The 41144-nt window shown below is 72.6% G+C and carries 38 protein-coding genes and 1 pseudogene; 16 read left to right on the top strand and 23 right to left on the bottom strand.

What is annotated here, in order from left to right:
• From amrb99_RS42435 to amrb99_RS42420, 4 genes are all read right to left on the bottom strand, one after another.
• On the bottom strand, positions 1–1264 hold a 1264-nt coding region (locus amrb99_RS42435), incomplete at its 3' end, for an ABC transporter ATP-binding protein (RefSeq protein WP_190867308.1).
• A 20-nt stretch (positions 1265–1284) separates the two neighbouring features.
• A complete protein-coding gene (locus amrb99_RS42430) occupies positions 1285–2115 on the bottom strand; it encodes a carbohydrate ABC transporter permease (RefSeq protein WP_190867306.1) in 831 nt (276 codons plus the stop codon).
• On the bottom strand, positions 2115–3125 hold the full coding sequence (locus tag amrb99_RS42425; RefSeq protein WP_190867304.1) for a sugar ABC transporter permease: 1011 nt from the start codon (positions 3123–3125) through the stop codon (positions 2115–2117). Before amrb99_RS42425 ends, amrb99_RS42430 begins: the two co-directional genes overlap by 1 nt.
• Before the next feature lie 11 nt (positions 3126–3136).
• A complete protein-coding gene (locus amrb99_RS42420) occupies positions 3137–4450 on the bottom strand; it encodes an extracellular solute-binding protein (protein ID WP_190867302.1) in 1314 nt (437 codons plus the stop codon).
• A gap of 236 nt (positions 4451–4686) precedes the next feature.
• Here amrb99_RS42420 and amrb99_RS42415 point away from each other — a divergent pair, with 236 nt between their 5' ends.
• The gene (locus tag amrb99_RS42415) at positions 4687–5997 is read left to right on the top strand and encodes an ammonium transporter (protein WP_190867300.1); all 1311 of its coding nucleotides are present in this window, start codon (positions 4687–4689) and stop codon (positions 5995–5997) included.
• Positions 5998–6116: 119 nt separating this feature from the next.
• Here the strand turns inward: amrb99_RS42415 and amrb99_RS42410 are convergent, their stop codons facing one another.
• Positions 6117–7109 carry an SCO0930 family lipoprotein gene (locus amrb99_RS42410; RefSeq protein WP_190867298.1) on the bottom strand — a complete coding sequence of 331 codons (993 nt, stop codon included), beginning with the start codon at positions 7107–7109 and terminating at the stop codon, positions 6117–6119.
• Between the two features lie 169 nt (positions 7110–7278).
• Here amrb99_RS42410 and amrb99_RS42405 point away from each other — a divergent pair, with 169 nt between their 5' ends.
• Positions 7279–8301, top strand: coding sequence for a hypothetical protein (locus amrb99_RS42405; RefSeq protein ID WP_190867296.1), 1023 nt, complete (start codon positions 7279–7281; stop codon positions 8299–8301).
• Positions 8302–8370: 69 nt separating this feature from the next.
• Here the strand turns inward: amrb99_RS42405 and amrb99_RS42400 are convergent, their stop codons facing one another.
• Complete coding sequence (locus tag amrb99_RS42400; protein WP_190867314.1) at positions 8371–8565, bottom strand: DUF6243 family protein; 195 nt, start codon at positions 8563–8565, stop codon at positions 8371–8373.
• Positions 8566–8823: 258 nt separating this feature from the next.
• Between amrb99_RS42400 and amrb99_RS42395 the strand changes: the two genes are divergently transcribed.
• Positions 8824–9900, top strand: a complete 1077-nt coding sequence (locus tag amrb99_RS42395; protein WP_190867293.1) for a quinone-dependent dihydroorotate dehydrogenase — start codon at positions 8824–8826, stop codon at positions 9898–9900.
• A 105-nt stretch (positions 9901–10005) separates the two neighbouring features.
• Complete coding sequence (locus tag amrb99_RS42390; protein WP_190867291.1) at positions 10006–11268, top strand: sodium:proton exchanger; 1263 nt, start codon at positions 10006–10008, stop codon at positions 11266–11268.
• Here amrb99_RS42390 and amrb99_RS42385 read toward each other — a convergent pair.
• Together amrb99_RS42385 and amrb99_RS42380 are read right to left on the bottom strand one after the other, a co-directional pair.
• A complete protein-coding gene (locus amrb99_RS42385; RefSeq protein ID WP_190867289.1) occupies positions 11258–12754 on the bottom strand; it encodes a class I SAM-dependent methyltransferase in 1497 nt (498 codons plus the stop codon). The genes amrb99_RS42390 and amrb99_RS42385 overlap by 11 nt on opposite strands.
• 196 nt (positions 12755–12950) lie before the next feature.
• The gene (locus amrb99_RS42380; RefSeq protein WP_190867287.1) at positions 12951–13334 is read right to left on the bottom strand and encodes a helix-turn-helix transcriptional regulator; all 384 of its coding nucleotides are present in this window, start codon (positions 13332–13334) and stop codon (positions 12951–12953) included.
• An 89-nt stretch (positions 13335–13423) separates the two neighbouring features.
• Between amrb99_RS42380 and amrb99_RS42375 the strand changes: the two genes are divergently transcribed.
• Positions 13424–14668 carry an MFS transporter gene (locus amrb99_RS42375; RefSeq protein ID WP_190867285.1) on the top strand — a complete coding sequence of 415 codons (1245 nt, stop codon included), beginning with the start codon at positions 13424–13426 and terminating at the stop codon, positions 14666–14668.
• Here amrb99_RS42375 and amrb99_RS42370 read toward each other — a convergent pair.
• From amrb99_RS42370 to amrb99_RS42360, 3 genes are all read right to left on the bottom strand, one after another.
• Complete coding sequence (locus amrb99_RS42370; RefSeq protein ID WP_347257096.1) at positions 14656–15498, bottom strand: N-acetylmuramoyl-L-alanine amidase; 843 nt, start codon at positions 15496–15498, stop codon at positions 14656–14658. The genes amrb99_RS42375 and amrb99_RS42370 overlap by 13 nt on opposite strands.
• A 169-nt stretch (positions 15499–15667) precedes the next feature.
• Positions 15668–15904 (bottom strand): hypothetical protein, encoded by a 237-nt coding sequence (locus amrb99_RS42365; protein ID WP_151542608.1) that lies wholly within the window; start codon positions 15902–15904, stop codon positions 15668–15670.
• A 356-nt stretch (positions 15905–16260) separates the two neighbouring features.
• The gene (locus amrb99_RS42360) at positions 16261–17373 is read right to left on the bottom strand and encodes a LacI family DNA-binding transcriptional regulator (protein WP_190867283.1); all 1113 of its coding nucleotides are present in this window, start codon (positions 17371–17373) and stop codon (positions 16261–16263) included.
• A 291-nt stretch (positions 17374–17664) separates the two neighbouring features.
• Here amrb99_RS42360 and amrb99_RS42355 point away from each other — a divergent pair, with 291 nt between their 5' ends.
• Positions 17665–18354 (top strand): TetR/AcrR family transcriptional regulator, encoded by a 690-nt coding sequence (locus amrb99_RS42355; protein ID WP_225991928.1) that lies wholly within the window; start codon positions 17665–17667, stop codon positions 18352–18354.
• A 338-nt stretch (positions 18355–18692) separates the two neighbouring features.
• Here the strand turns inward: amrb99_RS42355 and bldC are convergent, their stop codons facing one another.
• Complete coding sequence (gene bldC / locus amrb99_RS42350) at positions 18693–18896, bottom strand: developmental transcriptional regulator BldC (protein ID WP_012850682.1); 204 nt, start codon at positions 18894–18896, stop codon at positions 18693–18695.
• A 273-nt stretch (positions 18897–19169) separates the two neighbouring features.
• The gene (locus amrb99_RS42345; RefSeq protein ID WP_347257095.1) at positions 19170–20048 is read right to left on the bottom strand and encodes a hypothetical protein; all 879 of its coding nucleotides are present in this window, start codon (positions 20046–20048) and stop codon (positions 19170–19172) included.
• A 134-nt stretch (positions 20049–20182) separates the two neighbouring features.
• Between amrb99_RS42345 and amrb99_RS42340 the strand changes: the two genes are divergently transcribed.
• Complete coding sequence (locus tag amrb99_RS42340; protein ID WP_190867279.1) at positions 20183–21265, top strand: Glu/Leu/Phe/Val dehydrogenase; 1083 nt, start codon at positions 20183–20185, stop codon at positions 21263–21265.
• Positions 21266–21601: 336 nt separating this feature from the next.
• Positions 21602–21808 (top strand): DUF3073 domain-containing protein, encoded by a 207-nt coding sequence (locus amrb99_RS42335; RefSeq protein WP_151542604.1) that lies wholly within the window; start codon positions 21602–21604, stop codon positions 21806–21808.
• 272 nt (positions 21809–22080) lie between these two features.
• Here amrb99_RS42335 and purM read toward each other — a convergent pair whose 3' ends face one another.
• A complete protein-coding gene (purM, locus tag amrb99_RS42330) occupies positions 22081–23106 on the bottom strand; it encodes a phosphoribosylformylglycinamidine cyclo-ligase (RefSeq protein ID WP_190867277.1) in 1026 nt (341 codons plus the stop codon).
• Positions 23103–24554, bottom strand: coding sequence for an amidophosphoribosyltransferase (gene purF, locus amrb99_RS42325; protein ID WP_190867275.1), 1452 nt, complete (start codon positions 24552–24554; stop codon positions 23103–23105). The genes purM and purF overlap by 4 nt, the downstream gene beginning before the upstream one ends.
• Before the next feature lie 127 nt (positions 24555–24681).
• Between purF and amrb99_RS42320 the strand changes: the two genes are divergently transcribed.
• The gene (locus amrb99_RS42320) at positions 24682–25053 is read left to right on the top strand and encodes a DUF4190 domain-containing protein (RefSeq protein ID WP_190867273.1); all 372 of its coding nucleotides are present in this window, start codon (positions 24682–24684) and stop codon (positions 25051–25053) included.
• 13 nt (positions 25054–25066) lie between these two features.
• Here the strand turns inward: amrb99_RS42320 and amrb99_RS42315 are convergent, their stop codons facing one another.
• On the bottom strand, positions 25067–25705 hold the full coding sequence (locus amrb99_RS42315) for a LamG domain-containing protein (RefSeq protein WP_190867271.1): 639 nt from the start codon (positions 25703–25705) through the stop codon (positions 25067–25069).
• 137 nt (positions 25706–25842) lie between these two features.
• Complete coding sequence (locus tag amrb99_RS42310) at positions 25843–26295, bottom strand: sterol carrier family protein (protein WP_347257094.1); 453 nt, start codon at positions 26293–26295, stop codon at positions 25843–25845.
• A gap of 250 nt (positions 26296–26545) precedes the next feature.
• On the opposite strand from amrb99_RS42310, the gene amrb99_RS42305 reads away from it, so the two are divergent.
• From amrb99_RS42305 to amrb99_RS42285, 5 genes are all read left to right on the top strand, one after another.
• The gene (locus amrb99_RS42305; RefSeq protein ID WP_190867267.1) at positions 26546–28705 is read left to right on the top strand and encodes a serine/threonine-protein kinase; all 2160 of its coding nucleotides are present in this window, start codon (positions 26546–26548) and stop codon (positions 28703–28705) included.
• Between the two features lie 267 nt (positions 28706–28972).
• Entirely contained in the window at positions 28973–30139 is a 1167-nt protein-coding gene (locus amrb99_RS42300) for a S8 family peptidase (RefSeq protein ID WP_190867265.1), read from the top strand.
• Positions 30140–30305: 166 nt separating this feature from the next.
• Positions 30306–31265: a hypothetical protein gene (locus amrb99_RS42295; protein ID WP_190867262.1), complete on the top strand. Its 960-nt coding sequence runs from the start codon at positions 30306–30308 to the stop codon at positions 31263–31265.
• A 29-nt stretch (positions 31266–31294) separates the two neighbouring features.
• Positions 31295–32107 carry a class I SAM-dependent methyltransferase gene (locus amrb99_RS42290; RefSeq protein ID WP_190867260.1) on the top strand — a complete coding sequence of 271 codons (813 nt, stop codon included), beginning with the start codon at positions 31295–31297 and terminating at the stop codon, positions 32105–32107.
• 240 nt (positions 32108–32347) lie between these two features.
• Complete coding sequence (locus amrb99_RS42285) at positions 32348–32704, top strand: hypothetical protein (protein ID WP_190867258.1); 357 nt, start codon at positions 32348–32350, stop codon at positions 32702–32704.
• Positions 32705–32716: 12 nt separating this feature from the next.
• Here the strand turns inward: amrb99_RS42285 and amrb99_RS42280 are convergent, their stop codons facing one another.
• The 6 genes and pseudogenes from amrb99_RS42280 to purS all read right to left on the bottom strand — a co-directional run.
• Positions 32717–33211: a GNAT family N-acetyltransferase gene (locus tag amrb99_RS42280; RefSeq protein ID WP_190867256.1), complete on the bottom strand. Its 495-nt coding sequence runs from the start codon at positions 33209–33211 to the stop codon at positions 32717–32719.
• Positions 33208–33726 carry a GNAT family N-acetyltransferase gene (locus amrb99_RS42275; protein WP_190867254.1) on the bottom strand — a complete coding sequence of 173 codons (519 nt, stop codon included), beginning with the start codon at positions 33724–33726 and terminating at the stop codon, positions 33208–33210. Before amrb99_RS42275 ends, amrb99_RS42280 begins: the two co-directional genes overlap by 4 nt.
• Before the next feature lie 59 nt (positions 33727–33785).
• Positions 33786–37178: a phosphoribosylformylglycinamidine synthase subunit PurL gene (gene purL, locus amrb99_RS53525; RefSeq protein ID WP_347257093.1), complete on the bottom strand. Its 3393-nt coding sequence runs from the start codon at positions 37176–37178 to the stop codon at positions 33786–33788.
• Entirely contained in the window at positions 37175–37855 is a 681-nt protein-coding gene (gene purQ / locus amrb99_RS42265; protein ID WP_173097141.1) for a phosphoribosylformylglycinamidine synthase subunit PurQ, read from the bottom strand. Before purQ ends, purL begins: the two co-directional genes overlap by 4 nt.
• Positions 37856–37956: 101 nt before the next feature.
• The gene (locus amrb99_RS42260; protein ID WP_194737662.1) at positions 37957–38397 is read right to left on the bottom strand and encodes an ATP-binding protein; all 441 of its coding nucleotides are present in this window, start codon (positions 38395–38397) and stop codon (positions 37957–37959) included.
• Between the two features lie 251 nt (positions 38398–38648).
• A pseudogene (gene purS, locus amrb99_RS51965) lies at positions 38649–38885 on the bottom strand (phosphoribosylformylglycinamidine synthase subunit PurS); the annotation flags it as partial.
• 119 nt (positions 38886–39004) lie between these two features.
• Here purS and amrb99_RS42250 point away from each other — a divergent pair.
• Positions 39005–40624, top strand: a complete 1620-nt coding sequence (locus amrb99_RS42250; protein ID WP_190867248.1) for a hypothetical protein — start codon at positions 39005–39007, stop codon at positions 40622–40624.
• 165 nt (positions 40625–40789) lie between these two features.
• A partial coding sequence (locus amrb99_RS42245) for a thiamine pyrophosphate-dependent enzyme (protein WP_241756459.1) occupies positions 40790–41144 on the top strand: 355 nt, incomplete at its 3' end.

Here is a 41144-nt window from a genome sequence, read left to right as displayed (position 1 = left end):
CCGGGTCGCCCGCCGCGCCGGCGCCCTCGCCGGGGCGCTGCGCACGGCGCTGGGCCTCGCGAGCGCGCTCGGCCACCCGCGCCAGCTCCGCGACCCGCGCCTCGTCGCGGGTGAGGTTCTCGCCGCTCGCCGGATCGAAGATGTGGATCTTCGAGGTGTCGATCCACAGCTCCGCCTCGTCGCCCGGCGTGATCCCGCTGGACGCGTCCAGCGCCACCACCGCCTGCGTGCGCAGCTGGTCGCTGTCCAGCTCGCGGGACAGGTCGCGGAGCTGCGCGGCGAGGTCGGCCGGCGCCTCGTACGGGACGTAGGCGTACAGCTCGTTGCCGAGCCACTCGGTGACGTCGACGCGCGCGCTGACCGTGCTGCCGCGCGCCTTCCTCTCCGCGCCGACCAGCGCGGCGTCCTCGAAGTGCTCGGGACGGATCCCGACGAGCACGACGTCGCGGCCCGCCACCGCGGCGGCCTTGCGCTCGTCGCCGACCTCGAAGCGGCCGAGCGGGGTGTCGAGCGCCGTGCCGTCGACGGACGCGGGCAGGAAGTTCATCGACGGCGAGCCGATGAACCCCGCGACGAACAGGTTGACCGGCTCCTCGTACAGCTCGCGCGGGCTCCCGACCTGCTGCAGGACGCCCTTGCGCAGCACCGCGACGCGGTCGCCGAGCGTCATCGCCTCCGTCTGGTCGTGCGTGACGTACACGGTGGTGACGCCGAGCCGGCGCTGGAGCCGCGAGATCTCCGTGCGCATCTGGCCGCGCAGCTTGGCGTCCAGGTTCGACAGCGGCTCGTCGAACAGGAACGCGTTCGCCTGCCGGATGATCGCGCGGCCCATCGCGACGCGCTGCCGCTGCCCGCCGGACAGGTTCGCCGGCTTGCGGTCCAGATGCTCGGTGAGTTCGAGCAGCTCGGCGGTCTCCCGGACGCGGCGGTCGACCTCCTCGCGCGGCACCTTCGCCAGCCGCAGCGGGAACGCGATGTTCTCGAACACCGTGAGGTGCGGGTACAGGGCGTAGTTCTGGAACACCATCGACAAGTTCCGCTGCCGCGGCGCGATCTTGTTGACGACCCGCTCGCCGATGCGCATCTCGCCGCCGGTGATGTCCTCCAGCCCGACGATCATCCGCAGCAGGGTGGACTTGCCGCAGCCGGACGGCCCGACGAGGATCATGAACTCGCCGTCCCGCACGTCCAGGGACACCTCGTTCACGGCCGGGAACCCGTCGCCGTACCGCTTGACGATGTTCTTCATGGTGATGGCGGCCATGCTTCAACCCCCTCGGGCCCTCAGCCCTTGACTGCGCCGGACGTCAGCCCGGCGACGATGCGGCGCTGGAACGCCAGGACGATGACGACGATCGGGACGGTCACCACGACCGCCGCCGCGCAGATGGCGGTCGTCGGCTGCTGGAACTCCGACGCGCCGGTGAAGAACGCCAGCGCGGCGGGCACGACCCGGGCCCGGTCCGACGACGTCAGCGAGATCCCGAACACGAAGTCGTTCCAGCAGAAGAAGAAGGTGAGGATCGCGGCGGTGAACACGCCGGGCGCGGCCAGCGGGACGATCACCTTGCGGAACGCCTGCCAGGTCGTCGCGCCGTCCACCTGCGCGGCCTGCTCCATCTCCCACGGGATCTCGCGGAAGAACGCCGACAGCGTCCAGATCGCGAGGGGCAGCGCGAACGAGATGTACGGGATGATCAGCCCCGGCCAGGTGTCGTACAGGCCGACGTCGCGCCACAGGTCGAACAGCGGCCCGACCAGCGACACGACCGGGAACATCGCGATCGCGAGGGCGAACGACAGGATCGCCTTCTTGCCGGGGAACTCCAGCCGGGCGATCGCGTACGCGACGAGCGTGGCGAACACGACGCCGATCACGGTCGCGATCAGCGAGATGCCGATCGAGTTGATCAGCGCGGCGGTGAACAGGTCGGTCTTGAAGACCGTCCGGTAGTTGTCCCAGGTCCAGTGGTGCGGCAGGAAGCCCTTCTGGTTGCCGATCTCGCCGGGCTGCTTGAACGACAGCATGACGATCCACAGGATCGGGAACACCGTCCACACAAGGATCAGCAGGGACGCGACGGCCCACAGCCATTTCGAACGGGCGGTCTCCATCACTTCTCGCCTCCCCCGCGCTCGCCGCGCGCCTGCGCCAGGTCGACGCGGAACCCCTTGATGAACACGACCGCGATGAGGACCACCGACAGGAACAGCAGCACGCCGACCGCGTCGCCGAGCCCGATCGCGGTCCGGGTGATCGTCTGCCGGTAGGTGAGGAACGACAGCGTCTCGGTCTTCTGCTGGCCGGAGGTCATGACGAAGACGTTGTCGAAGATCCGCCACGCGTCGAGCGTGCGGAACAGCACCGCGACGAGGATCGCGGCCTTCATGTTGGGGATCGTCACCCGGCGCAGCCGCTGCCACGCCGTCGCGCCGTCCACGGTCGCGGCCTCGCCGAGGTCGCCCGGCACCTGCGCCAGCCCGGCGAGGAGCAGCAGCGACACGAACGGGGTCGTCTTCCAGATCTCCGACAGGACGATCACGGTCATCGAGGACCACCGGCCGGAGAACCAGGCGTAGTCGCCGAGCCCGAACCAGGAGTTCACGAACCCCGACTGGAGGTCGAACGCGTACTTCCACGCGAACGCGGAGATCACCGTGACGATCCCGTAGGGCAGCAGGATCGCGGTGCGGACGGTCCGCCGCGCGAAGACGGCCCGGTGCATCACCATCGCGAGCGCGAACCCGATGACGAGCTCCACCGCGACGGTGACGGAGGTGATGACGAAGGTGGTGAGGACGTCCTGCCAGAACAGCGGGTCGGACAGCGCCGTCCCGTAGTTGGCGAGGCCGACGAAGCGGCGGTCGTCCGGCGCGGTGATCCGGTAGCTGAACAGCGACAGGTACAGCGCGTTGACGAGCGGGTACGCGGTCACGACCAGCATGACGATCACGGCCGGGGCGGACAGCAGGAGGCCGAGCCGGCGTTCGGCGCGGGCGCGGTCGGAGATCTCCGCCGCGGGCGCCGCGGGTCTTCCGGCGGCGGGGGCGGTGTGCCAGGGTCCCGGCGAAGCCGGCCCGGGGGGCGTGGGGGGTCGTCCCCCCTCGGAGGGTATCGCGGTCATCGTCGGTCCCTTCAGAGCAGGCGCTGGTCGCGCAGGACCTGGTGGACGAACGTGGCGGACTCGCGCGGCGTCGAGTTCGGGTTCACCGACGCCGGCGGGTGCCAGCGGCTCTGGATCGCGCCGGACACGTCGGTGTAGTACGGCGTGATCGGGCGCGGCGCCGCCGCGTTGATCGAGTCGCGGATCAGTCCCGCCATCGGGAACTGCTTCTGGATCTCCGGGTCGTCGTAGACGGCCGGACGCGCCGCCGGGTTGCCCTCGGCGAGCATGTACTCCTTCTGGTGCTCGGTGGAGGTGATGCAGGTGACCGCGTCCACGGCGAAGGTGTTCTTGTACTTGCCGTAGGCGCCGATCGCGACCTCGATGCCGCCGAACGGCGGCTTGCTGTCCTGGCCCGGCGCCACCTTCGGGTAGCGGGCCCAGCCGATGTCGGACGGGATCGCCTTGCCGATGACGCCGGCCTTGGCGTCGCTGGCGTCGGCGGCCCAGATGTAGGGCCAGTTGACCATGAAGCCGCCGCGCGCGCCGTTGAACAGGGCGCGGGACTGCTCCTCGATGTCGGTGGACAGCGTCGGGCTCGCGGCCCGGGAGGTCGCCAGCCGGTGGACGATCGCCGCCGCGGCCCGCCCGGCCGGGGAGTCGATCTCGATCCGCGCGTTGTCGCCCTTCTGCGCCTCGCCGACCACCTGCCCGCCGGCGGACGCGACGAGGGCGTTGATCCACACCATGTAGCCCTCGTACTTGTTGGCCTGCACGCCGACGGTGGTGCCGGTGCGCAGCGCCGCGTCGATCATCTTGTCCCAGGTGAAGTCGGGCGCGTTCGGATCGACGCCGGCCTTCTTCACGGCGGACTTGCGGTACCAGAGCAGCTGCGTGTTCGCCCAGAACGGCGCGGCGTACAGCTTCCCGTCCCAGGTGGAGCTCTGCACCGCCACCGGGAACACGCCCTGCGTGAACCGCGCCGCCTGGCTCGCCGGGAACGGCCGCAGGAACCCGGCGTTCGCGGCCTCCGCGACGAACACCGGGTCGAGGCTCATCAGGTCGAGCCCGCCGTCCTTGGCGGCCAGCCGCCGGACGAGCTGCTCGCGCTGCTGCGTGGCGTCGTCCGGCATCAGCGAGGTCTTGATCTTGAATTTCCCGCCGGACGCCTTGGAGCAGGCGGCGGCGAGCTTGTCCTGCCCGCCGTTGTCGGGGTTGATGTACCAGTTCAGGGTGGGGGTGCCGCCGCCTCCGCAGGCGGCGAGGCCGCCCGCCGCCAGCGCCAGCGCGACCGCGGCTCTCAGTGCGGTACCGGTTCTGCGTGCTCGTCCGACTCCCTCGACCATCGGGCCTCCCGAAGCCACCCACCATGTGCGGGCGCTTCGCCGGAACGCATCCATGGCGGGTCCGATTTCATGAGAACACCGGAATGCGTAACTGTCGAGATGCGAAGAGTGAGGTGGTGAGGGGAACGCAACGCACCGGCAACACGAAACACAGCCGAAACAAAGCGGTATAGGACACGAAACGGACACGGGTGATTCTCGATGGCGGACACCGGATCCGCGAAGGGGGAGACGCCGTGCCCAGAGGAACCGATGCGGGCGACACCGCGTGGCTGCTCGCGAGCACCGCGCTCGTCCTGCTGATGACGCCCGGACTGGCGCTGTTCTACGGGGGAATGGTCCGCGCCAAGAGCACCCTCAACATGATCATGATGAGCCTGGTGTCGGTCGCGCTGGTGACCGTCTCCTGGCTCGTCGCCGGCTACAGCCTGGCGTTCGGCCACGATCTCGGCGGCCTCGGGCTGCTCGGCGGATTCGAGCACGTGGGCCTTAAAGGCATCACCCCGACGACACCCCATGGTCACGTCCCGGCGCTGCTGTTCGTGACCTTCCAGCTCACCTTCGCGATCCTCACCACCGCGCTCATCAGCGGCGCCATCGCCGACCGCGCGAAGTTCTCCGCCTGGATGGTGTTCGTACCCGTCTGGGCCCTCGCCGTCTACGCGCCGATCGCCCACTGGGTGTGGGGCGGCGGCTGGATCTCCGACCTCGGCGCCCTCGACTACGCGGGCGGGCTCGTCGTCGAGATCGCCTCCGGCGCGTCCGGGCTCGCGATGGCGCTCGTCCTCGGCCCCCGCATCGGGTTCCGCAAGGAGGCGATGCGGCCGCACAACCTGCCCATGGTGCTGCTCGGCGTCGGGCTGCTCTGGTTCGGCTGGTTCGGCTTCAACGCCGGGTCCGCGCTCGCCGCGAACGGGACCGCCGCCGCCGTCTTCCTCAACACCCTCGTCGCCGGCTGCACCGGCCTGCTCGGCTGGCTGCTCGTCGAGCAGCGCCGCGACGGCCGCCCCACCACGTTCGGCGCCGCGTCCGGCGTCGTCGCCGGCCTCGTCGCGATCACCCCGTCCTGCGGGTCGGTGAACGTGCTCGGCGCGCTCGCCGTCGGGCTCGTCGCGGGCGTCGTCTGCTCCTACGCGGTCGGCTGGAAGCACCGGCTCGGCTACGACGACTCCCTCGACGTCGTCGGCGTCCACCTCGTCGGCGGCGTCATCGGGACGCTGCTGATCGGGCTGCTCGCCGTGCGCTCGATGACCGGCGGCGCGGCCGGGCTGATCGCCGGCGGCAGCGGCGTCCAGCTCGGCAAGCAGGCGATCGCGGTCCCGGTCGTCGGGCTGTTCGCGTTCACCGTCACGTTCGCGGTCGGGAAGCTGATCGACAAGGTGATGGGGTTCCGGGTGTCCGCCGAGGACGAGACGAGCGGCGTCGACCTCGCCCTGCACGCCGAGACCGCCTACGAGCACGGCGTCAACGGCCACGCCAACCCCATCGGCAAGCTCGCGCACCCCTCCCCGCTCGGCATCGCCAAGCAGCAGGAGCAGGGCGCCTGACCTGCCCGAGCCGGTCTGGCCCCGGGTTCCCGGGAAGACGAAGAAGGCGCGGGAGGCTCGCGGACCCCGACCGACCCGCGATCCTCCCGCGCCTTCGCCCTTGGGGACGGCGCGGGGGCTCAGTAACCGCCGCCCGTCCCGTAACCGGAGCCGCCGCCGGACCCGGTGCCCGAACCGCTGCCCGAACCGCCGCCGGTCATGATCTTCGCACCGCTCGGCCTCGTCAGCCACCACACCCCGCCGACGCCCTGGCCCTTGGTGTCACCCGGCTGCTTGTCCTTCTCGTAGAAGTACATCGGCCAGCCGTTGATCGTCAGCTGGCACTTGCCGTCGTCCTTGCGCTCGATGAAGTTGACGACCTTGCGGCTGACGCCCTCGAGCTTGAGGTGCTTCCAGCCGTTGAACACCGCCGGCGGCCACGCCTTCTTGCACGCGCCGAAGCACGTCGAGTTCGGCGGCTTGCTGGTGTCCTTGTCGTAGCGGTACAGCGTGCGGCCGTTCCCGTCGGTCAGGATCATCCCGAACTTCGGGTCGTTCTTCGCCTTGACGACCGTCCAGCCCTTCCACCTGTTCGCGGTCTTGGCCGCCGCGAGCGCCTTCTTGCCGGTCGGCGCCGCCGCGTACCACTTCTTGCCGACGCCCTGCCCGCGCACGTCGCCGGGGCTCTGGTCCTTCACGTACCGGTACAGCGGCCAGCCGCCGAGGGTGACCTGCCACTTGCCGTCCGGCCGCCGCACCTTCCCGACCAGCGCCGCCTCGACGCCCTTGACCTGCGTGGCGGCGCCGTTCGCCCACACCGGCGGCCACGCCTTCGCGCACGCGCCCGCGCAGGTCGACGCGGGCGGCTTCGCCGTGTCGTCGTCGAACCGGTACAGCGTCCTGCCCTGGCCGTCCGTCACCACCTTGCCGAGCCTGGTGACGCTCGCGACCTCCAGCGTCGTCGGCGCGGCGGACGGCGACGGCGACGCCGACGGGTCCGCCTGGGCTCTGCTCCCGGCGGCGGCGTTCCGCTGCCCCTTGCCGTTCCCGTTCTCCTGCCCGCACGCCGACAGCACCATCCCGGACGCGATGAGGGCGGCCGCGGCGGGGAACGCCCAACGTGGGAAATGCATCTCGTGTCCTCCATGTGTTGTGGGCCCCGGCTCGGTCCGGGTGCCGCACGCCGATCGAGGAGGCGGCCGCACCGCTCGTCCTGATCGAGGAGCAGTACGGAGAAGGGCGCGGAACGGGTTCAACCTCGGACACGTCCCAGGAAAAGCCCACGAACACCGCGATCGAGGTATGCAGGTGCCGACCCCCGACCGTCCGAGCCGCCCGTCCCCCGACCCGGCCGGCCTCTTCGCCAAGCCGGCGCCTGAGCCGCCCGGCCTCTTCGCCAAGCCGCCGCCGCCCGAGCCGGAGCCGCCGGCCGGTCCGGCCTGGCTCGTCGTCCCGGCGCGGGTGATCGCGCTGATCGTCGTCGTGCCGTTCCGGCTCCTGTACGACCTGCTCACGGTGGTCGGACGCGGCGCCGCGGCGTGCTGGCGGTTCCTGATCCGCGTCCCGGCGGCGATCGCCGTCGCGCTGTACCGGTGGGTGCTGCGGCCGCTCGGCCTCGTCCTGTGGTGGCCGCTGCGCATGCTCGGCATCGGCATCGCGGCCGCCGCGCGCCGGCTCTACCGGTACGTCCTGACGCCGATCGGGCACGTCCTCGATCTCGTCCTGCTCAGGCCGCTCCGCGCCCTCGGACGCGGCCTCGCCTGGCTCGGCGGATGGATCGGGCGCGGATTCGCGTGGCTGTTCCGGGGCATCGGATGGCTCGTCGCCGTCCTCCTCGTCCTGCCTGTCAGCCTGCTCTGGCGGTACCTGCTGCTGCCGCCGCTGCTCGGGCTCGCCTGGGTCGCGCACTGGATCGGGCGCGGTCTCGCCGCGGCGTGGCGGGCGTTCGCGACCGCCGTCGTGTGGACATGGCGGCAGACCGGGCGCTGTCTCGGGTGGTTGCTGCGCGTCTTCGTCGTCGTTCCGGCGCGCGCGCTGTGGCGGTACGTGCTGGCGCCGATCGGCGCAGGCATCGCCGGGACGTGGCGGCTCTCCGCCCGCATCCTGTCCTGGCTATGGCGCACCCTGGTGGTCGCGCCCTTCCGCGTGCTGGTGCTGATCCCGCTCCGCTGGTTCGGGACGACCGTGCTGGTCCCCATAGGGCGCGGCATCGGCGCGGCATGGCGCGTCACCGTCCGCGACCCGCTGCGCGCCGTCCGCCGGACGCTGCGCGAGGCGAGCCGGGACGTCCGCCGGACGCTGCGCCGCACCTTCCTCGGCCGTTGAGCCCGGCCCCGGGCCGGACGGCCGAACGCGCCGGCCTCCCGTGCGGAGACCGGCGCGCTCTGGTGATCGTTACTGCTCGTCCGCCGCGGAGTCGCGCCGCTCGGCGCGCTCGCGCATCTTCCTGAGCAGCTCCTTCTTCCGGGCCGCCGGATCGGCGGCGCCGCCCGGCACGGCGGCCTCCCCGCCGCGCAGCGCGCGCCGCGAGATCTTCTTGCGCTGGCCGCCGACTCCGAGCATGCCGTTCCGGCCCCTGCTCTTGGACATGATCGACTCCCGTCCGGGCTGGTGTGCCATCGGTCCTGCACCCAGATCCGGCCGCGCGGGAGCGGTGACGCTCAGACGCCCTTCACTACCCGGGCGTCCCGGCCGGATTGTCCGGCGGAACGCGGCGGATGCACGCGCTGGAGCACGGGCCACGCGGCGGTGGCCAGGAGATCGCTGATCATCCCGCCACCGTAGGGACCGCCCCGCGCGGCGGGCAACGTGTTTTCGGACGGGCCGGTGCTGCGATACTGGCGGGCGATGTATCGACTCCTGTTCTCACTGGTCATCGCCCGGATCTCCGCCGAGACCGTGCACCACCTGACGCTGCGGGCGCTGCGCGCGATCCAGGCCGTCCCGGGCGCGGCGCCGCTGCTGCGGCGGGTCCTCGCGCCGCGCGACCCGGCGCTCCGCGTCCACGCGCTCGGCCTGGACTTCCCGAGCCCGCTCGGCCTCGCCGCCGGGTTCGACAAGGACGCCGTCGCCTACGAGGCGCTCGGCGCGTTCGGGTTCGGCCATGTCGAGATCGGCACCGTGACCGGACGGCCCCAGCCCGGCAACCCGCGCCCCCGGCTGTTCCGCCTCGTCCGCGACCGGGCGGTCATCAACCGGATGGGGTTCAACAACGCCGGCTCCGAGGCCGCCGCCGCCCGGCTGCGCGACCGCCGCCCCGGCACGATCGTCGGGGTCAACATCGGCAAGACCAAGGTCGTCCCGGAGGCCGAGGCCGCCGCCGACTACGTCGCGAGCACCGAGCGGCTCGCCCCCCACGCCGACTACCTCGTGGTCAACGTCAGCTCCCCGAACACCCCGGGGCTGCGGAACCTGCAGGCCGTCGAGCACCTGCGGCCGCTGCTCACCGCCGTCCGCGAGGCCGCCGACCGGTCCGCGCCGCGCCGCGTCCCGCTGCTGGTCAAGATCGCGCCGGACCTGGCCGACGCCGACGTCGACGCGGTCGCCGACCTCGCCCTCGACCTCGGCCTGGACGGGATCATCGCGACCAACACCACCATCGAGCGCTCCGGGCTGCGCAGCGACGCCGCGCTGGCGAAGGAGACCGGCGGGCTGTCCGGCGCGCCGCTGAAGGAGCGGTCGCTGGACGTGCTGCGCCGGCTGCGCGACCGCGTCGGCGACCGGCTCGTCCTGGTCTCGGTCGGCGGCGTCGAGTCCGCCGACGACGTGTGGGAACGCGTCCGCGCCGGCGCCACCCTCGTCCAGGGCTACACCGGGATGATCTACGGCGGCCCGCTGTGGGCCCACCGCGTCCACCGCGACCTGGCCCGCCGCCTGAAGACCAGCGCCTTCCCCACCATCACCGCCGCCCGCCGCCCCCGTTGAGCCGGGGCGTCTCGTCCTCAGGCCGCGGGCAGGGCGACACGCCAGGACCCAACGGAGATCGCGGCTTTGCCGTGAGCTGAGCATCGCGCGGGCACGAGTGCAGGTATGCCCGGCGACCTGGTGCCCCGTGAGACGCTGCTCGTCCGCATCGGCGCCGCGCTGGCCGTCGGCATGCCCGCCCTCGTGACGCGGGTCGCCGGGCTGCACCCGCCCCCCGTCGCCGCCGCCGTGATCTACGGCGCCGGGGTGCTGGCCGCCGCCGTCCTGCTGATGTGGGCGGCCGAGACGGCCCGCGCCGACATGTCGGGAGCGCTCGCCCTCGCGCTGCTCGCCCTCATCGCCGTCCTCCCCGAGTACGCCGTGGACGTGTACTACGCGTTCGCGGCCGGCACGAAACCGCACTACGCGGGCTATGCGGCGGCCAACATGACCGGCGCGAACCGCCTCCTCGTCGGCGTCGGGTGGGCGCTGGTCGTGCTGGCGTTCACGCTCGGCGTCCGGCGGACGACCCGGCGCCGCCGGCGGCACGGCAGGAGGCACGGCGGACGGCCGGGATCGCTGCCGCCCGGCGAGGAGCGCGACGTCCGCCTCGCCCCGCACCACCGGACGGAGCTGGGGTTCCTCGCGCTCGCGACCGTGCTCGGCTTCGTCCCCGCGCTCACCGCGGAGATCGGGTGGTACATCGCGATCGTCCTGATCGCCGTGTACATCGTCTATCTCGGCCGGATCGCCCGGGGCGGCGGCGAGGACGTGGAGAACCTCGCCGGGGTGCCCGCCTGGCTCGTCACGCTGCCGCGCCGCATGCGCCGCTCCGCGACCGCGGCCGGGTTCGCGATCGGCGCGATCCTCGTGTTCATCTCCGCCGAACCGTTCGCGAACTCGCTGGTGGACGCCGGGTCCGCGCTCGGCGTCGACGAGTTCCTGCTCGTCCAGTGGCTCGCGCCGCTGGCGTCCGAGGCACCGGAGCTGATCGTCGCGGTGATGTTCGCGTGGCGGCTGCGCGACGCCGACGCGATCGGCACGCTGCTGTCCAGCAAGGTCAACCAGTGGACGCTGCTGATCGGCAGCCTGCCCCTCGCCTACAAGGCGGGCGGCGGCGCCTGGTCGCTGCCGCTCGACTCGCGGCAGCTGGAGGAGGTGCTGCTGACCGCCGCGCAGACCGTCCTCGGGCTCGGCCTGCTCATCGACCTGGTGCTGCGGCGGTGGGAGGCCGCGCTGCTGTTCGTGCTGTTCGCGATCCAGTTCCCGCTGCCGGGCGAGCAGGCCCGGCTGATCCTCTCCGGGATCTACCTCGCGATCGGCTTCACCGTCCTGATCAACCGGTACCGCGATCTCGGCCGCGCGATGGAGACCGTCCTCAGGCACTAGCCGCCGGCGCGGGCCGGACCGTCTCGAAGAAGCCGTCGGCGATCAGCTCCGGCAGCACGGCCTCGGCGTGCGCCCGGACCTGGCCCGGATCCATCCCGGTGAGCTGCGCGATCGCGTCGAGGAGCGGGTCGATCGGGAGGCCGCCGTCGCAGACCCCGGCCAGCGCCGCCTCCACCGTGCCGACCCCGGCCGCCCGGCGCAGCCCCGCGGTCTGCCGCAGCACGATCCGCTCGGGGTCCTCGGCGCCCGGCGGGCCGACCTGTTCCTGGACGAGCCCGGCCGCCGCCCGCACCCGCGATCCACAGCCTGTGGAAAACTTTTCGGCGTTCCCGAACCCGTCCAGGACGCCTTCCACATAGGCGCCGACGGGTTGGTCGACGGCCTGCCGCAGCTCCTCGATCCGGACGGAGGGGCGGTCGCTGCGGCGCAGCGTGATCCACCCGAACCCGATGCCGGTGACGCCCTGCCGCTCGAAATGGTCGAGCCACGCGTCGTAGCGCGCCCGGTATTCGGGCGTTCCCGCCTCGCACGAATCGCGCAGCCACAACTCGGCGTACTCGGCGGGGTCCTGGACGTCCCGCTGGACGATCCACGCGTCGCAGCCCGCCGTCCACGCGCCGACGCGCTCCTCCCACGGCACGCCGTCGACGTGCAGCCAGTTGGCCAGGAGCTGGCAGTATCCGCCGTCCTCCAGCATCTCCGGCGCGGCGCCGACGAGCCGCCGGCAGAAGTCGTCGCCGGGCATCCCCGACTCCCGGTAGGTGAACCGGCGGTCGCCGGACGGCGCGACCACGAACGGCGGGTTCGACACGATCAGGTCGAAGCGGCGGCCCCGCACCGGCTCCAGGAGCGAGCCCTCCAGCAGCTCGACGCCGTCCGTTCCGGACAGCGCGAAACTCATCGCGGCGAGCTCCAGAGCGCGCGGGTTCACGTCCGTCGCGGTGATCCGGCCGGGGCGCAGCCGGTCGTGCAGATGCACCGCCTGGACGCCGCAGCCGGTACCGAGATCGAGGACGTTGTCCACAGCCCTGTGGACAACCAGCCGGGCCAGATTCGCCGACGCGCCGCCCGCCCCCACGACGTGGTCGTCCGCCGGGACCGTGCCGGAGCCGGGGCGCACCTTGAGATCGGAGACGACGTACCCCGCGTGCCCCTCGCCGCTCACCGACTCCAGCGGCTCGGCGTGCAGCAGCGGCCGCACCTCCGCACCGGACGGCTCGGCCAGCCCCGCCGCGAACAGGTCGCGGTCGTCCAGGCCCGCCGCGGCGAGGGCGGCCGCGTCCACCGGCACCTGCAACCAGAACAGCCGGGTCAGCAGCTCCAGCGCCGAACCGCCGCGCGTCGCCCGCAGCGCCGGGACGATCTCGTCGCGGGCCAGCGCGCCGCCCGCGACCGGGCCAAGCAGCTCGCGCACGCCGCCGACGGTGTAGCCCGCGTCCTCGAACGCGGCACGGACGCGGCGCAGGGCCTCCCGAAGATCACGCATCCGCCCATCCTGCCCGACCGCTCTCCGGCATGCCCGAACCCGCGCTGCATCGCCTCGGCCCCGCAGGGGCCCCAGGCGTCGCGATCGCGAGCGAAGCCGGATTCGAGCGAAGCGAGGATCCGATCGCGCAGCGAGCCCCCTGGGCGAGTCGGAGCGATGCAGCGATCGCACGCGCCGTCCGCTGAAGGAAGGCCGTCTAACGGCCTGACGCCGAGGACGATGCGATCAAATCCAGCAGGCCGGGGAAGCGGGCGTTGAGGTCGTCGATGCGGACCTCGCTGCGGCGCTCCAGGCCGTACTGGCGCTGCCGCAGGACGCCGGCCTCGCGCAGCGCCTTGAAGTGGTGGGTCAGCGACGACTTCGGCCGGTCGAACCCGAACCAGCCGCAGGGATGGTCGAACTCCTCGCGTTCGAGCAGCAGCCTGCGCACGATCTCCAGCCGCAGCGGCCCGCTGAGCGCGCCGAACACCGTCTCCAGCCGCAGGTCCTCGACGGCCGGTTCCGGCAGCGGCTCGGGCAGGCCGGGCGGTTCGGCCATCACCCGGATCGCCGGTCGCGCGGTCGTCCCCGTCGTCGCCATGCCGCGTCCCCTCTCCCACATGTACGAGTTTCATCGTACTGCATGTTATGTTCGAAAAAAGTCGTACTGCTTCGGCGAAGGGACCCCCCATGTCGCACGCCCGGACGATCCGCGCCCCGGAGGACGCCCCGGAGGGCGCCCCGCCCGCCGCCGTCCCGACCCGCTGGATCTGGCTCGCCGCCTGGCCCGTCACCGCCGTCTTCGTGCTGTCGAACGCCGCCACCCCGCTCTACGTGCTCTGGCAGCGCGACATCGGCTTCTCCAAGGGCACGCTCACCGTCGTCTTCGCCTTCTACATCGTCGGGCTGCTCGGCTCCCTGCTGGTGTCCGGCGTGCTCTCCGACCGGTTCGGCCGCCGTCCCGTGCTGCTGCCCGCGCTCGCCCTCGCGCTCGCCGCCTGCGGCGTGTTCGCGACCGCCGGCACCGTCGCCGCGCTCATCGCCGCCCGGCTGATGACCGGCGTCGCCGTCGGCGCGGCCGTCTCCGCCGGCATGGCCGCCGTCACCGACGTCGCCGGGCCGTCCCGCCGCCGCCTCGCCGCGCTCCTCGCCTCGTCCGCGATGGTCTTCGGCGCCGGCCTCGGGCCGCTGCTGTCCGGCGTCCTGTCCGAGACGCTGCCCGCCCCGACCGCCACCGTGTTCGCCGTCGAGGCCGTCCTGCTGGCCACCGCGTTCCTCGTCGTGCTGCGCATGCCGGCCGGACGCCCGTCCGGGCCCGCCGCGCGGTCGTGGATCCGGGTGCCGCGCGTCCCGCGCGGGAGCGGCATGCGGCTCGTCCTCGGGATCGCGGTCTTCGCGCCCGGCATCACCGCGACGTCGTTCGTGCTGTCGCTCGGCCCGTCACTGCTGTCGGGGCTGCTCGGCACCGGGAACCGGATCGTCGCCGGCGGCATGGCGTTCGTCATGTTCGCCGCCGCCACCGGCGTGCAGTTCGCCGTCCAGCGGCTGCCCCGGCGCGCCGTCCTCCTCGCGGGCGCCGCCGCCACGACCGCCGCGATGGCCGCGCTGGTCGGCGCCGTGCACGGCGGGTCGGTCGCGGCGCTCGCCGCGTCCGCCGTGCTCGCGGGCGCCGGGCAGGGCATGGGCCAGCTCGGGGGCCTGTCGCTGCTGAACTCCGCCGTCCCGCCGCGCCGCCTCGCCGAGGCCAACGCCGCGTTCAACATCGGCGGCTACGTCCCCGCCGGCCTCCTGCCGGTCACCGCCGGCTACCTCAGCGACGCCGTGGGCCTCACCGCGGGCGCCACCCTGTTCGCCGCCGCGCTCGCCGCCCTCGCCGCGACCGGCGGCCTCGTCGTCCTGGCGGCCCGCCGCCGCGCCGACGATCAGGACAGGTAGTTCTGGAAGCCCTTCGCGAGGGACTCCGCCATGCGCTGCCGGAACGAGGCGCTGGTCATCTTGGCCGCGTCGCCCTTGTTGCGCATGTTGCCGCACTCGATGAAGACCTTCGGGACCGTCGACATGTTCAGCCCGCCGAGGTCGCTGCGCTTGTCGATGGCCTTCGTGCCCAGGTACGTGGAGTAGGAGATGCCGGTGCCGGAGTGGTACGCGTCGCGCAGCGCCGTGCCGAGCTTGGCGGACGGAGCGACGATCTTGGCGTTCTTGCCGACCGCCAGCGGCTCGATGATGTGGAACCCGTGCCCGGACGCGGCCGCGCCGTCGCCGTGGATGGAGATGGCGGCGTCGGCGTGCGCGGCGTTGCCGACCGCCGCCCGCTGGTCCACGCACGGCCCGACGCCCGTGTCGTTCTTGCGGGTCAGCGTCACCTTCGCGCCCTCCGCGCGCAGGATCTTCGCCAGCCGGTTCGACACGTCCCAGGTGAAGGCGTGCTCGGAGTAGCCGGAGACGGTGTCGGTGCCGGTGGTGTCGCACTCCTTGGTGCCGTTGCCGACGTACACCGGCTTGGCGATCTCGCGCGGGTGCGAGGCGTTGCCGCCGTTGTGGCCCGGGTCGATCACGATGACCTTGCCCGCCAGCGGGTGCCCGCCGGACCCCTGCGGCGAGACGGGGCCGCCCGCCGAGGTGCCCGTCATCGCGCCCGTGGTCGGCGGCGCCGCGGTGTCACCGGCCGGCGACGCCTTCCCGCCGGTCGATCCGCCGCACGCGGCCAGTGCGCCGAGGCACAGCGCGAGACCGGCGACCGCGGGGCCTCCTCGTTGGATGCGCACAGACCGTCCTCCGTGATGACTTCGTTACCGACCCTGACAGTCTGCACACGCGCGGGAGTTCGTCAAACGAAGTCGGAGAAACGGGTAGGGCGAGTTCCGGCCGTACCAGGTCAACGAGGACGGCTCTGGACGGCCCTGGTTCGCCCGTACGGGCGCGGGGAGGCTCCGGTCAGAGGAGCGGGTCCTCCTTGCCCAGCAGCGCCGCCAGCGCGCGCGCCTCGTCCGCGTCCAGGCCGAGGACCACGCGAGGCCGCCCCCAGGGGTGGTCGATCGAATGGGCGACGTAACTGGCGACCGACTCCGAGACCTGCTCGGCCAGGCCGCGCGCGTGCCGCCACTGCGACCACGCCTGCTCCAGTTCGCTCGCCGCGCGCTGCGCGCACGACACCAGTTCCGGATCACGCACGAGCTGAACCCCCTTGGGTGAACACGACCCTTACCCGTACCGCCCGGCCGCGCGGGCGGCCCCATACAGGAGCCGCCCGCGCGCCACGCCGAGCGGTGAGTCCATTAAGGCGCCGCCGAGGGGGAGGAGGCTGATGAATGCGGCAGGCTTGGCCAGCCCCTTACCCGCACCACACCACTTCGAGGAACACGGACCGTCCGGAGCGTCGGACGGAGCGAGGAGAGCGCGCGCGGGACAGGTGCGGCAGGGAACCCGGGGCGGGCGCGAGGGAGCCCCCGGGGAGGCGCCAGGGGAGCCCACAGGCAGGCGTGAGGGGAGCGCCCGCGGGCGCGTGCGCGCCGGACGGCGGGACCGCGCTAGACGGCGGGAGCGGGGCCGGTCGTCGAACGGATCACCAGATGCGGGACGACGAGGTTCTGCTTGGCCCCCCGGGACGGGTCGCCGATCCGCGCGGTCAGCAGCTCCGCGGCCACCCTCCCCATGTCCCGGCGCGGCTGGTCGACGCTGGTCAGCGAGATGTGCCGGATCGCGGCGAGATGCGTGTTGTCGTAGCCGACGATCGACAGCTCCCCGGGCACCGACATGTCCAGCTCGTCCGCCGCCGACAGCGCGCCGGTGGCGACCAGGTCGTTCGGCGCGAAGATCGCCGTGGGCCGCCGCTCGCGGCGCAGCAGCTCCAGGGTCGCCCGGTAGCCGCCGTCCTCGGTGAAGTCGCCGGGCTCGACCACGATCTCGTCGCTCAGCCCGTGCCGGTGCATCGCCTTCTCGTAGCCCGCCCGCCGGTACCGCGCCGTCGTCGAGCGCGCCCCCTCGATGTGCGCGATCCGCCGGTGCCCCAGGCCGACCAGGTGGTCGACGGCCAGGCTCGCGCCCAGCTCGTCGTCGTCCACCACGATGTCGACCCCGACGACGTCGCGCTCGCCGACGACCACCACCGGGACGCTCGCCGCGGCCTCCTTCAGCGACTCCGGGACGACGCTGAGCAGGACGAGGCCGTCCACCCGCATCTCCAGGAACGCCTCGACGGCCTCCGCCTCGAACAGCGGGTCCCAGCGGCCGCTGCCGACCAGCATCCGCAGCCCGGCGCCGTGCAGGCTCTCCTGGAGGCCGTCCAGGAACTCGGCGAAGAACGGGTTGTGCAGGTCGGCGACGATCGCCCCGATCAGCCGGGTGCGGCCCTCGACCAGGCTGCGCGCCACCGCGTTCGGCCGGTAGCCGAGCTCGCGCGCCGCCTGCAGCACCGCCTGCCGGCGCCGCTCGCTCACGTGCGGTGACCCCCGCATGACCAGCGACACGAGCGACTTCGACACGCCGGCCCGCTCGGCGACGTTGCGGATGGTCGGCTTCGGCGCGGGCACCGGCCTCCCCTCGTCGCTGCGCGCCGCGGAGGCGGGCTCGCGCGGCGGGGGCACCGCGCCCTCTCCCACCACCGGCGTCTCGTGCGGGGGGCTTGCTTCACCAGCTGACATGGCACTCCGTCCAGGGGGGCCTAGGCATGCCTCATGGGTCTTGGCGGACCTGCCGCGGCGGCACGCCGCGGAGGGCCGGCGCACCTCCTGCGCCGCGGAGGAGATGCCATGATGCCTCTCCTTCGCCCCATATCGTCGCAACAGTGAGTAACGGGCATACGACAATGGCAGTTGCGGCCTGTGGTGTTCCGGATCACAGCGGTGTCGGCGGGTGATCACGACCCGGTGAAAAGCCCGTCCCGCGGGACGCGCCCGCGACCCGCCCCGGCCGCCCTCGGATACGCTGCCCAGGTGGCAGAACGTGCGGTGGCCGGCGGTAAGGCGCGGAGCCGGCAGGGCGGCGGGCAAGGACGCCGCAGGCTCAGCGTGGACGAACGCCGAGAGGAACTGATCGAGGCGGCGCTGCAGCTGTTCAGCACGCGCTCGCCCGAGGACATCTCGATCGACGACGTCGCGGCCGCCGCGGGCGCCTCGCGCGCGCTGGTCTACCACTACTTCGGCGGCAAGTACGAGCTGTACCTCGCGGCGCTCGGCAGCGCCGCCAAGCAGCTGTCGGTGCTGCTGGAGCCGCCGGCGGAGGGCAAGCCGCTGGAGCGGCTGCGGGTGTCGCTGGAGCGCTACTTCGACTTCGTGGAGAGCCACGCGGCCGGTTACACGGCGCTGCTGCGCGGCGGGCCCGCGGACCGCTCCGGCGAGGTCGGCGAGATCGTCGACGGCATCCGGCAGCTCCTGCTGGACCGGATCCTGCACTCGCTGGACGTGGAGACCCCGCCGCCGATCCTGCGCATCACGCTGCGCTCGTGGATGGCGTCCGTGGAGACCGCGGGCCTGGACTGGCTGGACAACCGCGACGTGACCCGCCCCGAGCTGGAGGCCCTCGTGGTGGACCAGCTCGTGGTGATGCTGCACGTGGCGGGCAAGCACGACCCGTCGACCGGCGCCCTGTTCGACCGTCTCGCCCAGGAAGAGATGAGCGTCTGAGCCGCGCCCCGTCCTGCCACAACGGGAAGATCGGCTGACCTCATCCGGTCACGCCCTGTGCGCTCCGGCGCGGGCCGGGGTCCAGGGGCGGGCCGGGACCGGGAAAAGGATTGTCCCGCCCGCGGTTCGCGAGCGGGACATCCAGACCGGACGGTGATCGGCCCGGGACCGCGATTCTCGGATGACCGTGGTCCCGGCCCGTTCGTCCAGGAGGCCGCTGCGGCGTCCTCGCGCGTAATCGACGTGCGAGGCCGTCGAGGGGCCTCCTGACCGCCCCCCCAGTTGTTCGGCCGGGTGCTTCCGGCAGGGCTCGGTTCGAGCCCGGCCGGCCGGAGCGGCTACTCCGACCGCTGCTGCGGAATGCCCGCCAGCAGCGCGCGCACCTCCGCCTCGCGGTAGCGCCGATGCCCCCCGAGCGTGCGGATGGACGTGAGCTTCCCCGCCTTCGCCCACCGCGTGACGGTCTTGGGGTCGACGCGGAACATCGTCGCCACCTCCGCCGGCGTCAGCAGGGGCTCGGCCTCTGGCGTACGTGCTGACATGTTTGCGGCCTCTCCTCCGTGGACCGATGACAGCGATCCTGCGATTGATCCTCGCGCGGTCACTGATGTCCCCTATGGCCCGAAAGAGCCACTATGACATCACAACGTGTAACCTTGCCACCACTCAGCGCAACAAGCAAGTTCCTGGCGGTAGTTGCGTGCAAACATCCCCGCCGAGGCCGGGAGCTGCGCGTGTCCGATGATGACTGGGTCACGCTGCGTGATTCTAGCGACACGTATAGTCGTATCGCGCGCGGATTCGGGAAATTTGTTTTAGTTCGCCGATTCGAGGGCCCGTACGGGCCTCCAGCGCGCGAGGAGACGCTTGTACATCGCCACGGTCAGCTCGACCTCACCGCGCTCCATCCCGGTGAGCGCGACGGCCATCTCCGCGACCGACTCGTCCCCCTGCAGCGTCCGGTCGTCCAGCAGATGGACGAGGCCGCCGTAGTCCAGCTCGACCAGCGCCCGCGGATGGAACTCCCCGAGCCACCGGGCGAGCGTGTCCAGCCGGCCCGCCGACAGCAGGAAGACCTCTCCCGACCCGTCGCCGAGGGTCTCGCGCACCACCGGGAGGGCGGCGGCGACCCGGCGGCGCGCCTCCCCCATCGAGGTGACGTAGATGAGAGTACGCGCAGGAGCCGCCGTCGCAGGGCCATGACCTGCTTGTTCTTGGGACGCGTCCTCCTCCGGGCCGTATCCGGCGCCCGGCGCGCCCAGCATCAGGCACCGCTCCCCGCGGGCGAACGGCACGAACCAGTCCAGCGGCACGTGCCACGTGCTCGTCAGGATGTGCGGCCGCAGCGGGCGGCCCGCCCGCTTCCACTGCTCGAACTCGCGCACGACCCGCTCGGCCAGCGGCGGCGGGACGAACGCGGCCGCGAGCGCCGCCGCGTGCTCCCCGCGGAACCGCTCGAACGCCAGCCAGGACCGCAGCCGCGTCTCCCACGGGCAGACGTAGATCGTGTCGCCGACACGCCGGACGTAGGCGTCCCGGCTCTCCCGGTCCGGCACGACCTCCGGCGGCACGCCGACGACCCGGCGCGCAGCGTCGTCGTGCTCGGCGCCGAGCGCGTGGATCCGGCGGGGCCGCCGCCTGGAGTCGGCATAGGCCGTCCACAGGGTCCGCGCGGGCTCCGGGAAGGCGGTCACCGGTTCATATATCCGTAGGTACGCCGCGTACGGAAACACCACCGCATCGTGACATGAGACCGGACGAACGCTGCCGCGAACACGCCATACCGCGCCCCTTAGTCTGATCTACAGACAGAGAGGAGGGCACTACCGTGCCTAATGTCTTCGGGTCGCCCCACAAGGGCACAGAGCCCCGACACGAGCAGGTCGTCTTCTGCCAGGACGAGGCCAGCGGCCTGCGCGCGATCATCGCGATCTACTCCACCGCGCTCGGCCCCTCGCTGGGCGGCACCCGCTTCTACCCGTACGGGTCGGAGGAGGAGGCGCTCACCGACGTGCTGAACCTGTCCCGCGGCATGGCCTACAAGAACGCCATGGCGGGGCTGGACCTCGGCGGCGGCAAGGCCGTCATCATCGGTGACCCCGCCAAGGACAAGTCGGAGGCGCTGCTGAGGGCGTACGGACGGTTCGTCCAGTCGCTCAACGGCCGCTACTACACGGCGTGCGACGTCGGTACGTACAGCGAGGACATGGACGTGGTGGCACGGGAGTGCCGGTTCGTCACCGGGCGGACGGTCGCGCACGGCGGCGCGGGCGACTCGTCGATCCTGACCGCGTACGGCGTGTTCCAGGGCATGCGCGCCGCGGCGGAGACGGTGTGGGGCACGCCGTCCCTGCGCGGCAAGAGGGTCGGCGTGGAGGGCGTCGGGAAGGTCGGCCACAGGCTGGTGGAGCACCTGCGCGAGGACGGCGCGGACGTGGTCATCTGCGACGTCAGCGAAGCGGCGGTGGAGCGCGTTCAGGCGCTGCACCCCGAGGTGGACGTCGTCGCGGACAAGGACGAGATGGTCCGTACGGAGCTGGACGTGTACGCGCCGTGTGCGCTCGGCGGGTCCCTCAACGACGACACGGTGCCGGTGCTGAGCGCGAAGGTGGTGTGCGGGGCGGCCAACAACCAGCTCGCCCACTCCGGCATCGAGAAGCGCCTCGCGGACCGTGACGTGCTGTACGCGCCCGACTACGTCGTGAACTCCGGCGGCGTGATCCAGGTGGCGGACGAGATCGAGGGCTTCAACTTCGACCGGGCGAAGGCGCGCGCGACGGGGATCTACGACACGACCCGGAAGATCTTCGCGCTGGCCGCCGACGAGGGCGTCCCGCCGGCGGTGGCCGCCGACCGGCTCGCCGAGCGGCGGATGTCCGAGATCGGACGCCTGCGCGGCATTCTCCTCTGAGCGGACGGACTCCTCCGAGCGGACGGTGATCCGGGCCGTCGCGGGGCCGGTACGGCCGGCTCCGCGGCGGTCCGCCGCGTTTCCGCCGATGGCGGCCGCTCTCGCGCGCGTGTCGCGGGCGCCTTGCCGCCGCACTGTAGGGCGGCCCTGACCACCGGATACACTGGAGTCTCAGCAACAAGAGCGCCGCCACGTACCGTCGATGTACCGAGCCGGGCGCAAAACGGGTACGGTTGTATCCGTGACTGACGCATGGCTCATCAGGCACCGGTTCGTGTGGTACACGCGCGCGTTGATGGGCCCACGAAAGCCCTGACCATCGAGGGGGTCGAGCCAATGGGTCGCGGCCGAGCCAAGGCCAAGCAGGTGAAGGTTGCCCGCCAGCTCAAGTACAACAGCGGCGGTACAGACCTCGACCGCCTGAAGCACGAACTCGGGGTCAACGACTCCGGTGACGACTCCTACGATGAGCTCGCCGAGAAGTACGCGGACTACGCCGATGACTACGGGACCGAGGACCGCAAGGACGGCACCTCCGGTTGACCGGCTGACAACACGCCACTGCCCGCACCCGCGGGCAGTGGCGTTTGTTCGGTTTCGGGCATCCGGCCCCCGGCGCTCCTGAGCACCGCCCCGCGCGGCTGAGAACCGCCTGGGGCCGCGTCCGGCGTCTCCGGCGCATCAGCCGACCCACCGGTCTCCCTGTCGTCCCAGCGTCGCGCTCAGCGCCTCGCCGTCCCACCCGGAACCCCGGGCGGGACGGATCGGACGGCCGGTCGCTTGATCGACGGATCGGACGGTCGCTTCCGGACGGGTCAGGCGAAGTCGGCCCGGCCGGCGCCCTCGGTGACCTCACCGAGGACCCAGGACGGCACGCCGCGCGACGCCAGCAGCCGCAGCGCCTCGTCGGCGGCCTCGGCGGCGACGATGGCGGCCATGCCCACGCCCAGGTTGAACGTCTTGTCCATCTCCGCCTGCGGCACGTCGCCGTGGTCCTGGAGGACCCGGAACAGCGCGGGCACCTCCCACGACGAGCGGCGCAGCACGGCGTCCGCCGTAGGAGGCAGGGACCGCGCCAGGTTCGCCGCCAGCCCCCCGCCCGTGATGTGGGCGAACGCCCGGACGCCCCCGGCCCGGGTCAGGGCCAGGCAGTCCTGCGCGTAGATGCGGGTCGGTGTGAGCAGTTCCTCACCGAGCGGACGGTCCAGCTCCGACGGCTGCGACTCCAGCGCGAGATCGGTCGTGGCCAGGATGTGGCGGACGAGCGAGTACCCGTTGGAGTGGATGCCGGACGACGCCATGGCGATGACCGCGTCCCCGGGGCGGACACGGTCCGGCCCCAGCAGCTCTCCGGCCTCCACCACGCCCGTCCCGGCGCCGGCGATGTCGAACTCGTCCGCCTCCAGCAGGCCGGGGTGCTCGGCGGTCTCGCCGCCGACCAGGGCGCAGCCCGCGAGGGCGCAGCCGTCCGCGATGCCGCCGACGATGTCGGCGATGCGCTCCGGCACGACCTTGCCGCAGGCGATGTAGTCCGTCATGAACAGCGGTTCGGCGCCGCATACGGCGAGGTCGTCGATGACCATGCCGACGAGGTCGTGCCCCACCGTGTCGTAGACGCCGAGGCGCCGCGCAAGGTCGACCTTGGTGCCAACGCCGTCCGTGGACGTCGCGAGCAGGGGCCGCTTGTAGCGCAGGAAGGCGGACGCGTCGAAGAGGCCCGCGAAGCCGCTGGCGTCGTCCACGACCTCGGGACGCCGCGCGCGCGCCACCCGCGACTTCATCAGCTCGACGGCGCGCTCGCCCGCCGCGATGTCCACGCCGGCGGCCTCGTACGAGGTCATCGGGTGACCTCCAGCAGGTGCTTGCCGCGGGCAGCGTCCTCCACCGGGATGGGGTAGACGCCGTCGAAGCAGGCCCGGCACAGGTTGTCCTTGGGGATCCGCGACGCGGAGATCAGCTCGTCCAGCGAGATGTAGCCGAGCGTGTCGGCGCCGATGGAGTCGCGGATCTCCTCCACCGACAGGTTCCCGGCGATCAGCTCGGCCCGCGTGGCGAAGTCGATGCCGTAGAAGCACGGCCACGACACGGGCGGGCTTGAGATGCGCACGTGCACCTCCTTGGCGCCCGCGTCCCGCAGCATCCCCACGATCGCGCGCTGGGTGTTGCCGCGGACGATCGAGTCGTCCACCACCACCAGGCGCTTGCCCTCGATCGCCTCGCGCAGCGGGTTCAGCTTCAGCCGGATGCCGAGCTGGCGGATCGTCTGCGACGGCTGGATGAACGTCCGGCCGACGTAGGAGTTCTTCACCAGGCCCTGGCCGTAGGGGATGCCGGACGCCTCGGCGTAGCCGATCGCGGCCGGGGTGCCCGACTCCGGCGTCGGGATGACCAGGTCGGCCTCGACGGGGTGCTCGCGGGCCAGCCGGCGGCCGACCTCGACCCGCGTCGCCTGGACGCTGCGCCCGGCGATCGTGGTGTCCGGCCTGGCCAGGTACACGTACTCGAACAGGCAGCCCTTCGGCCGCGGCTCGGCGAACCGCTCGGAGCGCACGCCCTCGCCGTCGATCGCGATCAGCTCGCCGGGCTCGATCTCCCGGACGAACCGGGCGCCGACGATGTCGAGACCGGCGGTCTCGGACGCGACCACCCAGCCGCCGTCCTCCAGCGAGCCCAGCACCAGCGGGCGGATCCCCTCGGGGTCGCGCGCCGCGTACAGGATCCCCTCGTCCATGAAGACCAGGGAGTACGCGCCGCGCGTCACCGGCAGGATCTCGCGCGCCGCCGCGAGCGGGCCGCCCTCGCGGGTGGCCAGCAGCGCGGTCAGGACCTCGGTGTCGGTGGTGGCGGTCAGCACCCCCGGCTCCAGCCGGGCGGCGAGGTCCGGGGTGTTGATCAGGTTGCCGTTGTGCACCAGCGCCAGCCCGCCCGCCTCGGTCGAGCGGAACGTGGGCTGCGCGTTCTCCCACGTCGGCGAGCCGGTCGTGGAGTAGCGGCAGTGGCCCACGGCGATGTGGCCGCGCAGGGTGTTCAGCACCGACTCGTCGAAGACCTGGGCGACCAGGCCCATGTCCTTGTAGACGACGATCCGGGAGCCGTCGCTTACCGCGATGCCCGCCGACTCCTGCCCGCGGTGCTGGAGCGCGTACAGGCCGTAGTAGGTGAGCTTGCTCACTTCCGCCCGCGGCGCCTGGTCCGCGGGGACCCAGACGCCGAACACACCGCAGGCGTCCTGCGGGGGGCGGTCGGAGGGATCGATGTCGTGGCTCAGACGTCCGTCACGGAGAGGCACACCAGTCAGTCTAGATGCCCCCTTCACCTGCTCGGATCGGTGGATCTCCTTAAGCGACCTTTACTCCCCGCGAGCACGGCTTTCAGCGTCCGCGCGCAAATCTGGTGGCCGACACGTGGAGGGACGCATGACGCTGCCTGGGTACCAGACCTATTCGCCTCCGGCTCCGCCCAGGCGGAGCGGGCTGGCACGGGCCTCCCTGGTGCTCGGCATCGTCGGGCTCCCAGGGCTCGCCCTGTGCCTCCTGGGGCTGATCCCGGCGCTCGTGGGGCTCGTCCTGGGGACGGTCGCCCTCGTCCGCGGGCGGTCCGAGCGGTGGCCCGCCGTGGCGGGGATCGTGTGCTCCGGGATAGCCGTCGTGGTGGGCGCCCTGGCGCTGTCCTGGTTGCTGAGCAAGGCGGCGATGTGCGGGGACACGTCCCGCTACCCGGACGACGCGGCACGCCAAGGGTGCGTGGAGCACGAGTTCCCGTTCGTCCGCGATACGCCGGCTCCCTGAGCCGGGCCGCTCGTCAGCCCGCTTCCGGGGCGGCGAGGGCGGCCACCGCCTCGGCGCTCAGGGGCGACGCGTAGACCCGGAAGTCGTCCATCAGGCCGCCGAAACCGGGCTTGGTGGGTTCGCTGCCCAGGTAGATGGGCCCGGCGGGCGTCACGACGGCGTGCTCCAGGGACATGCCCGTGTCGAGACGGCCGTTGATGTAGAGGAACATGCCTTCCTGGTCCACGACGAAGGCGACGTGGGCCCACTCCCCCAGGGTCGGCCTCGCGTGGCTGTCCACGTACTCAGGGCCCTTGATGGTGAACAACTGCACGCGCATGCGCATGGCGTCGGGATAGAGCCACATGCCGAGCGCGCGCGCATCGCTCTCCGCCACCGGCTTGTAGAGCAGGCTCCGCCATTCGCCGGTCGGCTCCTCCTCCACCCGGACGAAGAACGCCACGCTGAACCCGAACACCTGGCTCAGCACCAGCTGCGGCATAGCGGGGATCAGCGCCCGGCCATGGCCGTCCAGGCTCAGCGCCTCCCCGTGCCGTCCCGGGACGATCTGCGCGGACTCGTTCAGCTCCGCGACCGGCCCGCCCCCGGCGGCGTCCGCCACCCGGCGGCCGTCGACGGTCGCGACGTCGAACGTCCAATGCGCAACGAGCACGGGTCCACCTCCTGCACGGCCTCTCGCCGATGCGGTGCCCCGACGGTCGGCACCCACGCTCGCAGCGCCCGGCGCGCCAGGCAAGGCACGAAACGGACACGGCGCCCGATATCGCAGGTCAGGCTCGGGAAACCGGATCAGCCGAGCGGCAGCGGGACCTGCGCGGACAGGTCCGCGCGCGCGCCGCTGGCCCGCACCCGGTTGGCGGCGACGGCGTCCGCCCAGCTCAGCCGTCCCGTCGCCAGCGCGATCCAGGTCCCGGCGTCCATCTCCACCACATTCGGCGGCGTTCCCCGGGTATGGTGCGGGCCGGCGATGCACTGCACGGCGGCGTGCGGAGGGACGCGCACCTCGACCGACCGGCCCGGCGCCAGCTCCGCGAGCCGGTCGAGCAGGAACCGGACGGCGCCGCGGACGACCGGGCGGGACACGTCCCCGGCCGGGTCCTTGCCCGCGGCCAGGGCCGCCAGCACGGTCTCCAGGGCCGCGCGGCGCAGCGCGGCGGCCTCGTCCGGGCCGGGGAAAGGCGGCAGGCCCAGGGCGGCGCGCTGCTCGTTCAGCACGGCGGTGGAGAGCGGTGTTCGCGGCACCGTCCCGACGCTACCGGGTCGCCGCCGGCGGAAGGAGCGGGAGGCCGCCCGCACGGAGGTGCGCGGGGACGGCCTGCGAGGGTGTTCGGCGGCGGTTCTCGGCGGCGGTGGGGCGGGGCGCTCGGCCATCGATGGCACCCGAACGCCTCACACACGGTAAAAATGGACCCCGGTAGCAGGCACGCATGGGGACTTGAAAGGAACGGGGAAGCCGGGGACGCCGTCCCCGGAGGACACGGAGGTTCGTCAGATGCCCGAGGCGCTGCCCCTGCAGCCCGGTGACCCGCGACGGCTCGGCTCGTACGAGGTCACGGGCCGGCTGGGCGTCGGCGAGCAGGGCGCCGTCTTCCTCGGCAGGGACCCTGCGGGCGGCTTCGTCGCCGTGAAGCTCCTGCACGTCCGGCTGAGCGGCGAGCCCGTGGCACGCTCCCGGTTCGCCAACGCCTTCGCGTCCGCCCAGAAGGTCTCCGGTTTCTGCACGGCGGCGATCCTGAGCGCCGACGTGGAGGGCGACCGCCCCTACGTGGTGAGCGAGTGGGTGGACGGTCCTTCCCTTCAGCAACTCGTGGACGAGGAAGGGAAGCGCGGCGGCGCCGTAGTGGAACGCGTGGCCGTCGGTGCGGCGGTCGCGCTGGCCGCCATCCACCGGGCGGGCGCCGTCCATCATGGGCTGAAGCCGGGGAACATCCTGCTCGGCAGGAACGGCCCCCGGATGGCCGACTTCGGGATAGCGCGCGCGCTGGAGGCCGTTAACGCCGCGCCCACCGGACGCATCACCGAAGACCCCGCTTACAAGGCGCCCGAGCAACTCAGCGGCAGCGGCATCGGCCCGGCCGCCGACGTCTTCGCCTGGGCCGCCACCATGCTCTTCGCGGCGACGGGCAAGGCGCCCTTCGGGGACGGCTCCCCGTCCGAGGTGATGCAGCACATCATCTACGAGGAGCCGGACCTGTCGGAGGCGCCGCCGTCCCTGCGCGAGGTGATGCGCGACGCGTTCGCCAAGGACCCCGCCGCACGTCCCACCGCTAAGCAGTTGCTCGAACGGCTCCTCGCGGAGAGCAGCGCGCTCGCGGAGCGCCTGCCCGCGTCGATGGTGGACGAGGGCCGTGCGCTCGCCACGAGCGTCGTACCGGCCGCGCAGGCTTCCCCGCCGCCGCCTCCGTCCGCTCAGCCCTCCCAGCCGCCGGCGCAGCCGCCGGTCCCACCGCCGCCACCGCGCACCGGCCTAGCGCAGCCCACCGCACCGCCCCCACCGCAGGGACCACCCCCGCCGCAAGGGCCACCCCTGCAGGGACCGCCCGCACCGCAAGGGCCGCCGCCTCCCGGCGCCGGGCCTGCGCCCATGCCGCCCGGGCCGCCCGGGCCGCCGCGCTCGCCTATGGGCGTCCCTATGGGGATGCCTATGGGCGGTCCTGTAGGCGCGCCCATGGGTGCTCCCCAGGGGCCACCGCCCCACCAGGGGTTCATGCCCCCGCCTCCCGGCAACGCGCCGCAGATGCAGCCGCCGCCCGCGACGGCCCGGCACGCGTTCCATCCACCGCCGTCGCGTCCCTTCCGGAAGCTCTCGCAGTTCCTCTCCTCCACTTCCCTGGGGAAGGACAAGCAGAAGCCCGAGCCGGAAGGCCCCGCCGGTTCCGGCGGCGCGGCGCCGTCCGCACCCGATCTGGACCCCGCCGCCTTCGAGGCGACCACCACGTTCAACGTGATCGCCCCGTCGGCGGACGCCACGGCCACGCTGAGCGCCGTCCCGGAGGCCCCCGGCCCGTCCGACCCGGCCCCGACCGCCATGTTCGACCCCCTCGACATGCCGGACGCGCCGGGCATGCCGGACGCGTCGGACTCGACGACGGCGTCGCACTTCATCCCCGGCCTGCGGGCCGAGCAGGGCGGCGGTGGCGACCGGAAGGCGTCGGCGCTCCTCGCCCTCGGCCGGATGCGCCGGCCCAGCAACCACGTCCTGGGCGTCGCGCTGTCCCTCGTCATCGGCGTGGGCGTGGGCATCGCCATCATCGTGCTCGTGCTGTGGCCGCAGCTGAAGGACGACGGCGACCCGCCGACGAACCAGACCAACACGTCCGCCAACCAGCCGGTGAGCACGGTCCCCGGCCCGTTCGCGGGCACCTGGAAGGGCACGGTGGTGAACACCGCCCAGCACGCGTCCTTCCCCGTCGAGGTGACGTTCCAGACCGGGGCCACCACCGCGCGCGCGGTCTACCCGCAGGAGCGCTGCACCGGAACGCTCACGCTCAAGAGCGGCACGCAGAGCAACCTGACCATGGACCTCGCCATCCCGGCGCCCTGCACGCCCGGGACCGTCCAGATCAAGCGGATGACGGACGGGACGCTCCAGTACGCGTGGAACAAGCCCGGCACGAACCTCGCCTACTCCGGAAAGCTGTCGCGCGGCTGACCCCGCCCTCGCCCGCTCGCGACGTCGCCGGGCGCGCGCGGGGGCGCGCGGGGGCGCGCGACAGGGCCGGGCGCGCGACCGGATCGGAACCGTCTCCTGACGCGGCCTTCCGGTTGACGGCCGACTCCGGCCGCCGCGCAGCCCGTCCGACCCGTCCGCTTTTGCGGTCTTTATCTGAGTAGTTCCGCTAGGGTTTCCCCTCGATCGAATCCTCGATCTTCTGACGGGCCGCCGAGAGCGCGGCCCCCCGGCAGAAGGAGACAAGCCTTGCGGGCTGTCCACCGGAGGCTCCTGTTGGCCGGCGTCGTCGCGGCGTGCGTCGGCGGCGCGGCGGCCTTCCCCGTCCTCGCGGACTCCTCTTCCCCCTCCCTCGTCAAGGTGACCGCCGCCGAGGGCACCCCCGTGCCCGGCCGCTACATCGTCACCCTGAAGAAGGGCGCGTCCGCCGAGTCGGCCGTCAACAAGGTGAAGGCCACCGGCGCGCAGCGCTTCGACGGCGTCCTCAACGGCTTCGCCGCGAAGCTGACCGGCGCGCAGCTCGACAAGCTTCGCCATGACAGCCGCGTCGCCGCCATCGAGCAGGACCAGGTCATGAAGGCCCAGGGGACGCAGGGCTCCGCGCCCTGGGGCCTCGACCGCATCGACCAGCGCAAGCGGCCGCTGTCGAAGAGCTACCACTACACCACGCTGGCCAAGGACGTCACCGCCTACGTCATCGACTCCGGCCTCGACGTCACCCACTCGCAGTTCGGCGGCCGCGCCGCCATCGCGTGGGTCGCTCCCACCTACAACGGCAACGGCGCCGACTGCAACGGCCACGGCACCCACGTCGCCGGCATCATCGGCTCGAGCACCTACGGCGTCGCCAAGGGCGTCAAGCTGCGCGCGCTCCGCGTCCTCGACTGCGACGGCACGGGCTACGTGTCCGACCTCGTGTCCGCCGCGCAGTGGCTGCGCACCCACGCCGCCAAGCCGGCCGTCGCGAACATCTCGATCGGCGCGCCCAAGTCCGCCGCTCTGAACACCGCCGTGGAGAACCTGTCCCGGTCCGGCGTGTTCGTCTCCGTCGCGGCGGGCAACGAGAACGCCGACGCGTGCAAGTCCTCGCCGTCCGGCGCGGGCTGGGTCATGGCCGTCGGCGCCACCACGTCCTACGACAACCGCGCCACCTTCTCCAACTGGGGCAAGTGCGTGGACATCAACGCCCCCGGCTACGACATCCGGTCGACGCTGCCCGGCAACACGACCGGCCTGGAGAGCGGCACGTCCATGGCCTCGCCGTTCGTCGCCGGCACCGCCGCCCTCTACCTGCAGACGCACCCCAAGGCGACCTTCCCCACGGTGCAGAAGTGGCTGAACGACAACTCCACCAAGAACGTCCTCGGGCGCATGCGCAGCCAGGCCAACCGGCTGCTCTACAAGAGCAACCTCTGACCCTCCCGTAGGATGGCCCGGCTCCCCCACGGGGGGCCGGGCTTCTTGGGTGTTGAACCGTCCCACCCGTCACAGCCGTTTACCCTTGGCGAGGACAAGGACGGCCCCCTCGCCGTCCATTGGCATTCGGCCGGGCGCCCCCGGGTCCGGCCGGAGAGGAGAAGACGTGGAGTCCCCCACCTCCACCCTCCGGAGACGAACCCGGCGCGCGGCCCTGGCCCTCGTCGCCGTCGCCCTGCCGCTGGCCGGCACCGCCGCCCCCTCCTCCGCCGCCGCGCCGCGCACCCCCGCCGCCCTGCCGTCCGACCCCGGCGACAGCGGCAGGTTCGCCAAGATGAACGCCCAGATCGCCAAGCTCGACAAGGCCTACGGCGGCGACCTCGCCAAGCTGAGGGACGCCCAGTACGCCGCGAAGAAGGCGCTTCAGAAGTCCGAGAGCCTGCAGGGCGACCTCAACGACGCCCGCTCCCTCGTCGCCCAGATGGCCGCCACCCAGTACATGACGGACGGCCAGGGCCCCACCATCTCCATGCTCGCCGCGGGCAACCCGTCCGACATGCTGAGCGGCTACACCCTCATCGAGCACCTCGCGCAGAACAAGACGGCGAAGGTCGCGCAGATCGGCAAGCTCGTCGACGAGCAGGCCAAGGCGCACGCCCAGGCCCAGCAGAAGATCACCGAGCTGCAGAAGGAGATCAAGGACCTGCTGGGCCAGAAGAAGCGCGTCGAGGCACTGGTCAAGAAGTACAAGCCGCAGTCACCGAGCGTCGGCATGGGCGGCGTCACCCCGCGCATGCTGAACGTCAAGAACGTCATCGACCAGGAAGAGGGCCCCTTCCCCACGATCGGCTGCGTCCGCACCACCGGCGACCCGCAGGACCACGGCACCGGCCACGCCTGCGACTTCATGATCACCACCGGCGGCGTCATGGCCACCGGCGCCGCCAAGGCCCACGGCGACGCCACCGCCGCCTACGCCATCGCCCACGCGAGCGCCCTGGGCATCAAGTACATCATCTGGCGCCAGCGCATCTACGACCTCCGCAGCCCCGGCTGGCGCACGATGGAGAACCGCGGCGGCGTAACCGCCAACCACTACGACCACGTCCACATCTCGGTCTTCTAGCCGCATCGCGCTCTGACTAGGGTGGTGCGGTGACCGACTTGGGGGAGAGTGCGAGTTCGATCTGGTCGGGGCGGGCGGTCGCGTACGCGGAGTCCTTCGCCGCGGTGTGCGCGTACCCGATCGAAGATCTGCTGGACGCCGCCGGAGTAGGTCCCGACGTCCGTCTGCTGGATGTGGGCACCGGATCGGGGAACGTCGCCGCGGGGGCGTGCGCGAGGGGCGCCCGGGTCACCGCCGTCGACGCCGACCCGGGGATGGCGGAGGTCGCCGCGAAGACCGTCCCGCTGGCCGAGGTCGGCGTCGCCGAGCTGCCCGTCCTTCCGTTCGCCGACGATGCCTTCGACGTGGTGACCGCCAACTTCGTACTGGACCACGTGGGCCGGCCGCGGCGCTCGCTGGCCGAGCTCGGCCGGGTGACGCGGCCGGGCGGCCGGATCGCGGTGACGATGTGGGCCGTGCCGGGCGGAGAAGGACGGGCCCTGCTGGGACGAGCGATCGAGGCCGCCGGTGTGCACCGCCCCACCCACCGGGCGGTCCTGGACTCCGAGACCGATTTCCCGCGGACCGAGCAGGGGCTCGCGGACCTGATGCGAGCCGCCGGGATTGCCCGTCCTTCCTGCCGGACCATCGCCTGGGACCACCGGACCTCCGCACAGGAGTGGTGGCATGGCGCGGCGTCGGGTGTCGGCTTCATCGGCCACCTCGTCGCCACCCAGCCGCCCGAGATCAGAGCGGAGATCAAACGGCGGTTCGACCTTCTCAGCGCGGAGTTCACCGGTCCGGACGGCCGCCTCGCCCTGCCGCACCGGGCACTGCTCGCCACCGGAACCCCCGAAGCATGAGCAGCCGCAAGACCCGACGCTGCCGAATTGAGCTGTTCTGAACCAAGGGACGGCGCGCTCGGGCTGCGCATCGCGACGCGTCCGCCGAGGGCGGGCACCCAGGTGAATGTGTGTGCGGGGTGTCTTCGCTGGTCGCGGTCTTGCGCGGCGCAGAACCCGGTCTTCTGAGCGTCCGGGATGGGGTTCTGGGGCACGGTCGCCTTTCTACGGTCCCAACGGCGCGCCGAGACGCTGGACGCGTTGTCTTCCTGGGCCGCCCTCGGCATGGCCTCCTGGGACCACGGTGACGGCTGGCAAGGCGTCCAGTTCCGCCACGACCAGGACCTCGACTGGCGGACGGTGCTCATCGAGGTGATGCGCGAGACCGCCCGGCCCGTGCTCGGCGCCTTCGTCCTCGACAGCGACGGCGCGTTCGTTCTCGGCGCGGACCCCGTGAACGGGGCCTGGTCGGCGGTGCTCGAGATGGAGGGCGTCCTGGCGCACCTCGTCCTGCCGGTCGTCGAGTGGGTGGACGGTGAGGAGACCCCTCGCGTGCTTGAGGACGACCCGGACTACCTGCGGGAACGCGAAGAGCTTCGCACCGCACATTCGAGATGAAGGGCGAATGGTTCAGGAGCGGGTGGTCTCTTCGGTTTTGAAGGTGCGGAAGCCTCGGCGGTGGTAGTTCGGGAGGGCGTTGGGATGGTCGAAGGAAGAGGTGTGGAGCCAGACCCGGGCAGCCGTCGGTGACAGTTCCCAGGCGTGCTGGATTCCCAGGGTCAGCGCATAGCCGCCGAGGCCCTTGCCGACGAAATCGGGGAGCAGGCCGAAGCTCTTGATCTCGACCTCGTGGTCTTGGGGGTCGTAGGCGACGATTCCGGCGTGCTCGCCGGTGAAGAACAGCAGGCCGAACGTCCGGCGGGGGTTCTCGTCGAACCAGGCCCGCCATTCCTCGGGGGTGCGGCGGGAGCTTTTCCAGCCGTACGGGGCGCCGACGCGGGCGAGGATGTCCGGGACGAGGGGCGAGGTCCGGTCCAGGGGCGCCAGGGCCAGGCCGGGGACGGGGGCGGCCGCGACCAGCTGCGCGCGGTCGGTCATCTCGACGTACGTCACGATCTCCTTCACACCGGCAGGCTACGGTGCGGGCGCAACTCGCGGCGGTAGCGGAGTTCGTCGACGAGTGTGCCGCGGACGTTCCGGTGGCGGGTCTCGCCGGTGAAGGCCCAGCCGGCGGCCTCGTAGAAGGCGCAGGCGCGCTGATTGCCGTCGAGGACCCAGAGGACGGCGCTTTCGTGGCCGAGGCCGGAAAGGGCGTTGAGGGCGCGGGCGTGGAGGGCGCCGCCGATTCCTTGCCGCCAATGCGACTCGGCCACGTGCAGGGCCAGCAGTTCGCCCGTGCGAGGGTCGTCGTGGGAGGGCCCGATTTCGGCGAAGGCGACTATGGCGGGCGCGGTGACGAACGTGGCGCGGGACGGGTCGCGGAGCCTTTCCAGCCAGCGGTGCTCGCGTTCGGCCATATCGAAGGCGGCGAGGAAACCGTCCGGGAGAAGGCCGCGGTAGGCGGCACGGTACGAGGCCAGGTGCAGGCGCGCGATCGCGGGGGCGTCGGCCTCGGTGGCGGTGCGGATCGCAGGGGGCATGCGTCCAATGGAAAACGAGAAGGGCGCCCCGGTGGGGCGCCCTTCTGTGGTCGTGCGGGTCAGTTCGCGTAGCTGGGGAGCATGCGCTCGTTGGCCTCGCGGAGTTCGGCGAGGGGGATGGAGAACAGCTCCTGCTGGTCGCCCTCCGGGCCGCGGCCGGCGACGGTCAGCGTGTCGCCGCCGGCGACGCCGATCTGGGTGACCGGGACGCCCGCCGACTCGCAGAGGGCCGCCAGGCGGGCCTCGCCGCCGGGACGGACCGCGACCATGGCGCGGGCCACCGACTCGCTGAACAGCGTGACGAACGGGTCGCCGGGCAGGGTGATCCGGGCGCCGAGGCCGCCGCGCAGGCACGACTCCACCAGGGTCTGCGACAGGCCGCCGTCCGACAGGTCGTGGGCGGCCGTCAGGAGGCCCTCGCGGATCGCGGTGACCATGACCGAGGCGAGGGCCGCCTCCGCCTTCAGGTCCACCAGCGGCGGCAGGCCGCCGAGGTGGTTGTAGACGACGTGCGCCCATTCGGAGCCGCCGAACTCCTCGCGGGTCTCGCCGAGCAGCGCGATCGTGGCGCCGTCGGAGGTGAGCGCCATGTTCACGCGGCGGCGGACGTCGTCGTGGACGCCGAGGACGCCGATGACCGGGGTCGGGTTGATCGGCGTGGTGCCGGTCTGGTTGTAGAAGCTGACGTTGCCGCCGGTCACCGGGATGCCGAGGTACTGGCAGGCGTCGGCGAGGCCCTCGACGGCGCGGGCGAACTGCCACATGACGCCCGGGTCCTCGGGGGAGCCGAAGTTCAGGCAGTTCGTCACGGCGAGGGGGCGGGCGCCGGTGGCGGCCACGTTGCGGTACGCCTCGGACAGCGCGAGCTGCGCGCCCGAGTACGGGTCGAGCCGGGTGTAGCGGCCGTTGCCGTCCAGGGACAGCGCGATGCCGAGGCCCGACTCGTCGTCGATCCGGACGACGCCCGCGTTGTCCGGCATGGCGAGGACGGTGTTGCCCAGCACGTACCGGTCGTACTGCGAGGTCACCCATGTCTTGCTCGCCAGGTTCGGCGAGCCCGCGAGCCACAGCACGGTGCGGCGCAGCTCGTCGCCGTTGGACGGGCGGGTCAGCCGGCCCGGGGTGTCGGACTGGAGGGCGCCGAGGTCCTTCGGGGGCTCGAACGGCCGCTCGTAGACCGGGCCCTCGTCGGCGGCGGTGACCGGCGGGATGTCGACGATCGTCTCGCCGCGCCACGTCATGACGAGGCGGCGGGTGTCGGTGACCTGGCCGATGACGGTGGCGGGGATCTCCCAGCGGCGGCAGATCTCCATGAAGCGGTCGACCTTGTCGGGCGACACGACCGCCATCATGCGCTCCTGCGACTCGCTCATGAGGATCTCCTCAGGGCGCAGGGTCGCGTCGCGCAGCGGGACGGCGTCGAGGTCGACGTACATGCCGCCGGTGCCGGCGGCGGCCAGCTCCGTCGTCGCGCAGGAGACGCCGGCGGCGCCGAGGTCCTGGATGCCGACCACGAGGTCCTCGCGGAACAGCTCCAGGCAGCACTCGATGAGCAGCTTCTCCATGAACGGGTCGCCGACCTGGACCGACGGCCGCTTGGCGTGCGACTCCTCGTCGAAGGTCGCGGACGCCAGGACGGACGCGCCGCCGATGCCGTCCGGGCCGGTGAGGGCGCCGAAGAGGATCACCTTGTTGCCGGGGCCGGGGGCCACGGCGCGCTTGATGTCCTCGTGCTTCATCACGCCCACGCACAGGGCGTTGACCAGCGGGTTGCCCTCGTAGCAGGCGTCGAAGACGGTCTCGCCGCCGATGTTGGGCAGGCCGAGGGAGTTGCCGTAGCCGCCGACGCCGGCGACGACGCCGGGCAGCACCCGCTGGGTGTCGGGGGCGTCGGCCGGGCCGAAGCGCAGGGAGTCCATGACGGCGATCGGACGGGCGCCCATCGACATGATGTCGCGGACGATGCCGCCGACGCCGGTCGCGGCGCCCTGGTACGGCTCGACGTAGGACGGGTGGTTGTGCGACTCGACCTTGAAGGTGACCGCCCAGCCCTGGCCGATGTCGACGACGCCGGCGTTCTCCCCCATGCCGACGAGCAGCTTGTCGGTCTTGGGGGCCTTGTCGCCGAACTGCCGCAGGTGGACCTTGGAGCTCTTGTAGGAGCAGTGCTCGCTCCACATCACCGAGTAGATCGCCAGCTCGGCGGAGGTGGGGCGGCGGCCGAGGATGTGCCGGACGCGCTGGTACTCCTCGTCGTTCATGCCCAGCTCGACGTACGGCTGCGGGCGGTCCGGCGAGGCGGCGGCGATGGCGACGGTGTCGGTGCCGGGGTCGGCCTTGACGGACGACTCGATCGCGAGCCGGGCGCCGCCGCCGATGGCGGGCTGCGGGCCCGTCCCGGACCCGACGGCGTGCTGGGGCCCGGTGCCGGGGCCGCCGACCGCGGGCTGCGGGCCCGTGTTCGGGCCGCCGATGGCGGGCTGCGGGCCGGTGTTCGAGCCCACGGCGGGCTGCGGGCCGGTGCCCGAACCGATCGCGGGCAGCGGACCGGTCGCGGGGCCGACGGGCGGCAGCGGGCCCGTGCCGGTGCCGACGGCCGGGAACGGGCCGGTCGTGGACGGGCCGACGGCCGGGAACGAGCCGGTGCCGGCCGGGCCGACGGCCGGGAACCGGCCGGTGTTCGGCCCCACGGCGGGCTGCGGGCCCGTCCCGGAGCCGACGGCTGGCTGCGGGCCGGTCGCCGGGCCGACGGGCGGCAGCGGGCCGGTGTTCGGGTTCACGGCGGGCAGCGGGCCCGTCGCGGGACCGGGGACGGCCTGCGGGCTCGCGCCGGGGCTCGCCCAGGGGCCGGACTGGCCCTGGGGGCCGACGGCGGGCTGCGGGCCCGTACCGGAGCCGACGGCGGGCTGCGGGCCCGTGCCGGTCCCGGGGCCGGCGACGCGCTGCGGCGCGGCGGGCGGGGGCGGCGGGAACGCGGCGTACTCGCTCAGGTCGGGGGTGGTGAGCGTGGGGTCGGCGTGCGGCGGGAGGGGGACGGCGACGCCCTCCTCGGCCAGCGCGCGCGCGAAGTCGTCCGAGGGGACGCCCGTGTCGGGCATGGTGCGTCCCGTCGCGGCCGGGTCGTCGTTCAGCACGGGCAGCGGCCCGGTGAACGGCCCCTGCGGCGCGGGCGGAGCCGGCGGTGCGGGCGGTCCCTGCGGCGTGGGCGATCCCTGCGGCGCGGGCGGGGCGGGCGGAGCAGGCGGTCCCTGCGGCGTGGGCGACGCGGCGGCCGAGTTGGTCCGGTCCTCCTCCAGGATGGCCTCGAAGGCCTGCGTCACCGACGGGTCGACGGGCTGCAGCTCGGGGTCGTCGGCGTCGGACTTCAGCTCGTCCAGCCAGTCCAGCGACGGCTCGTCGTGCGCGGCGTCGCGCGCCGCGCGGCCGGAAGCGTTGGGCCGTTGCTCGCTCATGCGTTGACCAGTCTCTTGACGATCGAGGTGAAGAAGCCGAGCCCGTCGGTGGACGGGCCGGTCAGCGACTCCGCGGCGTGCTCGGGATGCGGCATGAGCCCGACCACGTTGCCGGCCTCGTTGCAGATCCCGGCGATGTCGTCGAGGGAGCCGTTGGGGTTCAGGTCGAGGTAGCGGGCGACGATCCGGCCGGAGTCGGCCAGCTCGGCCAGGGTCTCGCGGTCGGCGGTGTAGCGGCCGTCCGCGTTCTTGACCGGGATCACCAGCTCCTGGCCCTCGGTGTACTCCGAGGTCCAGGCGGTGCCGGCGTTCTCGACGCGCAGCCGCTGGTCGCGGCAGACGAAGTGCAGCCCCGCGTTGGGCAGCAGGGCGCCCGGGAGCAGGTGCGACTCGCAGAGCACCTGGAAGCCGTTGCAGATGCCGAGGACCGGCAGGCCGGCCTTGGCGGCCGCGACCAGTTCGGTCATCAGCGGCGCGAACCGGGCGATCGCGCCGGCCCGCAGGTAGTCCCCGTAGGAGAACCCGCCGGGCAGCACGACCGCGTCGACCCCCTGCAGGTCGTGGTCGGCGTGCCAGAGGGCGACCGGCTCGGCGCCGGCCAGCCGCACGGCGCGCGCGGCGTCCTTGTCGTCCAGGGAACCAGGGAAGGTGATGACCCCCACCCGGGCAGCGTCCATCTGTTCTGTTCCTCCGAAATGAGGTGCGGCCGGGACGGTCGGGATCTCATCCGCCGATCACCGCTGCGCGCGTCGCACATTCCCCCCGCGCGCGTACCAATCTACCCGGCCGTGTGCATGAGCCGGCGGTCGAGGCCGCCCACCAGCGCCCCGTCCCGCCAGGTCAGGCGCTTCCGCAGGTGAACGATGGTGCCCCTGTCGGGCGTGCGGTCGATGTCCAGATCGTCCACCAGCGCCCGCATGATTTTAATCCCGCGCCCGGATTCGCTCAAAACCCCCCGGTCCGCCGGGACGGGCCGCGGCCCGTGGCCGCCGTCCTCGATCTCCAGCGAGCAGGTGCCGTCGTCGACGCGCCCGGCGACGCGGTAGTCCCCGGTGGCGCGGGCGTGCTGGACCGCGTTGGTGCACGCCTCGGAGGCGGCGACCAGGATGTCGGCGACGCAGTCCTCGGCGACGCCCAGCCCCCGCAGCGCGTCCCCCACCACCCGGCGTACCACCGGAATGCTCGGCGCCTCGCGCGGCAGCGCGAGCGCGAACTCCATATCCACCCCGGACACCTCGTGTCATGCCCCGGGCGTCCCGGCAGGGCCCCCGGTCCCGGAGCGTGCTCGACGACTCGACGCAGGTAGAACTTCCCCGACGGAATCTTTCGTAACCGCTATACTGTCGGGTCTTTCGCTTCGCCCGGGAGGCCCTCGGGCGGGGCCGGCTGCTCGTCGGCCGGCGGCGCCTCCGCTTGCGAGCCCTCGGAAAGGCCCTCCGGAGCCTCGGGTTCGAGCCCTTCGGGCTGCAGGACCCGCACCTCGAAGTTCTCGATCACCGGGTTGGCGAGCAGGGTCTCGGCGATCCGGCGGACCCGCTCCAGCGCGGCCTCGTCGGCCGGTCCCTCCAGCTCGACCTCGAACCGCTTGCCCTGCCGGACGGCCACGACGCCGTCGAACCCCATCTGCGGCAGCTTCCGGGCTATCGCCTGGCCCTGCGGGTCGAGGATCTCCGGCTTGAGCATGACGTCGACGACGACACGCGCCACGGTCGCCCCCTCACTGATCTGCGCTTTTGCTTACGGACCTGAAGCGTACGGCACCATTGGCACTCGCGACCCACGCATCCCCCTTGTCCGCACCCCGCCCGCATCACCGGAGCCGTCCGATGAACATCGAGGACCTCACCCCGTCGGAGCGCCGCCTGTGGGAGGCGTTCCCGAGCGGCGAACCCGTGGACCTGTCGACCGGCGACCCGGCGCACGACGATCCCGGGTACGCGACGCACTGGGGACATGACCGGATGGTCCGGGCCGAGGTGCTGGTCGCGCTGCTGGTCGGCGCGGTGGAGCCCGAGCCGGGACGGGTCGCGGCCGTCCGGCTGAGCGGCGCCCGGATCACCGGCTCGCTGAACCTCGGGCACGCCGAGGTGCGCGTGCCGCTGGCGCTGACCGGCTGCTCGTTCGACGAGGCGCCGCACCTGTACTGGGCGAGCATGAACAGCGTCCACCTGATGGGGTGCCGGCTGCCGGGGCTGGTCGCGTCCGGCACCCGGGTGGACGGCCACCTGTGGCTGGAGGGCAGCCGGATCTCCGGCGGGCTCTGGCTGGACGGGGCGAACATCACCGGCATCCTGAACATGTCGGGCGTCCAGCTGTCCAACCCGGGCGGGGACGCGCTGCTCGCCGACCGGCTGACGGTGGAGGCGAATGTCTACTGCGACCAGGGGTTCGCGGCGAACGGCGAGGTCCGGCTGCCCGGCGCGCGGGTCGGCGGCCAGCTGATCTTCCGGAAGGCGCGGCTGCACAACCCGTCCGGCGCCGCGCTGTACGCGAGCCGGCTGGACGTGGCGGCGAACGTGTTCTGCGACGGCGGGTTCGTCGCGGAGGGCGAGGTCCGGCTGCGCGGCGCCCGCGTCGGCGGCTACCTGTCGTTCGTCGGCGCGCACCTGTCGGCGCCCGAGCGGACCGCGCTGAACGCCGACGACCTCACCGTCGAGACCGACGTGTACTGCTCGGACGGGTTCACCGCGCACGGCTCGGTCAGCTTCTCCGGGGCGCACGTCACCGGGCAGCTCAGCCTGCGCGGCGCGCACCTGCGGCACGAGCAGGGGACGGCGCTGAGCCTGCAGCGCGTCCAGGCGGAGGAGCTGCTGCTGCGCCCGGCGGACAAGATCGCCGGGATCACCGACCTGTCGTACGCGCGGATCAACCTGCTGCGGGACGACGCGGCGACCTGGCCGGACCGGCTCCAACTCGACGGCCTGCAGTACGAGACGCTCGAACCGCCGATGACCGCGCGCGAGCGGCTGGCGTGGCTGCGCCGCGACACCGACGGCTACGCTCCGCAGCCGTACGAGCGGCTCGCCGCGACCTACCGGTCCCTGGGCCTGGACGCCGACGGGCGCTCGGTCCTGCTCGCCAAGGCCCGCGACCGGCGCCGCACGCAGGGCATCCCGCTGAAGGTCGTCGGCTTCCTGCAGGACGTCCTGGTCGGCTACGGGTACCGGCCGTTCCGGGCGGCGAGCTGGCTGGTGGGGCTGCTGGCGTTCGGGACGATCGTCTTCTCCATCCACCGGCCGGACGTCCTGGACACCGGCCACAAGCCGCACTTCAACGCGTTCTTCTACACGCTCGACCTGCTGCTGCCCATCGGCAGCCTCGGCCAGGAGGTCGAGTTCGCGCCGAGCGGGATCTACCAGTGGGTCGCCAACCTCATCGTGGCGGCCGGGCTGGTCCTCGGCCTGACGGTCGCGGCGGGCGCGACCCGCGCCCTGTCCCGGGAGTGACGCGCGCAACCGGGGTAGGAGATGGAGGGCGGCACTTGCATCTCCGGGTGTGATGTCTGCCACGATGTCTTTGGTGGGTTTTGTCCCTTACCGGGGACGGGGCCGCTGACATCGGCCGGCTGTGCGGCGATCCCGCGTACCGGCCCCGAACGAGGAGTGCCATCAATGACGATCGACTCCGTGCGCGGCGCGCCAGGCGCCTCCGAGCTCGCCGAACCCGAGCTCATCAGGCTGCTGACCCCCGAGGGGGAGCGCGTCGAGCATCCCGACTACCCGCTGGACCTGAGCCCCGGCGAGGTCCGCGGGCTCTACCGCGACCTGGTGATCGTCCGCCGGATCGACCGGGAGGCCGTGGCGCTGACCCGGCAGGGCGAGCTCGGCCTCTGGGCGTCGCTGCTCGGCCAGGAGGCCGCGCAGATCGGCTCGGGACGCGCGCTGTCCGAGCACGACATGGTCTTCCCCACCTACCGCGAGCACGGCGTCGCGTGGTGCCGGGACGTCCCGCCGCTGAACCTCCTCG

The organism is Actinomadura sp. RB99 (assembly GCF_014706005.1).
In the GTDB taxonomy this organism is placed as follows: Bacteria; Actinomycetota; Actinomycetes; order Streptosporangiales; family Streptosporangiaceae; genus Spirillospora.
Note: the sequence above shows the minus strand (reverse complement) of the source record. Positions and strands in the feature narration are given on the sequence as shown.

Coding starts and splice junctions, on each gene's coding strand:
- purL (WP_347257093.1), bottom strand. CDS start 37,178: ATGAGCGAGCAACGGCCCAACGCTTCCGGCCGCGCGGCGCGCGACGCC.
- amrb99_RS42320 (WP_190867273.1), top strand. CDS start 24,682: ATGACGCTGCCTGGGTACCAGACCTATTCGCCTCCGGCTCCGCCCAGG.
- bldC (WP_012850682.1), bottom strand. CDS start 18,896: ATGTCAGCACGTACGCCAGAGGCCGAGCCCCTGCTGACGCCGGCGGAG.
- amrb99_RS42400 (WP_190867314.1), bottom strand. CDS start 8,565: ATGTCCAAGAGCAGGGGCCGGAACGGCATGCTCGGAGTCGGCGGCCAG.
- amrb99_RS42260 (WP_194737662.1), bottom strand. CDS start 38,397: ATGGAGTTCGCGCTCGCGCTGCCGCGCGAGGCGCCGAGCATTCCGGTG.
- amrb99_RS42380 (WP_190867287.1), bottom strand. CDS start 13,334: ATGGCGACGACGGGGACGACCGCGCGACCGGCGATCCGGGTGATGGCC.
- amrb99_RS42420 (WP_190867302.1), bottom strand. CDS start 4,450: ATGGTCGAGGGAGTCGGACGAGCACGCAGAACCGGTACCGCACTGAGA.
- amrb99_RS42410 (WP_190867298.1), bottom strand. CDS start 7,109: ATGCATTTCCCACGTTGGGCGTTCCCCGCCGCGGCCGCCCTCATCGCG.
- amrb99_RS42390 (WP_190867291.1), top strand. CDS start 10,006: ATGCCCGGCGACCTGGTGCCCCGTGAGACGCTGCTCGTCCGCATCGGC.
- amrb99_RS42425 (WP_190867304.1), bottom strand. CDS start 3,125: ATGACCGCGATACCCTCCGAGGGGGGACGACCCCCCACGCCCCCCGGG.
- amrb99_RS42305 (WP_190867267.1), top strand. CDS start 26,546: ATGCCCGAGGCGCTGCCCCTGCAGCCCGGTGACCCGCGACGGCTCGGC.
- purM (WP_190867277.1), bottom strand. CDS start 23,106: ATGACCTCGTACGAGGCCGCCGGCGTGGACATCGCGGCGGGCGAGCGC.
- amrb99_RS42275 (WP_190867254.1), bottom strand. CDS start 33,726: ATGCCCCCTGCGATCCGCACCGCCACCGAGGCCGACGCCCCCGCGATC.
- amrb99_RS42250 (WP_190867248.1), top strand. CDS start 39,005: ATGAACATCGAGGACCTCACCCCGTCGGAGCGCCGCCTGTGGGAGGCG.
- amrb99_RS42375 (WP_190867285.1), top strand. CDS start 13,424: ATGTCGCACGCCCGGACGATCCGCGCCCCGGAGGACGCCCCGGAGGGC.
- amrb99_RS42405 (WP_190867296.1), top strand. CDS start 7,279: ATGCAGGTGCCGACCCCCGACCGTCCGAGCCGCCCGTCCCCCGACCCG.
- purQ (WP_173097141.1), bottom strand. CDS start 37,855: ATGGACGCTGCCCGGGTGGGGGTCATCACCTTCCCTGGTTCCCTGGAC.
- amrb99_RS42395 (WP_190867293.1), top strand. CDS start 8,824: ATGTATCGACTCCTGTTCTCACTGGTCATCGCCCGGATCTCCGCCGAG.
- amrb99_RS42430 (WP_190867306.1), bottom strand. CDS start 2,115: ATGGAGACCGCCCGTTCGAAATGGCTGTGGGCCGTCGCGTCCCTGCTG.
- amrb99_RS42385 (WP_190867289.1), bottom strand. CDS start 12,754: ATGCGTGATCTTCGGGAGGCCCTGCGCCGCGTCCGTGCCGCGTTCGAG.
- amrb99_RS42335 (WP_151542604.1), top strand. CDS start 21,602: ATGGGTCGCGGCCGAGCCAAGGCCAAGCAGGTGAAGGTTGCCCGCCAG.
- amrb99_RS42360 (WP_190867283.1), bottom strand. CDS start 17,373: ATGTCAGCTGGTGAAGCAAGCCCCCCGCACGAGACGCCGGTGGTGGGA.